The sequence below is a fragment of the Pseudomonas salomonii genome (genome assembly GCF_900107155.1).
GTDB lineage: Bacteria > Pseudomonadota > Gammaproteobacteria > Pseudomonadales > Pseudomonadaceae > Aquipseudomonas > Aquipseudomonas salomonii.
Map to the genome: position 1 here is coordinate 1 of NZ_FNOX01000023.1, position 47115 is coordinate 47115.

Consider the following 47115-nt stretch of genomic DNA (forward strand, 5'->3'; position numbering starts at 1 on the left):
ACCCCCACTTGCCCGGAGAGCATGATGCGCCGGCCAGGCGGCACTTCGAGGGCCTGGCTGAAGCCGTATTGCAGGGAGTTGAACACGGAGGTGGGATTGATGACTTTGCGTTGCATGACCTGTCCTTGTTGTCGGTAGGCAAACAAAGCTAACCCAGGGATGCTGCTCAATCTGGTAATTCAACATCCAGCAACATTTCGGCGGACCGATCGTTCCCACGCTCCGCGTGGGAATGCATCCCATGACGCTCCGCGTCACACTGCGCAAGGCTCAGCTATGCGCAGACATCGGGACGCGGAGCGTCCGGGGCGGCATTCCCACGCAGAGCGTGGGAACGATCAGTTCTGCCAGCGCAACGCCAATGCTGCCGGGCGGCGTATGACCTGCTCCACCGTTACCGTCCACAAGCGCTGCGCACCCTCGAAACGGGCGACCTCGGGCCCCTCAAGCATCAGCGAAGTACGCCCGGCAACCTGCAACACATCGCCCGACTCAAAATCAATAAACAGCAAACCCGCTACCGGGTTGAGCTGCAAATTGCCCAGGGTATTAAAGAACAGATTGCCGGCAAAATCCGGGATGGTCAGCACGTTGCCTTCAACCCGCACAAACCCCGTATTGCCGCCTCTGTGTGAAACGTCCACCGAGCGTGCGCCGTCCACGTCGGCGTAACTGGCGACAAAGAAGGTGTCGGCCTTGCGGATCAGTGTTTGGGCCGCAGCGTCCAGGCCGTTGAGGCGCTCGAGCGTGGTGCCGGGCTTGCGGGCGATACCGTCAACGGGACGCAGCTGGATGTATTTGGGGCAGTTGCCATAGGTGTGTACCACGTCGACCGAAAAGCCTTCGTGGTCCAGGCTGCCAAGGCGGCCGTTCATACGGTTGCGGCGCCGGGTATTCAGGTCAATGCCGAGCAAGCCTACGCTGGCGCCGGTGTGCAAGGCGGCAAGCGCCGGGTCGCTTTTGGACGGCAAGCTGTCGACCTGCAAGGTGTGTGGGTCGGGTGAATGTGCAAAGCCCGGCGCACCTTCAAGCATCGTTGCCCACGGAACACCCTGGGCATCCACCACGCCGAGTATCAGGTAGGGCAACAGCGGGTAAAAGTCCCGATGCTGCTCCGGCAAGTGATCGCGAATGACTTTGGGCCCGACCACGGCCATACGCTCGGCAGCACCGGCGCTTGCCTGCACGTGCCGTTCGCCGGCGTGCCACGGGGATTGTTCGACTGGGTTCATGGTGAGCACCTCAGGTTGGATGTGCCCATGCTGCGCCCTGCCTGCCAGGGTGAGAATGCCCACACTGGGCAATCCACTATTTCACCAACTGAAATGCCGGATGCTCACGCAGCGCCGCCACGCAATGGTCGACAAAACTGCGCACGCGCATCGGTGCGTTGCGTCCCTCGCGGTACACCACATGCACCGGTAACGGCGGCGGTTCGAAGTCACGCAACACACGGCGCAACTGGCCGTCCAGCAAGTGCTGGTGAACCGGGTAACTCAGGCAACGAATCACCCCCGCACCCTGCACCGCCGCGTTGATTTCACCTTGCGCGGTGGTGCAGCTCAAGCGCGCACGGGCCTTGAGCTGCAAGCCTTGAAAATCCCAGGCCACCGGGTCGGCACCGGCAATCAGCCGATGCTGTTTAAGCTCAACCGGATGCCGGGGTTCGCCGTGGGTGGCGAGGTAATCGGGGCTGGCACACAGGATATGCCGCACCTGCCCCACCGGCCGGGCGATCAGCGATGAATTGGGCAATTCGCCGACCAGAATCGCCACATCCAGCCCCGCTTCGTGCAGGTTCGGGTAGTCGTCGTGGTAGCGCGCCACCAGGCGCACGTCGGGGTAACTGTCCATGTAGCCGGCCAATATCGGCGCCATCACATAACGGCTGAACAGAAACGGCAAGTACACCTGCAAGTTGCCCTGGGCCTGCACGTGCAAGCCTTTGGCCGAAGCCTCGGCGGTATCGACGGCTGCCAGCAACCGCACACAGTCAGCCAGATAGGCGCTGCCCGCTGCGGTCAGGCTCACGCCGCGTGTGCTGCGTTGCAGTAACGGCACCCGCAGGCGGGCCTCCAGGCGCGCGACTGCGCGGATCAGGGTCGGCCCGGAGACTTGGGCCTGGCGCGCCGCCGAAGCCAGGCTGGGCTGATCGGCCAGGGCGGCAAACAGCTGCATGTCGCGATAGCGTTGCATCAGCCGCGCCGCTTCATCGCCGGGTTCAGGGCGGCGTCCTGCCCGAGGCGATGGGTGAGGAAATCCACAAAGGTGTGGACCTTGGCCGGCACACGGCCGCTTTTTTGGAACACCACCTGGATCGGCAGCGGAGGCGCTTCAAAATCCTCCAGCACAACCTCCAACTCCCCCGCCGCCACCGCGGCCGCCACCTGATAAGACAGCACCCGCGTCATGCCCCAGCCGAGGCGCGCCAGGTTGATCGCCGCGTTATTCGCCGTGACCACCAGACGCGGCTCGATGGGCACCGTCAATGGCCGCCCGGCGTCGACGAAGGCCCATTCACTCACCAGTTGGCTGGATGATGAGGTGACGATCCTGGCCTCACGCAATTGCTCGGGCCGCTGCGGCCGACCATGCTGGTCGAGGTAACCGGGCGATGCACACACCACCCGGCGCACTTCCCCGACCTTTATCGCCTGCTGCCCCGGCGCCTGCAGATGGCCGATGCGCACGGCCACGTCAACGCCTTCGTCGGCCATGTTGACCACGCGGTCGACCAGCAAGGCGTTGATATTCACCAAGGGAAAGCGGTCCAGGTAGTCCCCCAGCACCGGCGCCACATACAGCTCGCCGAACAGCACCGGCGCGGTCACCGTCAAGTGCCCAGCGGGAATGGCGTAGCTGCCCGCCGCCGCTTCCTCGGCCTCATCGAGCTCGGCGAGGATGCGGCGGCAATCTTCCAGGTAACGCTGGCCGGCTTCGGTCAGGTGCAGGCTGCGGGTGGTGCGTGCCAGCAACTGCGTGCCGATACGTTGTTCCATGGCGGCAATCGCCCGGGTCACGCTGGGCGGCGAAGTGTTCAGGCGCCGCGCAGCTGCGGCGAACCCCTCCTCCTCGGCCACCGCCAGGAACACTTGCATCTCATGAAATCGATCCATCGGCATGCCTCTTGAACACTACTTTGATTGCAGCCCCACGGCACTGCGCGGCATGCCGACAAACCCCGGCAATGCCTCGATGCCGGCAAGCCAGGCACGCACATGAGGGTAGTCGGCCAGCGACACATTGCCCTCCGGTGCATGGGCCACGTAGGTGTAGAACGCCACATCGGCAATGCTCGGCCGCTCGCCGACCAAAAAGCGGCTTTGGCTCAGTTGTTCCTCCACCCGCTTGAGCAGCGCATGGGAACGGCTGATGGCCGTGACGGTATCGACGTCGGCACCAAACACCAGCGCCAGCCGCGCAGCAGCGGGCCCGGCGTGCAGTGGGCCGGCAGCCGCCGACAGCCAGCGCTGCACGCGAGCCTGGCCGACGGGGTCACTCGGCAGCCATTGGCCGTGGCCATATTGGTTGGCGAGGTACAGCAGAATCGCGTTGGAGTCGGCCAACACCGTGCCGTTATCGTCTATCACCGGCACCTGGCCGAAGCGGTTGAGGTTGGCGATAAAGTCCGGCGCTTTCTGCGCGCCCTGCTTGAGGTCGACCAGGATAAATTCACTGGGCAAACCCAGCAGCGACAACATCAGCTCGACCCGGTGGGAGTGACCGGACAAGGGAAAACCATACAGTTTGATCGCAGGCTGGGACATGAGAGGCTCCAAAGTGGTGGGGTTGACGCCACGCATATTCCACCGCTGCCCGGATCGATGGAATCACCAGACTTTACAATCGAGCATTTCACCCAATGAAACAATCACTCGCCAAACAATTCCACGATCAGGTTGAACAAGGTGGTCTTCACTGCACTGTCCAACTCGGTCCAGGCCAACCCGGTGCTGGCCTCAAACCCGCCCAATTGCAAAGGCCGCGACACGCAATTGACCGGCAACGCCCGCGCCGCCTGCTGCGGCAATACGCCGATGCCCAACCCGGCCGAGACCAGCGCGAGCATAGTGGTGAACTCGCCCAGCTCGCTGGCGATGTCCAAGGGCATGCCGACCGCCTGGATAAACTCATCGTAGAACCCCGGCGCGTAACGCCTGGCGAGGATATACACCGGCAACGCGAGCAGGTCGGCAGGCTGGATGGATTCCAGGGCCGCCAAAGGGTGATCCATCGGCAGCGCCACGCAGAAACGCTCACGCAATACCGCCCGGGTCTGCACGCCGGGGTGGGCGGCCGGCAGGCGCATCAGGCCGAAATCCAACTGGCCATTTTTTAACGCCGCGGCTTGGTCGGGGCCGGGCATGTCCTTGAGTTCCAGTTCGATACGCGGGTAACGCTGGTGCACGGCACGGATCAGTTGCGGCAGCAATTGCGGGAGCACCGATGACACAAACCCCAGGCGCACCAGGCCGATTTCACCGCGGCTGGACGCCCGCGCCGCCTCTGCCGCCCGAGCGGCCTGGTGCAAGGTGGCCTGGGCTTCAGGCAGAAACGCACGGCCCGCGTCGGTCAGTGTGACCGAGTGGCGGTTACGGTCCAGCAGGCGCACGCCCAGGCCGCTTTCCAGCCCCTTGATTTGCATGCTCAACGCCGGCTGCACGATCGACAACTGCGCCGCCGCCCGGCCGAAATGCAGCTCCTGGGCGAGCACCACGAAGGCGCGCAAGTGCTTTAACTCCATTAAATTCTCTCAGCTATCAGCAATGGTTATCACAAACGGTGATCACCCGATCACAAATGAAAATTGGACGCTGCCCAGCGCCCTGGGGTGAAGTAAGCCCAATTCATACACGATATGACGGGGCGTGGCCTATAACAATCCGAACAAGGACCCCACGTATAGGCTGCTGGTCGCGCGGGTCACGATTATCGGATAGATATTGTTGATCACCCACCTCAAGGTCCATCCCTTTGTCGCCCTGGAGTCCATCATGCTGCCGTCGTTGGTAGTGTGAAGCGTTAAGAGAGGTAGCTTATGCAAAGCGTTCTAGACAACTTCCGCCTTGATGGCCGGCTGGCGCTGGTCACCGGCTCCAGTGCCGGTATCGGCCTGGCAATTGCCCGCGGCCTGGCCCAGGCCGGGGCGCAGGTGGTGCTCAACGGGCGCAACCGCAGCACCTTGCGCGATGCGGCGGCGCTGCTGGCGGCCGAAGGGTTGACGGTGCACACCCAGCCGTTTGACGTGACCGACAGCACGGCGATCCAGGCCGCCGTGGCGGACATCGAAGCGCGCCTCGGCCCGCTGGAGATCCTGGTGAACAACGCCGGGATGCAACGGCGTGGGCCGCTGGAGGACTACAGCGAGCAACACTGGCGCGAGTTGATCAGCACGAACCTGGACAGTGCCTTTCTGGTTGGTCAGGCCGTGGCGCGGGCGATGATCCCGCGCAAGCGCGGGCGCATTATCAATATCTGTTCGGTACAAAGTGAGCTGGGCCGCCCCGGCATCGCGCCGTACGCGGCCAGCAAAGGCGCGTTGAAGATGCTCACCAAGGGCATGGCCATCGATTGGGGCCCCCATGGGTTGACGGTCAATGGCATCGGCCCCGGCTATTTCAAGACGGAGTTGAACGCCAACCTGGTGGCCAACCCCGAGTTCAGCGACTGGCTGGTGCAACGCACGCCGAGTCGTCGTTGGGGCGACGTGGCCGAACTGGCCGGTGCCGCCGTGTTCCTTGCCAGTGACGCTGCCAGCTTCGTCAACGGCCATATTCTGTACGTCGACGGTGGTATCACCGCGTCGCTGTAAACCGGAGAATTGTATGCACGCTATCGTCTGTCACGCCTCCAAAGACCTGCGGGTCGACCCCCAGGACGAACCGCAACCCCTCGCCCCCGATCAACTGCGCGTGCGCATCGCCCGTGGCGGTATCTGCGGCTCGGACCTGCATTACTACCAGCACGGCGGCTTCGGCGCCGTGCGCCTGCGCGAGCCGATGGTGCTCGGCCATGAGGTGTCGGCGGTGATCGACGCCGTGGGTGCGGATGCCGGGTTGTTCAAGGTCGGCCAGCGCATCAGCGTATCGCCGTCGCGCCCGTGCGGCGGTTGCCGTTACTGCCATCAAGGCCTGCCGAATCATTGCCTGAACATGCGTTTCTACGGCAGTGCGATGCCGTTTCCGCATATTCAGGGCGCGTTTCGCCAGAGCCTGGTGATCGAGACGCATCAGGCACATCGGCTGGCCGACCACGTGAGCCTGGCCGAAGGTGCGCTGGCCGAGCCGCTGTCGGTGGGTTTGCACGCGATTCAACGCGCCGGCGCGGTGTTCGGCAAACGCGTGTTGGTGACCGGTTGCGGCCCCATCGGCAACCTGCTGATCGGCAGCCTGCGCGCCGCCGGTGCCGGTGAAATCGTCGCCGTGGACCTGTCCGCCAGCGCCCTCGCCTGCGCCGAAAAAATGGGCGCCACGCGCACCCACAACATTGCCGACGGCGCGGATGCACTCAAGCGCTACACCGCTGAAAAAGGCTATTTCGAGGTGATGTTCGAAGTCTCCGGCAGTGCCCAGGCCTTGCGCAATGGCCTGGAATGCATCGCGCCACGGGGTGTGCTGGTGACGGTCGGACTCGGCGGCGATGTGTCGTTGCCGTTGAACCTGCTGGTCAGTCGCGAGATCGACTTGCGCGGCACCTTCCGCTTTCACAGCGAGTTTGCCCAGGCGGTGGATTTGCTCAATCGCGGGATCATCGATGTGAAGCCGGTGATCTCCCACACCGTGCCGTTTGAGCAGGCGGTGCAGGCGTTTGAACTGGCGGCGGACAAGACCCAGGCGATGAAAGTGGTGCTGGATTTTGGTGTGACTGACTGAGCTTGATTCACCGTTGTCGCGGCCTTCGGGCAGGACGGGGTTCTGGAGTCATACTCGGTCAAATGTGGGTTGAGCAGCGGGCGTCAGGTGACGGAACGGCCAGACCAGCACCTGAGGTTCAAGCGCGCTCTTCAAGCCGATCGCGCAAGAACCGGTGGCTGTTGGAAAACAACCGACGGTAGGTGAGCAGCACCGCACCTACCGTGCCCAAGGCCGAGGAGGCGGCGATCAGAAACATGATCACGATCTGGTAACGCACCGCGTCCACCGGGCTCTCACCGGCCAGCACCTGGCCGGTCATCATGCCGGGCAGGCTGACGATGCCGACCACGGTCATCTGGTTCAGCGTCGGGATCATCCCGGCGCGCACGGCCTGGCGGATCGCCTCCTGGGCGGCTTCCCAGCGTGTACCGCCAAGTGCCAGGATCATCTCGATGGTGTTGCGCCCCGAGGTCAGTTCCTGGGTCATGCGCTCAATGCCCAAGGACACGCCGGTGAGGGTATTGCCGAGGATCATGCCGAGAATCGGAATCGCATACTGCGGCTCGTACCACGGATGGATACGGATCACCGCAAACAACCCCACCGCCGTGACCAGCCACGAACTGCCCCACACCGACAGAATGCTGTCGACCCGTTGCCCACGGTAGGTGCGGCGCCCGCGCCCCGCCGCCGAGAGCCCGGCGATCAGGGTCATCGCACACATCAGCGGCAGCACCACATACCAGTAGGCGAACTCGAACACCCAGCCCAGCAGGTAACCGATGGCCAGCAACTGCACCACGGTACGCACGGCCGCCCACAGCAATTGGTGGCCCAGGCCCAGACGCAGCAACAGCGAGAGCGCGCCGTTGATGAGGATCAGCGAGGCGGCGATGCCCATGTCGAGCGCGGTGAGATTTTGATAATTCATGGCTGGGCCGCTCCGCTCAAAACGCCGGCGCTCATGTGCAGGCGGATATCGCTCATGCGCCGGGCCTGGTCGAGGTCGTGGGACACCCAAATAAAGGCGCGGGCATTGTCGGCGGCATACCAGGCGCTGATCAGTGCCTCGACATCACGGGAGGACGTGGGGTCGAGGGCGGCCGTCGGTTCATCCAGCAACAGCACTTCGGGGTTCAGTTGCAAGGTGCGGATCAATGACACCACCTGGGACTCTCCGCCGGACAGGTCGCCGGCGTTTTTGCCCAGGAAGTCCGGGCTTTTACCGGCATGCTCCAGCAGCTTGGTCACCGCTTGCAGGTCGAAGCGGCGCGTGCGCAGGGTCTTGAGGCTGAATGGCAAGCGCAGGTTGTCCTCCACCGTGCCTTCAAGCAGTGCCGGGCGTTGCGACAGGTAGCTGATGTGGCTGCGGTAGTGGGGAATCTGCGCATTCGCGATCGGCTGGTGGTTCCACAGGATCTGCCCCGACGTGGGCGCATCCAGCAACGCCAGCGCGCGCAGGAACACGCTTTTACCGGAGCCGGAGGAGCCGGTGATGGACACGCGGTCGGTGCGCTTCAGGCTGAAATCCGTGGGTTGCAGCAACGCCACTTGGCGCCGCTCGTCCCTGCGCGTGAGGGCGCGGGTTTCGATCAATACGGTGTCTGTCATCAACTCGGTACTCGGCTTGACGGCTTGCAATCCACAACTCCACTGCCTATATTTCGTGCCTGGCGCACTCCACGCCACCTTCCGCGGAAAGGGCTGCGCCCAGGATCCTGACTGAATATCACATTTCTACGACTCCCGACCTGAAAGCGGAAAAGGTTTGTGCAAGGAGATCGTATGTCGCCACGCCTCTCATCCTCGACTACCGACGGCCGCCTCAACCTTGAGCAGCAGCGCAAGCGCGCCAAGGAATTGTTGTCGCAGCTGAAAACCCTCGACCCGCTCGCCACCTTGTCCCAGGCCCAATGGCAGGTCGCCAAACAGCTGGGCTTGAGCAGTTGGCCCAAGCTCAAGGCGCATGTCGACGCCATCGACTTCGCCGCCCGCCACCCCGACTTTGCAGCCAGCGATGAAGCCCGCACCACCCACTGGCGCTGTGGCAGCGACATTGCCCACAGCCTGCAACTGGCCGGGTTCAAGGGGCAGTTGCGCATGCTCACCGATCCGTTGTGCATGGGGCCGGTACGCGATTTGCCCAGTGAAGATTTCCGCGCGATGCGCAGTGCCTTTATCAGCCAGGCGTTTGCCCTGAACGCGGCTGAAGTGACCCACCGCGTCGATGATGAATACAACCACCTGCACGCCCTGGCCAGCGCCGATCACAGCGTGTTGTGGTGCGAAGCGGACGCCTATGATCAGCTGTTTCTGGTCCGTGCGCTGGCCGGTCTTGAGCGCGCGCCGAAAAAGCTCGAGCTGATCGAGGTTGACCGTATTCCGGGAGTCGAACGCTTTATCGGCATCGGCCAACTGGCGCCCGATGTCTTGGCGTGGTTATGGCCGCAGCGCCGCTTGATCGACGACGCAGCGGTGCAATTGGCCCGACAGGCGTGGTCGGCTTACTGCGACAGCTCGCCGGTCACGCTTGCGCAATTGGCTCACGGCAACCACCCGGCCCTGCCCCTTCTCGCCCCGGCGCTACTGCGTCAGCTACAGGAATTGCCGGGCGTTGAAGATGGCCTGTCACTGACTGAACGCTTGTCGCTACGCTACATCGCCGAGACCGGGCCGCTGCCGTTCGGCCGGGTGTTCGCTGAATTGATGGCCAAGCGTGAGCCGCTGCCGTTCCTGGGCGACATGATGTTCCATGCGCTGCTGCGGCCATTGATAGACGGATCGAACCCCTTGCTGATAGAAACCGCAACCGAGCGCGACTGGCCGCGCCGCGAGTTGGCGCTGACGCCATTGGGGCATCGAGTGCTGGGCGGCGAGGCTTATTGGTTGGACCACGCCGGGCATGAGCGCTGGGTCGGCGGCGTGTGCCTCAAGCCTGGCCAGCCGCATTGGGCACTGGCCCACGACAACCTGCCGGTGTGGCGCACCTGAGGCCGGCTCAGCGCTTGGGCGATAACCCGACGGCGCACGCCATCACTGCCGGGTCGCCCAGGTAAACGCTACGCGCAGCCGTCGTGGGTGCAGCGACCCGGCTGTCGACGGCGCGCAACATCGGTCGCTCAACCGTCGGCAGGCTATGCTGGGGGTCGACAATCTCCATGCAGCGGCGCAGCGAGTTGAAGTCCGGCGATTGCGACAGTGACAGGTGCAAGGTCTGGCTCACTGACACCGACACCACCGAGCTCTGTGCGCATTGCCCGTCGTAGATCAGCGTATGGCGAATCAATGGGTTGTCATGGCAGTACTTCAACAGGTTGACCTGCCGCGAACGCACCAGCGCCGTATTGATGATCAACAGGTCAAACGCCACGCAACCGGAGCGCGTCAACGCCTGCAATTCGTCGAACGAACTCAAGGGGGCGATGCGGTGGTAGCCCAGCTGGTTGAGCATTTTCTCCAGCTTGATCCGCTGCAGCAGGTCTGCATCGGCAATCAAAAGGCGTAACGCTTTATTGGACATAGGGTAAACCTGACAGTTGGGCATCAGCGTCGATCATTCAACGTCGAACACGGTAACTGTCGGGGCGCGAACATGCCTTTAAGGCGATTCTGAAACGGCCACTGTGCACTTTTAAGAATCGCCTCAAAGCCCTCGCACTCACCCGCCCCTACCATGGCTGCGTTCCCACACGTTGCCATGGAATTTTTGTGTTCATGTTTTTACTCAGAATGATGCTGCTGGCCGGCGGGCTGCTGGTGCTCGCGCCACCGCCGGCCAGCGCGGCGCTGAAGATCGAAGGCACACGCCTGATTTATTACGGCCAGGACAAGGCCGCCGGCATCAGCGTGGTCAACCCGGCCTCACAGCAAGTGGTGGTGCAAACCTGGATCACCGCTGAAGACGAATCGCCTGGCAGCCCTGTGCCGTTTGTTGCCACCGAACCCTTGGTGCAACTGGGCGCCGGCGAGCATCACAGGCTGCGCATCCTGTATGCCGGTGAAGGCTTGCCCGCCGATCGCGAATCGCTGTTCTGGCTCAATATCATGGAGATTCCGCTCAAATCCGCCGACCCCAACAGCGTGCAGTTTGCGATACGCCAACGGCTCAAGCTGTTCTATCGGCCACCCGCGCTCAAGGGTGGCTCGGCCGAGGCGCTGCAGCAGTTGGTGTGGAGCCGCGATGATCACAGCGTCATCGCCCACAACCCAAGCGCATTCCACCTGTCGTTGATCGATGTGCAAACGGACACCCAGCCGCTCAGCGACTACCTGCTGCTCAAACCCCATGAGAGCAAGCGCCTGAGTACAGCGACCGCCTTGCCTGCCGGGTCCACCTTTCACTTCACCAACATCAACGATATCGGTTTACAGGCCCGTCATAGCGCGGTGCTCAAGTGATCAATCGCGGGAAACCTGCATTTATGTCTCTCACCAAACGTTTACTGCCCCTGCTGCTGTGCGGCTGCGCGGCCCTCCCCGCCACAAGCTATGCGCTGTCGTGCGTCGAAGATGGCAGCGGCGCCTATGTCGATATCAACCCGCTTGGCACCTCACTGGCGGTTGCGGCTGATGCACCGGACGGCACGATCATCTGGGAGTCGGGCCCACGCTCCACGAATGTGTTGTGCAAGGACGACCGCAATCACGGCCGCGAAGAAGTGTATTTCTACGTCAACCCGGCCAACGTCAGCATCGGCCAAGGCATCCGCGTAGGCATCCGTTACAACAACGCGCCCATCACCCAAAGCACCGGCAAGGTCGGCACCGGTTTTTACTCCGACCGCGGTTGCAACTGGTCCAATTGCACAGGCTGGGACAAGGCACGCTTTACCCTGAACTTCAGTGTATTCATCGAAAAATACGGCAAGACACCGCCCAGCGGTCAAGCCAGCACCCTGGCGCAATATCGCGTGTTCCAGCTCGACGGCGTACGCGGGCTCAACACCAACCCCAACAGCAACCTCAACTACATCGTCACCGGCATGAACGACATCCGCTTCGTGCCCTGCGCCCCGGAACTGACCATTACCCCCAGTGTGGTCAACTTCCCCACGCCATCACGCAAGGCGCAGGTCGGCGCCGTGGCCAGCACCGCGAACTTCAACCTCAGCCTGCGCAAAGTCTGTGACACGCCCTACACCGTCAATGCACGCTTCGCCACCACCCCGGGGGGCGGCAGTGTCATCAACGGCTTGCTGGTGCCGGCCAACAACAGCTCGGTGGGCATCTCATTGTCTCGCGCCGACAGCGATCAGCGCCTGCCCTTCAATGACTGGTTTACGTTGCAGACACTGATGGGCTCCGGCCAGGCACGCAATGATTTTCGTGCCGACCTGAGCTGGCGCACCCTGCCGATTCCGGGGGCCTTCGAAGCCGCGGTGGTGGTGGACATGTTTTACAAGTAGCCGACGACTTTAAGGATCGTCTTATGCCGTTGGCATCGATATGCCACTACTCTGCGCCGATGCGATTGAAAAGTTATCTGCTCCAGATCAACCCCGTCCTCTCCCGACCCGAAGCAGCCAGAAGGCTGCTTCGTATTTTTGCGAGCGTGCTGCTGGTGGGCATCTTGAGCGGGGTCTATACCTTTCTGCTGTCGACCTTCAACAACGACATTTCCCAGCGCCGCGGCTACATGAGCAGCGCCATCGCCGAAGCCCACACCTTTTTCACCAACCGCGAGGCCCTGCTGCAAAGCCTGAGCCTGTCGGCGGTGCGCAAGCAGTCCAGGCTCTACCCTTCCTCCGCGGAAGAACAACACCTGGAGCTGGGCAGCACACCCGGCAACCAGTGGAGCATCTGGCTGACCGCACGCATGCGCGACTACCTCAAGGCCAAGCAGCTCAACCTGCTGTATGTGAACGCCGGCCCCAGCCCACAGGTGACGCGGCTGTATGACGCCACCCCACAGGTGCTGCCGATTTCCAAATGCATGCTCAACCGCCTCAAGGCCTTGCAGCACAACGACACGGCCAGGCTCAACGAGTTGTGGCTGAGCGACAACACCGAAGGCCATTCGCACCTGTACCTCTTCAGCCGCCTCGACGAACACGCCCCCGACTCCGGCTGGCTGGGCCTGGAGATGGAGAGCCGTGAAGTGTCCATCACCCTCAGCGACCAGAGTGCCGGTGAGTTCATGATGCTCAACTCCCAGGGCATGCTGGTGTTCACCAACAGCACCGACACGCAGCTCAAACAGCAACATTTGCGGCCCGGCGAAGAAAGCTTTTTCGGTTTTGTCGGCAACGGCTTGCTGCCCGACCACCTGGTGATCCGCAAACACTTGAAGTCCTCGGAATGGCAGTTGATGTATTCCATCGACCTGCGCGCGGTGGTCACCGGCCTGTGGAAACAGCTGCTCGGCTCGCTGTTGTTCTGCCTGATGAGCCTGACCCTGATCTGGCTGGTGATGCGCCGCGTCGACCAGCGTTTCATTATTCCGTCGATTCATCGCATCCAGGCGTTGATCGAAAGCGAAGCCTTTGGCCGCGACGTGATCCAGATCGCGCCCGTGGCCCTTTGCGTGCTGCGCCGCACCGACGGCCAGGTGGTGCTGGAAAATACCCTGGCCCAGCAATGGCTGGGCAACGGCCCGGAACGCGAGGCATTGCGGGCCGGCTGGATCGAGCAAGCCTTCGCCCAAGGCCCGTGCGAACGCAGTGATTACTTTGAAACCATTGATGGCCGCCACCTGTACCTGAGCAGTGCGCCCACCCGTTATAAAGGCGAAGACGTGCTGTTTTGCGCATTCAGCGATATCAGTGCGCGCAAGCAGGTCGAAGCCGCGCTGGAAGAAGCACGCCAGTCGGCGGACGCCGCCAACGCCGCCAAGACCCTGTTCCTGGCGACCATGAGCCATGAAATCCGCACGCCGCTGTATGGCGTGCTCGGCACCCTCGAACTGCTGGCGCGCACACAGCTGGATGCGCAGCAAAGGGACTACCTGCACGCCATCGAAGGCTCATCGTCGACCTTGTTGCAGTTGATCTGCGACGTGCTCGATGTGTCGAAGATCGAAGCCGGGCAGCTGGCGTTGGAAATGAGCGAGTTTTCAGCGCTGGAGCTGGTGCATGAAATCATTCAGGGCTATGCCGCTGCCGCCCAGGGCAAAGGCTTGCAGCTGTATGCCTGCTTCGACCCGAAGCTGCCCGAACGGCTGATCGGCGACGTGACGCGCATTCGCCAGATTCTGAATAACCTGCTCAACAATGCGGTGAAGTTCACCGACTACGGGCGCGTGGTGCTGCGCGTCAAGGTGCTGGGCCGCGACGGTGAACGCTCCAGCCTGTTGTGGCAGGTCTCGGACACCGGCAAAGGCATCGCCCAGGAAGATCAGGCGATGATTTTCGAGCCGTTTTACCAGAGTGAAGGCAACACCAATGTGGTCGCCGGCACCGGCCTGGGCCTGCCGATCTGTCAGCGCCTGACCGAATTGATGAACGGCAACATCCGCATGGTCAGTGAACTGGGCCTGGGCAGCAGTTTCAGCCTGATCCTGCCGCTGGAAGAAGCGCCGACCACGCCGATGACCGCGCTGTTGCCCGAGACCATTTACGTGGCGTCGCCGATTCCGGAACTGGCCAACTCGGTCAGCGGCTGGCTGCGCCGCTGGGGCGCCAGGGCCCAGGCCGGCCTGCCGACGTTGCCGGACACCCACCTGCTGCTGCAAGTGCACCCTGGCAGTGTCGACCCGCTGCTCGCGCCCGAATGGCCGGGGCCGGTGATTCACGTGAGCAGCAATGCCTGCACCAGCGTGGAGGCCGAAGGCGGTGCCTGGCACGTCAACCTCAACCATCTGGGTGCGATTCATCAGGCCGTGAGCCAGGCGCAAGGGCTGTGGGTGGCCCGTGCCGATGAGCACACGCGCCAGCGTGACCTGAACAAACTCAACCTGCACCTGCTGGTGGCCGAAGACAACATCATCAACCAGCTGATTTTGCGTGACCAACTCGAAGAACTCGGCTGCACCGTGGAGCTGGCGGCCGATGGTCAGGAAGCGTTGCAGCTGTACACCGCCGGTAACTTCGACGTGGTGTTGACGGACGTGAACATGCCCCACATCAACGGCTATGAATTGGCCCGCGAACTGCGCCGCCAAGGCTGCCCGTTGCCGATTATCGGGGCCACCGCCAACGCCATGCGCGGCGAGGCCGACCTGTGCCTGGCCGCCGGCATGAACCATTGCCTGGTCAAACCCTTTGCGTTGCGGGCTCTATTCAACTCCCTGGCGCCTTATGCACGGATCACCCATGAAGCCCCTTAGTATTTTGATTGTTGAGGACCATCCCCTGCAGCACATCTACCTGCAGCACTTGCTCAGTGAGTTGGGGGATTTCAGGCTGGAAAGCGCCGAGGACGGCAAGCAAGCGCTGGAGCGTTTGCGCCAGCGCGATTTCGACCTGGTACTGACCGACCTGCTGATGCCCGGCATGGACGGCGTGCAATTTATCCAGTGCCTGGCCAACCTGCGCTGCAAGCCGGCCCTGGCGATCATGAGCGCCGCCTCGCGGCGCATGCTGATGGCCGCCAGCCTGGTGGCGAAAAACCTCGATGTTCAAGTGATCGGGCTGATCTCCAAGCCGGTTAACGCCGAGGCGTTACGCAACCTGGTCGATCAGCTCAGGAACACCGTGCGCAAGCCCTCCCCCGAACTGCCCGAACACCTGGACATCGACCGCCAGACGCTGGTGCAGGCCATGAGCAGTGGCCAGTTGCAAGCCTGGTTCCAGCCGAAAAAATCCCTCGCCAACGGGCGTATCGTCGCCGCCGAAGCCCTGGTGCGCTGGATGCACCCCGAGCAAGGCGTGATGCTGCCGGCCGCGTTCCTGCCGGCGATCAAGGCCTTCGAGCTGGAAGAACGGCTGTTGTGGCTGGTGCTCAAACAGGCGATTCACGCCCAGGAGCAGTGGCGCCAGCGCGGCTATGAAATCCCGGTGGCGATCAACCTGCCCACCCACCTGCTCAACAGCCATGACCTGGCGGACCGCTTGCTGGAGTTCGTGCTGCACCACGACGGCATCCCGGGGATGATCTGCTTCGAGTTGATGGAATGCTCGGTGCCCCAAGACATCAGCAACTTCTACGCCGGCGCCTGCCGCTTGCGCATCAAAGGCTTCGGCTTGTCCCAGGATGATTTCGGCAAGGGCTACAGCTCGTACCTCAACCTGGTCTCCACACCGTTTACCGAACTGAAGATCGACCAGGCGCTGGTGCAGGGCAGCCACGACAACGAAGGCATCGCCCAGGCGTTGGCGAGCATCATCGCACTGGGCCGCAAGCTCGGCCTCACGGTGGTCGCCGAAGGCGTGGAAACGCCTCAACAATTGGCGTTACTGCGCAAAATCGACTGCAATCAGGTGCAAGGCTTCCTGATCTCCCACGCGGTCTCTTCGGACCAATTTCAGCAGCTACTGAACAATGATGGCCCCGCGACATCTCACTAGCTGGAGGCCCCGGATTATTTGCTCTTTTACAAGGAGCAAGCTCTGTCCAGTGCCGATTTGTCCTGCGCCTGCGGAAACCCCTGATGAAGCACAACAACGCGATACTCGAAGCCTTTACCCGCAGTTCCGTACGCCTGAACAAGGGCCTGATGGTGCTGATTGGAATCGCGTTGCTGCTGCTCCTCACCAACTACTGGTCACTGCAACGCGGGATCGAAACCCGTTATGGCGCCACGCGCTTTCATTTTGCGCGGCTGATGGAAAACCTCAGCGAGCAGCAGACCTATCTCAAGAGCCTGACACACCCAGGCATCCAGGCCGAATTGCTGCGGGCCACCCACGTGCAGGTCAGCCTCAAGAGCCGCATGGTCGAGAACCGCCGCACGTTATACGAAGGTCAGAAGTACTCGTTTTCGGTGCCGTTTGACGTCAAGTTCGATGAGCAACAGGTCGGCGTTGCTGCCCGACCACCGATTTTTGCCCTGGGCGCGCACCTGACCAGCTACTACAGCGCCTTCTGGTCCTCGTCGCCGTATGAGGCGCCGCAAACGTATCTGTTCAATCGTCAGACGAACTACACCATCACCATTCCCTCCGTGGGCTATCAGCGTCGCGAAAACACTGAAGAGACCGGCAACCAGGTGGCGCTGGTCAACGCTGTGCAGCAAACCCTCGCGCAGACGCCGCAGCCGCTGGAGCAGGAGTGGGTGCACTGGAAAGCAGGGCCGGAGCCCGAACATTTGCTGGCCTACATCGGCCTGTCACTCGACGGCCAGGGCCAGTCGGTGATCGGCACCTTGCTCGACCTGTCGCAGGTGGACGATGTGCAGCGCGCGCTGGATCACTCCGCGTTTGATCGCTTCACCCTCTTTGCGCCCGACGGCACCCGTTTGGTCGGGCCAGCCACCGAGGCGTCGCTCAGCGATGGCGTGCACTTCACGGCCAATGGCTTTGAATTCAAGATTACCCAGGCCGGCGACCAGCCCTGGAGCGCGGTCTATGGCCTGAACTACTCGCACTTCTTCCACTCGGCTTTGTGGCCGCTAAGCACCCTGGCGCTGCTGCTGGTCAGCCTGATAACCCTGGGCTGGGCCGGCAGCCGCTGGTATCGGCGCCAAGTGATCACCCCGGCGCGCCTGGCCCACGAGCGCATCGCCGAAAGCGTGGCGTTCAGCCGCGTGATCATCGACACCGCGCCCACCGGCTTGTGCGTGGTGCGCCGCAGCGACGGCAAGGTACTGATCGAAAACCAGCGCGCCCAGCAATGGCCGGGCACCGCACGTCTGGTGGCGGCCATGGCCGGTCAACACGACGGCGTCGAGAACGGCGAAAGCCACTTGGAGATCGAAGGCCGACACCTGCAAATCGGCTTTGTGTCGACTCGCTATCAGGCCGAGAACGTGCGCCTGTATGCTTTCAACGACATCACCCGGCACATCGAAGACGCCCAGGCGCTGGAAGAGGCACGTCACGCCGCCGATACCGCCAACGAGGCCAAGACGTTGTTCCTGGCGACCATGAGCCACGAGATCCGCACGCCGCTGTATGGCGTGCTCGGCACCCTGGAACTGCTTGGCCTGACCGACCTGGACGCGCCTCAGAAAACCTACCTGCACACCATCCAGCGTTCGTCGGCCACGTTGTTCCAGCTGATCAGCGATGTGCTGGATGTGTCGAAGATCGAGTCCGGGCAAATGGCGATAGAAGCCGTGGACTTCTGCCCGTTGGACATGCTCGAAGACACCCTGCACACCTACGCCGCTTTCGCCCAGCGCAAGGGTTTGCAGCTCTACAGCTGCATCGATCCGCGCTTACCGGACTGCCTGATGGGCGACCCGATGCGCATCCGCCAGATCCTCAATAACCTGGTGAGCAACGCGATCAAGTTCACCGACATCGGGCGTGTGGTGATTCGTGCCCGGGTCATGGCGCTGGACGCCGAGCATGTCGACCTGGAATGGCAAGTCACCGACTCCGGCGTCGGCATTCCCGAAGCGCAGCAGGCCAAGCTGTTCGACCTGTTCTACCAGGCACCGGACACTGCCGGCGAAGGCGGCGCCGGGCTGGGGTTGCCGATTTGCCGCTGGCTGGCGCAGATGATGGACGGCGAAATCCGCGTGGTCAGCGAGCCGGGGCTGGGCAGCAGCTTTACCCTGAAAATGCGCCTGCCGCTGTGCTGCGGCGCACTGACCAACTTGCCGCTGATCGAGCCCAGCCCGACGCCGGTGTATGTGCAGGCGCCGGTGCGCGAACTGGCGCAGTCGATGAGTGACTGGCTCAACCGCCTGGGCATCGCGGCGGCGCTGGCAGCTTCCGCTCAGGAACCAGACAGCCGCCACGCGGTGCTGGTGGACCTGTTGCCCAGCGAGCCCGCCAAGCCATGGCCCGGCCAACGCGTGCTGTGCCTGCCGGGCGCCCACAGCCCGCCGCTGCACACGGCGCAAGGCTGGGTGGTCGATCTGCACGATGTGCGCAGCATCGCCAGCACCGTGTCCCTGGCGCAGCACGGCAAGCATGAGCAACCCGCAGCCGCGCGACCACGAAGCGCCGGGCAGCTGGGGTTGCGCATCCTGGTGGCCGAGGACAACCCGGTCAACCAGGCGATCATCAAGGAACAGCTCGAAGCGCTCGGCTGTTCGGTGAGCCTGGCCGCCAACGGCGAGCAGGCGCTGCAACTGTGGCAACCGCAGGCCTTTGACCTGGTGCTGACCGACGTGAATATGCCGCTGATGAATGGCTATGAACTGGCCAGGACCCTGCGCGAGCACGACCCGCACCTGCCGATTATCGGCGTGACCGCCAATGCCATGCGCGAGGAAGGCGTGCGCTGCCTGGCGGTGGGCATGAATGCCTGGATCGTCAAGCCGTTAAGCCTGCAAACCCTGCGGGGCCAGTTGATCAAGCTGTGCAAGGTCAAGCCGGCACCGGAACCTGCCACTGCGGCCTGCGACGACAGCGTGCAGCTGTCGGACAAGATGCGCCCGCTGTTCATCAGCAGCGTGCAGCAGGACTTGCAGCGTATCCATGCCGCGCTGGTGCAACGTGATGCCCACGGCCTGGGCCAATTGCTGCATTCGGTCGCCGGCGCCCTGGGCGCAGTCCAGGCGCTCAGCCTGGCCCAGGCATGCATCGAACTGGAAAGCGCACTTAATCGCGGCAGCCTCGACACAACGCTTGAGCTCAAGGTGAAGGCTGTGATGCGGCGTCTGTCGGCCGTTCTGGAGACTCTCCAGCCCGGGCACTCTTCACTCACTTGAACTGGCACTACGGACGGCCCTCTATGAAAAAATTCAACGTGGTAATCGCGGACGATCACCCGATCGTATTGCTGGGTGTTCGCGAGTTGGTGGAGCGCGACACACGCTTCCAGGTGGTCGGCGAGGCTGTGTGTTCGGCCGGCCTGATCGCGCTGTTGCAGCACCAGGGTGCCGACATCGTGATCACCGACTACAACATGCCGGGCGACTCGCCCTACGGCGACGGGCTCAAATTGGTGGAGTACCTGAAGCGGCATTTTCCGCAGGTGCAGATCCTGATCCTGACGATGATTTCCAATCACCTGATCCTCACCCGCCTGCAAGAGCTGGGTGTGGTCGGCATCATCCAGAAAAGCCAGTTGCACACCGAGATTCAACTGGCGCTCAAGGCGATCGCCCAGCAGAGCGCCTATCGCAGCCTGGAACCGCCAAAAACCTCGGTAGTCGAGACCCTTACGGCTATTGACGAGCGCTTTACCAGTTTGTCGCCCAAAGAGTTCGAGATCCTGCGTTTATTTATTTCCGGCATGAGCGTCAGTGATATAGCTCGCCGTCAGAACCGCAGTTCAAAGACCATCAGCGCGCAAAAAATATCGGCCATGCGCAAACTTGAAGTGAGCAGCGATCAGGACCTGCTCGCTTATTGCCTGGCGCGCAATATTTTCAACTAACCCACAACTAGCAAGCCATTTAAACAATGGCTTCGCCCTTTATTTTCCGGGTATTCACGCGCCCTCCAGCCGTTCTAAACCGCCTGCTTCCTGACTTATAAGAATCGTCTTATTCGCTCGCCCGCCCTCGCCGCTTATTCTCCTCTCGCAGTTCAACAACAGCACTTTCCAACTAACACTAACGGACATCATCATGAAGAAGTTTTCCCTGGCTGTTATCGCCTCGGCCATTATCGCCGCTTCCGGCAGTGCGTTTGCCGCCGACCCGGCACCCACGCCGACCCTGGGCGGCAGCGGTAAAATCACCTTCACCGGCGTGATCAACAACGACGCCTGCTCCGTCGACGGCGCCAACTCCGACCGCACCATTTCGGTGGACATGGGCAACGTGTCGATCAAGGACATGGGCACCGCCGAAAACCCAACCGCAGGCCGTGTCACCGCCAAAGACTTCAACCTGAACGTCAACTGCAACCAGGGCACCAAAGTCGCGATGATCTTCGACGCCAACAACGGCGGTTCGGGCCTGGTCACCGGCAAAAAAGTCCTGGCCCTGAACCCGGGTTCGGCCACTGCACAGAACGTCGGTATCGCCCTGCTCGACAGCAAAGGCAGCCTGATCGACCTCAGCTCTTCCAGCACCGCGCGCATCGAAAGCACCATGCACGGCGCCGGCACGACTGGCGGCGACGCCACCCTGAGCTTCGCGGCCGCCTACGTCACCACCGCAGCCGCCGGTTCGTCCACCGCCGGTCGCGGTGATGCCACCCTGCCGTTCATCCTGCAATACGAATAACTCGGCGCCCCCGGCACCGAACGCGCGAGGCCCTGCGGCCTCGCCATTGTCTTTTGATTACACCGGATAACCTTCATGCCGCCTCGTTCTATCGCCGCGAGCCTCGCGCTGCTGGGCATGCTTATGGCTACCCAGGCCGCCGCCAGCATTTCGTTGAATGCCACCCGCATCGTGTTTGATGGCGACCACAAGGAAGCCAATATCACCGTGCGCAACGGCAACCAGGATGTGTTGATTCAATCCTGGGTCGACATGAACGACGCCAGCGCCAGCCGCGCGCCGTTTGCCGTCACGCCACCGCTGGCGCGGGTATTCGCCAAGGAACAGCAATTGCTGCGCATTCTGTACGAAGGCAAAGGCATGCCCACGGACCGCGAATCGGTGGTGTGGCTTAACGTGCAGGAAATCCCCAAGGCCAGCGCCGCCGAGAACACCTTGCAGTTGGCTATCCGCCAGCGCATCAAGATTTTTTACCGCCCTGCCGGCCTCACTGGCAGCGCGCTGCAAGCTCCTGCGCAACTGGAGTGGACACTGGCCAAACATGCCGGCCAGACCCTGTTGCAGGTGAAAAACCCGACGCTGTACCACGTGTCCATGGCCGACATAAAAGTGCAATCGGTGCTGGCCAGCGACTCCACCATGATTGCGCCCGGCGAACAAAAACAGTTCCCGCTGAGCGCGGCAATTGCCAACGGCCCGGTGCAGCTGTCGTTTTCCAGCATCAATGACTATGGCGCGCAAAACCACTACAGCGCGCCTCTGTCCAGCGGCGCTGCGCTACCTGCGCACGCGACTGAATCGCGCCTGAAACCCTAAGCACTTTCGCCTACCTACAGGCTCACTTCGCGTGCGTGTTTGCGTGCCCGGCTGTCCGTCAATCAGGGATGTCATAGGTCCTCGCATGTCTTTTCTTTCCAGCAACAGGCCCGCACGTGGCGTACTGAAGTTGAAGACGCTGTCGCTCGCGATGGCTGCCAGCCTGCCGACCTGGGCGGTGGCCGATGACGCTGCGCAAAGCTTCAACACCACGTTCCTGCAGGGCTCGCAGTCGCCGGTCGATTTGCAGCAACTGCTCTCGGCCAACAGCGTGCTGCCGGGCAATTACCGGGTCGACCTGTACAGCAACGAAGTGCTGGTGGGCCGCCGTGATATCGACTTCAAGCGCAACCCGAAAAACGGCCGGGTCGAAGCCTGCCTGACCCTCGACCTGCTCAAGCAGCTGGGCGTCGACATGAGCCGTTTGCAAGCCGAAGGCAAACTCGACCCGCAGCAACCGCAGGCGTGCTATGCCCTCGCGGACATGATCGAAGACGCCAGCGTGCGTTACGACAGCAGCCGCCTGCGCCTGTTGGCGAGCATTCCGCAAGTGGCCATGCAGCGCGGCCTGCGCGGGTATGTCGACCCGCAGTTGTGGGACGACGGCGTGCCGGCCGCGTTCATCAACTACCAGCTCAACAGCAGCCGCACCGCCGGCGACTATAAAACCCGCATCGCCAATAACCTCGGGCTGCGCAACGGCATCAACCTGGGCGCCTGGCGCCTGCGCAACGAATCGAACATGAGCAGCGGCACCGACCGCTCGAACACCTTCACCAGCAACCGCACCTACGTCCAGCACGACATGACCGCGATCAAGGGCCAGTTCAGCGCCGGTGAGATTTTCTCCGACACCGACCTGTTCGACAGCGTGCGCTATCGCGGCCTCAAACTGGCCTCCGACGACGGCATGCGCGCCGACAGCGAGCGCGGCTACGCGCCGGTGATCCGTGGCGTGGCGCAGACCAACGCGACCGTAGAGATCCGCCAGAACGACTATATCCTCTACACCGCCAACGTCGCGCCCGGCCCGTTCGAGATCAACGACATCTACCCCAGCGGCTCCAACGGCGACTTGCAAATCACCGTGATCGAAGCCGACGGCAGCCGGCGGGTGACGATGCAGGCATTCTCCAGTTTGCCGATCATGGTGCGTGAAGGTCAGGTCAAGTACAGCCTCTCGGCGGGCACGTTCAAAAGCAATGCCGACGGCCTGGGCAGCCCGCGTTTTCTCAGCGGCACGCTGGCGTATGGCTTGACCAGCAACCTCAGCGGCATCGTCGGCCTGCAAGCCAGCGAGGACTACAGTGCGCTGTCGATCGGCGCCGGCAGGAACACCGCGTTCGGCGCCTTTTCCCTGGACACCACGCATTCGTCCAGCAAGGCCCGCGGGCAAACCCACCAGGGCAGCAGCGTGCGGGCGTTGTACGCAAAGACCTTTGCCGGCACTGACACCAACTTCACCCTGGCCGCCTACCGTTATTCCACCGAGGGCTACCGCACCCTCACCGACCACGTGGAAGACAACAGTGAAGACGTGCGCGTGCGCACCGGCCACTCGAAAACCCGTACCGACCTGACCATCAACCAGAGCCTGGGGCGTAACAGCCAGTTCGGCAGCCTGTACGTCAATGCCAGTGACCAGCGCTATTGGAACCGTGGCGGCTCGCGCAGTTTGTCCGCCGGCTACACCGGCAACTGGGGCGACCTGAGCTACAACCTTGGCGTGACGCGCACCCAGCAAATCGTCACCTATGGCGAGCCCAGCAGCGACACCCAGGTGAACCTGTCCGTCTCGTTCCCACTGGGCAGCCAGGCCCGTGCGCCACGAGCCTTTGTCACCACCAGCCATCAGCATGGCGACACCACCACACAAGCCGGTATCAACGGTTACGTCGCCGATACCAGCGACACCTTCTATTCGGTGCAGGCGGGCCATAGCGATGCGAGTGGCGACTCCGGCTCGGTGAATATCAACAGCCGCACCTCCATGGCGGATGTGAGCCTGGGTTACAGCCAGGGCCAGGGCTACAACTCGCAGAACCTTAACCTCGCGGGTTCAGTGGTTGCCCACGCAGGCGGCATCAACCTGGGGCAGACCGTCAGCGAAACCTTCGCCCTGGCCGAAGTGCCGGGTATCTCGGGGGCTAAAATCGGCAGCTACAGCGGCGTCGAGACCGGCTACAACGGCTATGCGGTGATCCCCACGGCGCAACCTTACCGGGTGAACTGGATCAGCCTGGACACCCGCGACCTGGGCGGCGATGTGGAGATCACCAACGCCACCCAGCAGCTGGTGCCGCGCCGTGGCGCTATCGTGGTGGCGCGTTACAGCGGCACCACCGGGCGACGGGTATTGTTTGAGTTGTTTGATGCGCAGCACAAACCGTTGTCGTTCGGGGCTTCGCTGGAGGACTCGGCGGGCAAGCAACTGGCGATTGCGGACCCGAACGGGAATGCGCTGGCGCTGGTGGAACAGGATCAGGGCACGCTGATCATCAAGTGGGGCGAGCAGCGTTGCAGTGCAAGCTATGCGTTGGCGCCGCAGAACAAGGCGCTGAACTATGAGCGGCAGGCGTTGGTATGTGGCCCTTGAGGGGGTGGCGGCTAGTCTGCTTTTCTGTGGGAGCTGGCTTGCCTGCGATGCAGACACCTCGGTGCATCAGGTACACCGAGTTGATGCCATCGCAGCGGTGCGACGATTCGACAAGCCAGCTCCCACATTCGGGATTGATGTATAGCCTGATTAGGCTAAGGTGCTGCCCACACGCTTCCACCGCCGAGACATCCCATGCGCCACCTGATTTTCGCCAGCGTCTGCCTGCTGACCACCGCCCTGACCGGCTGCCAGCAGACCCCGCCGGCCAACGACCAACTCGACGCCGTGCTCTGGACCCAGACCTCCATCGAACACGAGTTGATCTACCGCCAGCTGTTCGCCAACGCCACCCGCCAACTCGACGTGGCCCTGGCCGATCCGACCTGGGATGCCCTGCCCTTTCCACCCCGCAATCTGAACGGCTTGCCTCCAGCGGTGGTGATGGATATCGACGAAACCCTGCTGGACAACGTGCCGCTGAACGCGCGCGATATCATCAATAATCAAATCTATTCCTACGATCGCTGGAACACCTGGGTCGACCAGGCCAAGGCCCAGGCATTGCCGGGCGCAGTGGCTTTCCTGCACGCCGCCGAGCAAAAAGGCATCAAGGTTTACTACCTCACCAACCGCGAACACCGCCAGGTCGCGGCCACCGTCGCCAACCTGCGCCTGCGCGGTTTTCCGGTGACCAGCGACACCCAGGTCCTGGCCGCCAGCACGCCTACCGGCCACTGCGAAAGCGCCGGCTACGGCAAGATGTGTCGCCGCCAGTGGGTCGCCGGCCATGCCCGCGTATTGCTGATGGCCGGTGACTCGCTGGGTGATTTCGTGCAGGCCGAACACAACACCCTCGCCGCCCAACGCAAAGCGGTGGAACCCTATGTGAGCTGGCTGGGCCAGCGCTGGTTTTTGCTGCCGAACCCGAGTTACGGCAACTGGTACAGCTCGCCGTATGGGGATGATGAAAAGCTGCCGTTTGCGCAGAAACGCAAGCTTAAGCAGCAGGCGTTGCAGCTGGAACAATGAAGGGTTGTCTGAGGTTCAGGCTTTGATGTTCTGCCGAATGTTCCAGCCAAACTTCACCGGCCCGCCCTCCTTGGCGCCGTCGGCTTTCTGCGGCTGGTAGCTGACGTCGACGCTGGCGAAATTGAGGGCGAAGCTGTCATGCACGACGTCGGTGGTGCTTTCACCATTCGTGCTGTAGGACACCACCATGACTTCCTTCAGGGTAATCACCAGGTACTCCACCGGGCTGGCACCGCCGGCCTTGCGCACCACCAACCTGGCCTCGGGGTAATGCTTGCCGCTGGCGCAGGCCATCATCAGGTTGGGGCTGGATTTATCCAGCGGTTTGGTCAGGTTCAGGTTGGCAATATTGACCTTGCCCGCACCGCCGCCGGTACCGCTGTGCATCGAACCCGACTGCGACATGCCCCACGCCCATTGGATGATGTCGATCTCGTCGCGATGGGCCTGGTCCCTTGATTCACCCTTGATATCACCCAGCTTCAAAAACATATCGACTGCCATGTTTGCTCCTTGCCTTGGTATGCGTCGGTAGTGACGCGGGGAGCACTTTTCCCCAGCCGCAGCGGTGCGCGCAAGACGCAGAAAGCAGTTAGAGAAGCACCCGACGTTAAATGGCGAACCTTCCGACATTCAGCGGTACCTCCTCATCTTTACGCTCTCGACTCCCGCAATAACAGGAGTTAAGGATGACGGCTTCCCTGCTCAGAGATGGATTCCCTTCGGCCCACCGCACCACGCGTCAACGGATTGAAAGCAGTATTGATCTGCGCAAGTTGTTCTTCGCCATTGATAGCGACCCGGTGCTGATTGGCGCTGGGGTGGTCTATATCGATGACATGTTCAACGTGGTGGTACTGCGTGAGTTTCAGGCGATTTGCAGTGTGCGGCCGATCAAGGTGGTGCTGCGTGAGGCACCCAAGTATGTGGGGCCGGTGGAGTTCAAGCGGATGTTGGAGCATGAACCGCGGGAGTCGGAATGGGTGGCTGAAGCGCTTGGCACGGCGGTGACCTGTACGGGGGCGATACTGAGTTGGGTCGTCGTTACCAGTGGCGTGATGTTGATGCCCTTTACGGCGGGGACGAGCGCGGTAATTACGTTTATCGGCAAGGCTGCTCTGGCTGCCAGCATGACCCAATGCGCCATCGGGCTAGGGCGAACCAGTGTAGAAGCGTTTGCGCCCCAATACCTAGATCGTCTAGATAACGAAACCTGGTATCAGGCCGTTGTTACGACGCTGGATGCCATTGCATTACTGGGCGTCGCCACTTCTGCGTTGACCACAATCAAAACAATAAACACAGCAACGAGAGTCACTGGCAAACCGCTCAAACAAATACTCAAAGGTCTGAACCGACAAGAACGAGCGAGACTCAATGATGAATTGCTCAGGCTTCGTGATCCTCGATTAACGCTAAAAATTCTCAAGGTGAAACAAGCCACCGGCGTATTACCAAAACGAATCAGTGCCACAGAAATGCAACTTGCTACCGCCAATCACATAAAAGACACCTTGGCTGCAGCCCTGGGTTTCGCGAGTAGTTCGATGCCAGGAAATATCAAGACGTGGGCTATTGGTATCTACGAGGAAGTCAGCCAGTGAGCAAGCGTGTAACGGAAAAGGGCCTTAGCGAATCAGCAAAGGATGAGAAATGTGAAGATTGGAAAACGCTGACGCCCGAGGAACGTACTTACGCCTACTTTTATTTTGAAAATCCACGAGCGTTCAGGAGACGCTACGCGCTAGTGATTGGCGCCGATCTACTCGCTGGCTGTTTCACGATTGCGATGACTGCCGTCTTACTGTTGCTGACCTCTCTCTCAAGACTTCCAGAAAACCTTGCACTTAAGATCTGTTTTCTCGGCAGCGTCGCAACAGGCCTTGTCCTTTTTTTTTCCAAGGCGCAGGTCAACTATGGTCGTATCCGCTCGGTATGGATCAGTGTCGGCATTTACTTAATTTGCTTACTGATATCTTTGCCCGCAATTACGTACCGCCCGCCGCTTTTTCTCTACACCATGTCCCTGCTTAGCCCGCTGACCGGCCTGCTGATCCTCAACAGCAACCGCTGCCGCGAACTGCGCCACAAGATGGTGGAAATCCGCCGCAAGCGCGAAGACATCATCGCCACCCTGAAAAAACAAGGCCGCTGGAAATGGTGGTGAGCCACCCACCATCTGCATTCGCTCAACACCCATCAAGCCACGTTCTGCAACCGCCACAACAACTGCTCGCCACTCATCGCCTGCGCATACACGTAGCCCTGGCCCACCCTGCAGCCCATCGCCAGCAATTGCCGCTGTTGCTCCCGGGTTTCGATGCCTTCCACCACCACGGTCATGCCCAGGCTGTCGCCCAGCGCCAGGGTGCTGTGGATCACTGCGCGGCAACGTGGGTCGGCGGTCATGCCGCGCACAAACTCGGCATCCAGCTTGATCTCGTTGAACGGCAGCTGACACAGGCGTTGCAAGGATGAATACCCGGCGCCGAAGTCATCCAGGGACAGGTTGCAACCGAGCAAGCGCAACCGCATCAGGCACGCCAGGCTGCTCGCCGAGGCTTCCAGCAGGCCGCTTTCGGTCAGCTCGAACGTCACGCTGGCGTGCGGCACCTTGAACGTCGCCATGACGTCTTCGATCTTGCGGCTCAACCCGCCCTGAGCCAGTTGCTGAGCGTGCAGGTTGAACGCCAGGTTCAAGGCCATGTCGCTTGCCCTGACGTGTTGTTGCAGGGTCAAGGCCTGGTGCATCTGCGCAAACAACAAGTCGTCGAGCATCCCGCTACGCTCCAGCACCGGCATGAAGGCCATTGCGGGTAACAGACCGTAAAGCGGGTGCTGCCAGCGGCTCAACACTTCCACACCGACCATCTCCTGGGTCCACAGGCTGAATTTGGGTTGGTAGTACGCGTGTAACTGGCCGGCAGCGAGTGCTTCGCACACCTGCGTTTGAGTAAACAATGGCAGCTCAGGCGAAATCGCAGGCGCTACGTCCCCAACAGGCTGATGACGATGCACGACCTCTTCGAGCTGATTGAGGGTCGCCAGCTTGTCGACATGGCCCAGCAAACGCACGCCGAGCAAGCGGGTGAACTGTTGCAGGGCCTGGTTGATTCCGGGCGGCGGGTGGCCGCTGACAATCACGCCATGCAGCCACCCTCGTTGCGCAGCATGTTGCAAAAACTCCAGACCATCCATGTCGGACATGGACAAGTCGCACAGCACGACATCCACCCCACCCACGCTTTCGAGAATGGCCAGGGCTTCAATGGCATGTGTCGCTTCGAGCACCGCATGCCCCAGCCGTCTGAACAGACTGACCACGATAGCGCGCTGAGAGGCATGATCCCCAAGGATCATAATGCGTAAAGGCTGGCTCATCATTGCCGTGGGCTCGTTGACGGTGGAGTCAACGATTGTCTAAAAACGCCTTGCAAAAACGGGAATGACTAATCCTCTATGGATGTAGGATATTTCTCAAAATATCAGCGTTGCTACGAGCTGTGGCCAGCAATCTCAAGCAGCCATGGCCGTTGATGGGGGTAAGGGCAGCGGCCCATCGTCACCGAGGCTGGATGTGTTCAGATGTTCTGTTCACAAGCCTGCTGGCCACCATACGCTCAGTCCTCCTGGATAACGGGTCAGGCCGTTCTGGCCGCAATCGCCTCCACTTCCACCAGCGCTCCCGGCAACGGCAATGCCACCACCTGCAACGCCGTGCGCGTGGGTTTGTTCGGCTGCTCGGGCGTGGCGAAGAACTGCGTGTAACCACGTTGCAACCCGGCGAAGTCGAGCTTGCCATCGGTCTCTTCGGCCCCCACCAGAAACACGCGCAATTGCACGATATCGCCCAGGTCCAGGTCTTGCTGCTGGAGGATCTTGCGCAGTTTGTTGAACACCGACACCGTCTGCACTTCGGTGTTGCCGTAAACCCCTGGCACGTTCGGGTCGACCAGATCGGGCAAGGTGCCGCTGACGAAAATCAGGCTGGCCGAGGCCGGTACGGTGACGGTTTGCGAGATGGGAAAATCGCCGACGCTGGTGCGTTGAATGCTGTCGCTCATGGTAGTGCTCCTCAGGAGGCGGCGAGTGCCGCACGCTGTTGTTGTTGGGTAACGCGCTCAGCCAGTTGCGCAATCACATGGCGCGCCGAGTTGGCTGCCGATTCCTGCCAGATGCCCACACCGCTTTGCACCAGACCGTCGCCGGCGAAGTACACGCGGCCGTGGGCCTGCTCGAGCAAGGCACTGGCATCGGCCGGGAAGTGTTCGCGTTGCAACCATGGGCCTTCGCTGTAGGGGATCTGCTCCCAGGACACCGCCAGCGGGTGGCGCAGGTGTTTTGAATAACCCGGATGCAGCAGCTCCACGGCTTCTTTGGACGTGGCGTACTGCTGGTCGAACGGCTTGGCGCCAAACACGTCGGCGCCCTCCCCGGTCACGTAGCCGGCCACCAACAAGCCGTCGCGGGTGTTGAGGTCGTTGCTCGGGTACCACAGCAGACGCGCCGGGTGTTCGATCCACGACAGGCCGCCATAGGTGCGGTAGTCGGTTTCCCAGAAGCGCGGCGATTGCCACGCCACTTTGGTCGCCTGATCGCTGCGGGTGCTGAGCAAAGCGGCTTTGACCGGGTCGCTGAAGTCGGTATCGAGTTTGGCCAGCAGCGGCAACGGCAAGGTCGAGACCAGGTAATCGGCGCGCACCACCTGTTCGCGGCCGCTGAGCTGGTCGTGGTAGGTCACCGCCACGCCGTCTTCAAGCTGGCGGATCTGCCGCACCTGGGCGCCCAGTTGCACGTGCTCGCGCACGCGTTGGTAGAAGGCGTCGGTGATGCGGTCCATGCCACCGACGGGTTGGAACATGGTGGCGGAAAATTCCGGGAATTCGGTGTGCAATAACGCGCCCCACAACTCCGGATGCAGCAGCCGGCCCAGCCCCAGCGGGCTGCGGCTGGCGGGGAGCGCGCCGGGGTGGGCAGGCGACTCCAGGTGGCCGGAGCGCAGGCTGCCTTCAAAAGCCAATTCCTGGGACAGGTCGCCATACACCTGCAAGAACGCCAGCAAACGCGTGCGCTCTTCACTGCTCAACACATCATCGAGGGCATCGCGCTGTACGGCTTTGGCCAGCAAGCCGGACAGATGCCCGCGCGTGTCATTGATCGCCTGGCCGACGGTAAACGCCGACTGTTGCAGATCGGGTCGCACCTGGGCGCCGTGGCTGCTGTTGACCAGCACTTCCAGTGGCACACCCAGTTCGCTGCAATAGTCGAGAATCGTGCGGTGCTGGCTCGGAATCCTGGCGGGGCCGGCGTTGAAATACAGGCCGTTATCAAACGCTACGGTTTGCGTGCGGCCGTCCTTGTAGTCCACGCGGTCGCCATTGCGCAGGGTCCAGGTGCGCCCGCCCACGCGGTTGCGGGCCTCCAGTACTTGCACGCTGAAGCCGGCGCGGCTCAGCTCCAGTGCCGTCACCAACCCGGCGATCCCGGCGCCCAGCACCAGCACGCGGGTACCCTGCCCCAGACCAGGCTTGAGTTTCAGCGGTTGCGGGCGTCGATGTGACGACGGCCCCAACCCCAATACGGCCAGTGCATCCTTGACGGCCTTTTCACCGCCTACAGCGGCGATGCTCGACAGCGCTTCACGGCGTGTCAGTCCCATGTCGATTCTCCTAGTCCGGCAGGCCCGGCGGGTTGATCAGCGAGGTGTCGACGCGCTCGATGTCCAGGCCCCAGCGTTGCAGCACCTGTTCGTATTGGCCGCCGGCAATCGCGCCTTGCAGGGCGGTGTGGATCGGCTGGATCAGGCCGTTGTCCTTGCGGGTGGTCACGGCAATATCCGCCTTCAACGGCCAGCCGCCGTTCACCGTGCCCACCCGCTTGATGCCACCGGTGACCGCCGCCGAGTAGGCATACACCGAGTTGGGCCCGAACAGCGCATCGCTGCGACCGGACTGCACTGCCAGTTGCGCGGCGGCCTGGTCGTCGATGTATTGCAGGAGCGCAGGCTTGATACCGGCCTTTTCATTGGCCTCGTTCCAGGCCAGCAGGACCTTCTCCTGGTTGGTGCCGGAGCCGACGATGATCTTCAGCCCGGCGATGTCGGCGGCCTGTTTGATCTCGGTGATGTTGTTGGTGCTCTTGACGTAAAAGCCGAGCACATCCTGGCGATAGGTGGCGAAGTCAAAACGCTTCTTGCGCGCCTCGGTCACGGTGACGTTGCTGATCACCGCGTCGTACTTGCCGGAGCTGACGCCCAGGGGCCAGTCCTCCCAACTGGTTTGCACCACATTGAGTTGCAGGCCAAGGCTGTCGGCCACCAACTGCGCGGTATCGGCTTCGCTGCCGATGGTGGTCTTGTCGTCGTTGGCGAGCAGCGCCAGCGGCGGCCCGGCCACGCCGGACACGGCGACGGTGAATTTGCCAGGCTGGGCGAACTTGAAGCCCGGCGGGATCTGCGCGATCGCCGCTTCATTGCGCGGCACATGGATGCGCACCCGATCGGGGCTGAAATCCACCTGTTGCACGGCAAAAACCTGTTGCGCGGTACTCACGGCAAGCGTCAGCAAGGCCACGCGAGCAGTATTGATGAACATGGGCAGTCACTCCTTGAACTAAAGCACCTTGCCCAGAAAGGCCACGGTGCGGGGATGTCGGGGTTGGCGAAACATCTGTTCGGGCGGGCCTTCTTCGATCAGTTGGCCGTCACACAGGAACACCACGTGGTCGGCCACCTCACGGGCAAACCCGATTTCGTGGGTGACGATCACCAGGGTCACGCCCAGCTGGGTCAGGCCTTTGATCACGTCAAGCACTTCGCCCACCAGTTCCGGGTCGAGGGCTGAGGTGGGTTCATCGAACAGCAGCACTTTGGGGTCCAGCGCCAGCGCACGGGCGATGGCCACGCGCTGTTGCTGGCCGCCGGAGAGCTGGCGTGGGTAGGCCTCGAGTTTGTCGGCCAGGCCGACCTTGGCCAGCAGCTCGCAGGCCCTGGCCTGCGCCTCGGCCTTGCTCCAGCGCTTGTGGGCCAGCGGTGCTTCAGCGACGTTTTCCCAGGCGGTGAGGTGCGGGAACAGGTTGAAGTTCTGGAACACAAAACCCACGTCGATGCGGCGCTTGAGAATCTCGCGTTCTTTTAATTCGTAAAGCAGGTCACCCTTGCGCCGATAGCCGACGTATTCACCGTCGATGGTGATGTGCCCGCTGTCGATTTTTTCCAGGTGGTTGATGGTGCGCAGCAAGGTGGATTTGCCCGAGCCGGACGGCCCGAGAATCACCGTGACCTTGCCGGGATCGATGGTCAGGTCGATGTCTTTCAACACCTGCTGGTTGCCAAAGCGTTTGCCCACGCCCTGGATCTGAATGCGCCCGGCGCGTGCTTCAGCCATGGGTTTTCTCCTTGAGCCAGCCGCGCAGGCGTTGCAGCGGTGTGGGCGGCAGCACCCGCGCCGTACCGCGCGCAAAGTGGCGCTCGACGTAGTACTGGGCGCTGGTCAGCACCGTGGTGATGATCAGGTACCACACGGTCGCCACCACCAGCAGCGGGATCACCGCCTGGGTGCGGTTGTAGATGACCTGCACGGTGTAGAACAGCTCCGGCAAGGCCAGCACGTAGACGATGGACGTGCCCTTGACCAAACCGATGATTTCGTTGAACCCCGATGGCAGGATCGAGCGCAGCGCCTGGGGCAGGATGATGCGAAAAATCCGTCGCGAAGCCGGCAAACCAAGGGCCGCCGCCGCTTCATGCTGGCCGGCGTCCACGCCAATCAAACCGCCGCGAATGATCTCCGCCGCGTAGGCGGCCTGCATCAGGCTCAGGCCCAACACCGCCACGGTGAATTGGCTGAGCACATCCACGGTCGACCACTCGGCGAACACCACGCTGGTGAACGGTACGCCGAGCACGATGTGGTCATACAGGTAGGCAAAGTTGTAGAGGATGATCAGCACCAGCAGCGCCGGCATCGAGCGGAAAAACCAGATATAGCCCCAGGCCAACGCCGCCAGCAATGGCGAGCCCGACAGCCGTGCCAGCGCCAATGCCGTACCGAAGAGGATGCTGAACACGGTGCTGAGCAGCGTCAGCAGCAGCGTCTGGCCGAGGCCGCGCAGCACCGAGGCAGAAAAGAACCACTGGCCGAACACGCCCCACTCCCAACGCGGGTTGGTGGCCAGCGAGTGCACGATGGCGAGCAGCACCAGCGCGGCAAAGGTCGACCCGGCCCAGCGCCACGGGTGGCGGGCGGGCACCACTTGCAGGGCCTTGATCGGCGTTGCGACGCGGCGCTGGCGAACCGGGCTGACCTCGTCGATCAGGTCATAGGATTTGGCGACAATGGGCATGTTCTATTCCTCGCGGGTGGCGGCCTTAGAAGGCGTAAGTCAGCCGGGTGTAGTAGTACCCGCCGGTAAAACCGTAGGGCGAATAAGTGCCGTAGCTGGCGAGCATGGTGCTGCTCGGCACGCCTTGTTTCTTGGGGTAAAGGTCGAACAGGTTCTTGGCGCCGACGGCGATGTTGAGGGCTTTGGTGAGGTTGTAGCCAAGGTCGAGGTCGGTGATCCATTTGGCGCTGTAGACGCGGTCGAGGCTGCGGTCGGCAGAGACGTTGACCTCTTTGTAAGAACCGTAACGGGTCAGGGCCAGGTTGAGGTTGAAGCGGTCGATGCTCCAGTCGCCGCCGAGGATGAGTTTCGTCTTGGGCTGCACATCGGTGATCAGGCCACGGGCCTGACGGTCCATCAGGTCATAGGGCGTGCCGAGGATGTCGGTGGAGGCCTTGTAGTTGAGGATCTTGGTCTGGTTCCAGTTGAACGCCGCGGTCCACTTCAAGGCGCCGAACTGGCCAAGGTCCTGGTTGTAGTTGCTGACCAGGTCCAGGCCTTTGGTGCGGGTGTCGGCGCCGTTGATAAAGTACTGGCCGCCGGAGGTGGAGTTGATGCCATTGCTTTGCAGTACCTGGGTGACTTCGGGGCCGAGCAAGGTGCCGGTCAGAGTAATGCGGTCGCGCAGGTTGATCACGTAGGCGTCGGCGGTGAAGTTCAGGCGGTCGGTGGGCGTAAGGGTGAAACCCAGGCTGAAGTTGGTCGAGCGCTCGGGCTTCAACTCCTGGGCGCCGAGGGCTTTGGCCGCCGCCGAACCCACCGGCAATACGCCGTAGTTGATCGACTGATACACGCCGTCGACCACGCCATAGGTGGTGGAGCGCGCGCTGAACAGGCTGTTGGCCAGGGACGGCGCACGGAAGCCATTGCTGACGGTGGCGCGCACGGCAAATTGCGGGGTGAAATCGTAGCGCGTGGTCAGCTTGCCGCTGCGGGTGGCGCCGACGCCTTCGTTGTAATGCTCGTAGCGAAAGGCGGTGCCGATGTACCAGTCCGGCAGCGGGTTGAAGCCCACATCGATGTAGCTGGCGAGGCTGTTGCGCGAGGCGCTGCTTTCTTCATCCGGCGAAATGCCGTTGGTGACTTGCGCCCCGGATGACGCGCAGTTGCCCGGCGCCACGCAGTAGCCGCCATTGGCATAAGACGCGTAGTCACCGGCCTGCACCTCATAGGTGTCGCGCCGATGCTCGAAACCGTAGGACAGGTCCAACGGTTTTTGCAGGCCCACATCAAAGCCACGCTTGAAGTCGAGGTTGGTGGTCAGCTCGGTGGAAATCCAGGTGCCGGAGGTAAAGCGGTTGGGCGTGTACTCGCCCAGCGACGGGTTCTGGTTGTGGGTGGTGCCCTGCTCCGCCTCGTTGCGCCCGTAGGTGGTGGACAAGTCCCAGTCCCACGCGCCGACGGTGCCTTTGCCGCCGAACGCGGCCTGAAAATCGTCCTCGTCGATGGACCAGGTGGGTGTGTACCCGGCCGGGTAGCCATTCGGCCCGGTGGTGATGGTGTTGGTGATGGTCGGCAGGCGGTAGTTCTGGCCCTGCTCGGCCTTGCGTCGCGAATAGGTGGTGAAGGAATACAGGCTCAGGCTGTCATCAATCGGCAGCTCGGCGTTGTAGCCCAGGGTCAGCAGGTTGGTCTTGGGCGTGCCGTAACCGCCGTAGGTCGCCCTGCCGGCCTGGTTGTAGGCTTGCTCATAGGTGTAGCCGTTGGCGCTGGCTTTGTTGTCGTCATTCTGGCTGCGGGCATCCAGGGCCAATTGCACGACGCCGCCGTTGCCGATTTCAAACCCCTTGTTGAGGCTTTGCTGCACGGTTTGCTTCTTGCCGTCGTAGCCCTGGCCGACGTTGGTGACGGCGGTGCCGCTGGTATCGGCCTTGAGGATCACATTGATGACCCCGGCGATGGCATCCGAGCCGTACTGGGCGGCAGCGCCATCGCGCAGCACTTCCACATGGTCGATGGCGCTGATGGGGATCAGATCCAGGTCAGCCGGCGCCGCGCCGGTGTTGATGCCATTGATGTTCAACGTGCCGCTGGTGTGGCGGCGTTTGCCGTTGACCAGCACCAGCACTTCGGCAGCACTCAAGCCCCGCAGGTTGGGCGCACGGGCAATGCCGCTGGCGTCCCAGCCGGTTTTTTCCGGCAGGGTCAGCGACGGGATCACCGCACTCAAGGCTTCCATCAAGCCAGGCTTGCCGGTGCTTTGCAGTTGCCTGGCGCTGACCACATCAATCGGCACCGGGCTGCTGGTGACGGTGCGCTGCTCGGCGCCACGGTTGCCGGTGACCACCACGGTGGACAAGGTGCTGTCGTCCTGAGCGGAGGCAGTGCCGGCCAACAGGGCCAGCGTGAGTGCGGCGGTGGGGGGTAAAACTGGTTTCATGACCACTCCAGGCTTTCCGAATCGCGAAGTCGGGCAGTCGCGCGGGCGGGCGCGGTGCTCGTTTTTCAGGGTGTCGCTGCGATGGGGAACTAGGTGTGGAGTGAGCGAGGGTTTTGAATCGGCAACATACGTTGAACTCCCTTCCAACGATTCTGCCGCGGGGTGTTTACCCGGTTATGGCGCGCAGAATCTGAATCACGCTGGGTACCATCCGAGGTCAGGGGTAGGCTGTTGCAATCAAACATAACGGAATGGATTTCAAAAATATAATGCTATTTGGGCATAAGCTAATATTCTCTACTTTCATTATTTACGAATAACTTTATTCATATAAATAATGTTTTCCTGCTGATCGTTCCCACGCTCCGCGTGGGAATGCCTCATGGGACGCTCCGCGTCCCGCCCTGCAACCGGCAACCTTGTGACGCGGAGCGTCACGGGCTGCATTCCCACGCGGAGCGTGGGAACGAGCATTGGCGCGTGGGAAGGAGCAGGGTCAGGCGTGGGTGCGGGTGCTTTTTTCCACCAGGCACATTGGCGTGCCGGAAACCGGCTCCTGCAGGATCTGCGCTTGCACGTCGAACACCTGGCGCATCAACTCGGCACTGATCACCTGGGCGGGCGCGCCATCGGCCACCAACTTGCCGGCGTGCATCACCGCCAGATGGTCGGCGTAGCGGCAGGCCTGGTTGATGTCGTGCAGTACGGTGATCACGGTTTTGCCCTCGGCGGCCAGTTCGCCCATCAGGTCGAGCAATTCGACCTGATGGCTGATGTCGAGGTAAGTGGTGGGCTCGTCGAGCAGCACCACCGGCGCGTTTTGCGCCAGCACCATGGCTAGCCAGGCGCGCTGGCGCTGGCCGCCGGACAAATCCGCCAACGCGCGGTCGGCGAGGTTGTCCAGCTCCAGGCGCTGCATGGCTTGGGTCACCTGGGCTTGATCGTTGCCACTCAGGCGCCCCCACAACGAGTTATGCGGGCTGCGGCCATAGGCGACCAACTGGCGCACGCTGACGCCTTCGGGCACCGGCAATACCTGCGGTAAAAAGGCGATCTGCCGCGCCAGTTGGCGCGCGGACAGGCTGGCGTAGGCGTGGCCATCCAGGGTCAACTCGCCCTGGGTCGGCTTGAGGATGCGTGCAAACGCCTTGAGCAAGGTGGACTTGCCGCAGCCATTGGGGCCGATCAGAGCGGTGACGCGACCCGTCGGCGGTGTAAACGAAAGGCCCTGCACAATACGCGTGGCGCCGTAGCCGATGTCGAGTTGGTGTGCCTGCAGAATACTCATGTCATCAACCCTTGAACCGTGCCAGCAACCAAAGAAAATACGGTGCGCCGATCACCGCCGTAAGCACGCCCGCCGGGATCTCGCTGGGTGCGATCAACGTGCGCCCAAGCGTGTCGGCCAGCACCAGCAGCAACGCACCGATCAGCATCGCAGCCGGCAGCAAGTACTGGTGATGCCCGCCCACCAGACGCCGCGCCATGTGCGGTGCGACCAGGCCGATAAAACCAATCGGCCCGATCACGCCGACACCCAGGCTGGTCAGCACCACCGCGCAGGCCATCGCCCACCCGCGGGTGCGGCCAAGCGCAGTGCCCAGGCTGTGGGCGGCCTCATCGCCGAGCGCGATCAGGTTCAAAGGTTTAGCCAGGCACAGCCCCAACGGGATCAACAGCAGAAACGGCAGCACCAGCGCCACATGGTGCCAATTACGGCTCCACAAGCTGCCCGTCAGCGCGAGCAATGCCGTGTTGATATCCAACGGGTGGGACAGGATCAAAAACTCGGTGACGCTGGACAAGGTCACCGCAATCGCCACCCCCGACAGCGCAAAACGCACCCCGGAAAAACTCACGCCGGTGTTGTACAGCGCCAGCAGCAAGGCCCCACCGGCACCGCCCAGACAGGCCACCAGCGGCAGCCAGGCAATCGGCAGGTGTGGCCAGCTGATGATCGCCACGGTCAGCGCCAGCCCGGCGCCCTGGGTGACGCCGAGAATTTCCGGCGAGGCCAGCGGGTTGCGGATCACGCCCTGCACAATCGCGCCGGCCAGGCCGAAGGCGCAGCCGGCCAGAATGGCGATCAGGCTGCGCGGCAGGCGGTGGTTCCACACTTCAAAATCGAGGGCGTCGTGGGCCAGCAGACGCTCCAGCACGGTGGCGGGTTTAAGCCACACCGTACCGGCGCTGAGGCTCGCCAGCAGCGCCACCAGCAGCAAGCCCAGCAGCAGCCATAAACGTAATCGTGGCCGAGTCATAGGGTGCGCCTGGCAAGAAACAGGAAGAATGGTGCGCCGATCAATGCAGTGACCACGCCCGCCGGGGTTTCCACTGGAAAGGCCACCGCGCGACTGAGCAAGTCGGCGCCCAGCACGATCAACGCGCCCAATGCGGCACTGAGCGGGATCAGCCAGCGGTAGTCGTTACCGAGAAACTGGCGAATGATATTCGGCGCGATCAGCCCGACAAAGCCAATGGGGCCGACCGCACAGACGCTGGCGCCCACCAGCAGCAAGCTGGCGACAAACACCTGCAAGCGCAGGCTGGCGATACCGACGCCCAACGAGCGCGCGGCGTCTTCGCCGAGGTTGATCAGGTTCAGGCGCGGCGCACACCACAGCGCCCACACGCCGCCGATCAGCGTGCATGGCCAGAGCAGTTGCACCTGGGCCGCTCCCACATTGGCCAGCGACCCGGCCAGCCAGTTCAGCACGCTTTGGGCCTGGGCCTCGACCAGAATCACCGTGAGCCGGGTCAAGGCCGCGCACAGCGCTGCAACCGCCACACCGGCCAATACCAGCCGACCTTGGGCGGTGGTCGGCGACCACGCGCCGCCCAGGCTGAACACCGTGACCCAGGCCAGCGCACCGCCCAGGCAGGTCAACACCAGGGCGCCACCGGCAAAGGGTGGTGCAACCAAACCGGTGGAAAACAACGCCAATCCCAATGCCGCGCCGGCGGTCACGCCGAACAATGACGGCGACGCCAGACGGTTGCGAGTGATGCCTTGCATCAATGCACCGGCCAGACCCAGGCAGGCACCGACCAACGCCGCGCACAACGCACGCGGCACGCGCAGCTGCGCCACGATATAGGCCATATTGCCGCCCACGCTGCCCTGATGAACCAGGCCGTTCCAGGCATCCGTCGCAGTGATGGTGAACGGCGACCAGCTGTACAGCGAGTACCAGAACAACATGGCACCCAGCAGCACTATGCCTGCCGCCGCGAAACTGCGCGGCACGGTTATTGGCTCAATACGGCTTTGCCGCCCTTGAGAATCGCCAGGGTGTCTTCAGCGATTTGCTCCGACGCCAATACACCTCGGTTACGCGCCCAACTGTCGCCATCGACCTCGGCCACTTGATGATTACGCACCGCGCCGAGCACTTGCCACAACGGCTGCTTGCTCCAGGTGTCGACGATGCTTGGGCGGCGATAGTGACCGACCAGCAACCAGCCAGGGTCAAGCGCGAGCAACTGTTCCAGGCTGACAAACTCAGTCGGCGCGGCCTTGGCGCGTACCAAAGGCACTTTCAGGCCGATGGCTTGCAGCACGCTGCCGGCGTAGGAGTCGGGCCCGTGCACGGAAAAGCTGTCTTCACGGGCAACCCCGAACAACACGCTGGCACCTGCCGGAATCTGCTTGGCAATCGCCTGCAAGTGCTCCCGGTTCTGGGCGATGCGTGCTTGCATCTGCGGGGTTTTGCCCAGGGCCTTGCCGATCAGTTCGGCGGACTTAAGGCTACCTTCGTAATCTTCGCCACGTGATGGCAGCAACAGGGTCGGCGCGATGCTCGCCAAGTCGCTGTACAAGGCCTGGTGACGATTGAGGTCGGCGACGATCAAGTCCGGCTTGAGCCGGGCGATTTCTTCGATGCTCGGTTGCGAACGCAGGCCCACCGACTTCCATTGGCCGATGGCCTGGCGCACACGCGGCAAGACGCGGTTGGCATCGCCATCGTCCGCAGCGCCGACCGGCGTGACATCGACGGCGGCGAGGCTGTCGAGAAAGGAAAACTCCAGCACCACCACGCGCTTGGGCGCATCCGGCAGGTGCACCGCGTGCTGGCCGTCATTGAGGTCGATGGGCGCAGCGTGCAACACGCTGGAAGACAACGCCAGGAGGCAGGCGGCAAGGGTCGGGATGGAGCGCAGCATTCGCATGACAAGGACCTCGGCGTTAAAACACCCCGGCTGGACGGGCCGGGGAAAACGGCGGGTACTATTCCATATTGAGGCGATGCAATCAAAAAACATTCTTATTAACGCAGCGATTTTAGGGTGTGGTCTGGCTTGTGTGGGAGCTTGCTTGCCTGCGATAGCATCGACCGGGTCTTACTGACAGACCGAGGTGTCTGTATCGCAGGCAAGCCAGCTCCAACTTTGGCCTTCCCCACATAATCCCTGCGTTTAGAAGTCCACCGTGGCCGACAGCAAATAGGTGCGCGGCGTGGACAGGGTCAGGCCCGGCTCACTGTCATCCGAAGCACCCGCCGAACTCCAGTAGCGTTTATCGGCGACGTTCTCGACGTTCGCGCGCAAGGTGATGTGCTTGTCGTCGACCTTGAAGGCATAGCGCGCACCGACGTCGAGGCGGGTCCAGGCGTCGATTTCCTTGACGTTGGACTGGTCCAGGTACTGCGAGCTGGAATAGATACCCCGGCTGGTCAGGGTCAAGCCTTCCACCGTCGGCACATCCCACTCGGCGCCCAGGTTGACGTTGTACTTGGGCGTGGCCGGGGCGCGGTTGCCGTCGAAAGTGCCGTTGGTGGTGTGGGTCAGTTCGCTGTCGATAACCATCACGCCACCCAGCAGGCGCACGCCCTTGAGCGGCTCGCCGAACACGCTCAGTTCCACGCCGTCGTTCTGGCGTTTGCCGTTGGGGCCGAACACCCGCGTAGTGGCGTTGGTTTCGTAGGCCGGTTGCTTGATGCGGAACACCGCAGCCGTCACGGCAAACGCGCCGGCGTCGTATTTGGCGCCTACTTCAACCTGGCGACTGACAAACGGCGGGAAGATTTCGTCTTCGTTGATTGAGGTCGACGGCGCGATTTTGCCTTGGCTCAAGCCTTCCATGTAGTTGGCGTACAGCGACAGTTTGTCGGTGGCTTTAAACAGGATGCCGCCGGAGGGCGAGACTTTTTCCTCATCGTAGGCCGTAGCGCCTTTGACGTTGTCGGTCCAGTCATCGACCTTGACCCGCTGCCAGCGCGCGCCGAGGGTCAGCAGTAAACGCTCGTCGAAAAAGCCCAGGGTATCGGACAGCGCCACGCCACTGAAGCGGTTCTCGGTGTAGACCTTGGAATCCAGGCGTGTCGGCCGTGAAGGGGTTGGGGTTTCTACCGGGTTGTACAGGTTGCTCGGCGCCGCCGCGTAACGGGCGCCGCCGTTTTCAAAGTCCATGTAGAAGTAGCTGGCCGCCAGGTTGATCTCATGGCTGACCGGCCCGGTATGCAACCAACTGCGCACGCCGGCGGTGGCGGTGCGCACGTTTTCATCGCGGGTGAAATCCCGTGGCAATACGCTGAAATCCCCGGCGTTGTTGGTGACGGACACCGCGTGACGCAAGAAGTCGTGGTTACTTTTACGCGCACCGACGCCGCCATACAGCATTACGTTGTCACTGAGGTCGAACTCGCCGTTAACCGTGCCGAAGGTGTCATCGGTACGGGCTTTGCTCCAGGGCTGTGCGTAGTTATGCCGTACGTCATTGGCGCTCGGCACCCTGGCATTGGCGCCGACTTGTACACGTTCTTGCGGCGCGTCGGTGTCGCGTTCGGTGTGGCCGACATCCGTGGAAAGGCGCAGGCGCTCGCCGCGAAAATCCAGGCCCAGCACCGCCATTTCACGGTCGACGCTCTGGTGATCCCATTCGGTATCGCCGGACTGCTTCACGCCATTGAAACGAATGCCGAACTTATTGTCCTCACCAAAGCGCCGCCCCACGTCCACCGCGCCACCGGCCTGGCTGCCGGAGGCCCAGGTGCCGGTCAGCGAGGTGATGTCCTTGTCGGTGGCGCGCTTGGGCACCACGTTGATCCCGCCGCCCACACTGCCGCGCGGCGAGATGCCGTTGATCAACTGGCTCGGGCCTTTGAGGATGTCGACGCGCTCAGCCATCTCCATGTCGATGGTGTAGGTGGGCAGTACGCCATAGAGGCCGTTGTAGGCCACATCACTGTTGAACAGGCTGAACCCGCGAATGGTGAACTGCTCGTAGCGCCCGCCCGCCGGGTTGGTGGCGCGCACCGACGGGTCGCTGGCGACCAGGTCGCCGAGGGTGCGCGCCTGCTGATTCTTCACCGCATCGGCGGTGTAGGTGGTCATGCTGAACGGGGTTTCCATAAAGTCCCGCGAGCCGAGCAGGCCTTGCGAGCCACGCCGCGCCACCTGGCCACCGGCGTAGGTATCGCCATCGGCCAACCCAGTGGTGCCGACGATGGACGTGGGTGCCAATTGCAGGCTGCCGCTTTCCGGCACCGGCATCAGCCTGTAGGCCTGCGCGCCCATCGGTTGCAATTGCAGGCCCGAGCCCGTCAGTAACTGGGCAAAGCCCTCCTCCACGCCGTATTCACCCGACAAACCGGCGCTGCTGCGACCGCTGACCAGCGCCGGGTCCACCGACAGGTTGACCCCGGCGAGCCCGGCGAAGCGCGTCAATGCGGCGCTCAGGCTACCGGCCGGCACCTGGTAACTGCGGCGGGCGGTGCTGTCTTCGGCATAGCTGAGCGGGACAAACAACGGGCTGGCGCTGAGGCTCAGCATCAGGCTCAGGTTCAGCAACGGGCGCAAGCGCATGGGTCGGACTGCGGACATGGAGGGAAGCTCTCGATTTTGTTCACTTACCTGCAATGACAGGCGAGGCGCAAAAAAGGGACAGGCGTTGGCAATTTTTTTCAGCAGATAAAGCCTTCGTCTTGCATAGAGGGCAGCCATTGCTCACGATGTCGCCTGATTTCAATCTCTGCATAAAGGCTCACCGCATGAAGCTATTGCGTAAATGGCGCGAAAAAAAAGCGCGCAAGGCAATACGCGCGCTCTCCCCGCTGGAGCGCTCTACGCAAAAACTGCGCAACCGTTATCCAAATTACAGCTTTGGCATAGGCACCTACGGCGATTTGAAGGTGCACGACTGGCATGAAGGCACGACCCTGCGTGTCGGCGCCTATACCTCGATTGCTGGCAATGTGGACGTGTATTTGGGCGGCCATCATCGCACCGACTGGCTCAGTTGCTACCCCTTCCCCGCCAAGATGAAAAGCCTCGCGCACATTACCGACTTTGGTGGCAGCAAAGGCGACGTGATCATTGGCAATGATTGCTGGATCAGCTCCCACGCGAAGATTCTGTCGGGCGTGACGATCGGCAATGGCGCAGTCGTGGCAGCAGGCGCGATAGTGACCAAGGATGTGGCGCCTTACGCCATCGTCGGCGGCAACCCGGCCAAACATATCCGCTGGCGTTTTGATGAGCCGACTCGGCTGATCCTTGAGCAATCCGCTTGGTGGGATTGGCCGGAGGCGGAGGTGCGTGAGGTCGCGCATTTGCTGTGCAGTACGGATATCGGGCCGTTTGTGGAGTACCTCAGCCAGCGAGGGCGTTCGGCTGGCAGAAGCCTTTAGCGCTTGATCCAATCAAGATCCACGGCACCTTGAATGCCATCGACCTGACCTTTGCTGCTGTGCTGCCAGCAGTGCCAGCTCTTGCCGTGGCTACTCCAGGTTTCGGGCACCGTCGGCTGCTTGGCATCCCAATTGGCGATCCACAACGGGCACGGGCTGAAATCGTACTTGCGCCACGCCACGCGGTCAGCCCAGATGCTGGGTGACGTGTAGATGTAGGGATGCGCGCCATCGAGCACCTGCGTGCTGAGCAGCGTTACCAGTTCGTGCAAGGCATCGGCCATCTGATCCGGGCTCGCCGTTTCATTGCGCGAGGTTTCTACATCAATGGCCAGGATGTGCTTCCCGACCTCGAAGTTGGCCTCGCAGAGCCGCTGCCGAATATTGGCCAGTTGTTCGCCCGGGGTACTGCTCAGGGCACGAAAGTAGTGGTAAACCCCCGCAGTCAAACCGTGGGCCAGCATCCCGGCAAAGTTAGCCGCAAAACGAGGGTCAGTGTAGGTCCCCCCTTCGGTCATCTTCACGATGGCATGGGTGACACCGGCTGACGCGACGCGACGCCAGTCGATCTCGCCTTGCCAGCGCGACACATCAATGCCACGCGCATGGGTGGTAGGGGTTTGCTGTTCACAACTCATGAGTTTCTCCAAGACGCTGGGTGCGTGATGCAACCTTTCATCTCGGATACTTTCATTCTTAGGCGCGGAAAAACCGTATATGAATACTGCCTGCGCTGGGATATCTCGGGTGCACCAGTTCCCAGTCCTGCTTATCTGAGCGCCCAGCGCAGTGAGCCACTCAGCGGGACGAGAAACATCACCGTACTCAGCGGGCTCCACTTAGAAAGTGCAATCACTGAAAGTAGCCGACCAAGACGCTCGAGCAGATTTGCTATGCACTTGTAAACAGCGAACAAAAAGACCAGAATAAAGACCTATTTAGGAGTCTTATCTATGCAAAATATTCTGGCTGACGTGGCGGTGAGCGTTTCCGAACTCAAGAAAAACCCCTCCTCCGTCTTGAGCGGCGCCAACGGCCAGGCCGTAGCCGTACTGAACCACAACCGCGTCATGGGCTACATGGTTCCGGCAAATGTCTACGAAGCGATGGTAGAGCGCCTGGACGAGCTGGAGCTGGTGCAACTGGTCAAGGCTCGGCTCGACGCCAACGAAACACCCGTTCGAGTATCCCTCGACGATCTGATTGGCGAGGCGCAGGCAGATATCGCCAATGGCCATTGAGTACGAAATCGAGTGGGATCCGAAAGCGCTGAAGGAATTGCGTAAGCTCGACGGCACAATCCGCCTCCAGTTCCTGAAAAAGCTCCAGGAGCGGCAGGAAGGCCCGCGAGTACCAGGTGATGCGCTTCACGGCATGAAGGATTGCTACAAGATCAAATTGCGCGGAGCCGGGTATCGGCTGGTGTATCGCGTAGAGGATGAGAGGATTGTCATTCTGGTGCTGGCCGTAGGCAAGCGAGAGCGCAGTTCGGTGTATGAGCAAGCAGGGAAGCGGTAGGCAGATACAAGAAGCCCGGCTCTGGGCCAGGCTATGCTTTTGAAAGCAACCCTCAGCTCTCGGCAGAAGCCATCAAGGCGCTACTCGGCAGTTTTGCGTCGTGCGCTTACCACGAGTTTTTGCGCTTCTTCACCGGTCGTAGTGATCCCTGACACTGCTGCCTCATTAGCAGTGGCAAACCCTTTGAGTCTTTCTGTTTTGGAGTCATAGAACTGTCGAGAGGCCTCTTCAAGCATAGACTCCCGAATCAGTTACCTAAAAGCAGCGCGCATGAAAAAGCCCAACCTTTTCAGATTGGGCTAAATCACTGAATAATATGGTCGGGACGGAGTGATTCGAACACTCGACCCCTAGCACCCCATCTCCTTTTTCATGCTTCTTGGAAGCTTCCAAAATTTTACTCTGGATTTTTCTAAGCTAGTATTTACTTGAGCTCCAGCGGTGTTCTGCTCTACGAGAGTCCAGTACCGTCCATCAAGAGCCGACGTTTTTGTGGGGGTAAAAGTAGGGGGAGTCCGTTTCATGGCCAAAATCACCATCAAAGAACTCGAGTCGCTGACTCCCAACGATGCCGGCCGAATCCTCCGGGAGGATGGCAATCTGGCCGGTCGAATCTCAGTCCGCAAGGACGGTGTGTCGGTCAGCTTTTTCTATCGTTATCGGTGGGGCGAGCAGAACAAAGAGTACGCCTGCGGAACCTGGCCGCGCAAATCCCTGACAGACATCCGCAAGGCGCGTAATCAGGCCAGGGCGCTCATTGATGAGCAGATCAATCCCAACGAGCAAAAGAAAGCCGCCAAGGCACAAGCATACGCCGCTGCTAACGTAGAGGCTGAACTAGTAAAAACGACGACGGTGAAAACGCTGACCGTCCAGGATCTAGCCAAGGCGTGGCTGTTGGATGGCGTGGCGCGCAAAGATGGCAATGCTGAATTGCAGCGCCGCTTTAACAAAGACCTTTTGCCAGCACTCGGCAAGACCGCAGTGAGCAGCGTCTCCGAACACGATGTTCGGGCGCTGATCCGCACCATGGTCAATCGCGGTGCACACCGGCAAGCCATCAGTTTTTTCGCCGACCTCACTCAGATGTTCAGCTGGGCCAGAAAGCGTCAGCCTTGGCGGGCCTTATTGATCGAGGGCGATTGTAGTGGTCAACTGATCCCGGACACTACGTTAAGTTTTTTTTCGGCCTGAGCCGGTGGCAGCCCACCATTAAATTGGTGCGGTCGAATCCAGTTGTACCAGTGCATCAAAAAATGGCTGATATCCCGCTGAGCTTGTTGAACCTTCGTGTAGCCCATGATCGGTATCCACTCGGTTTTCAGGCTCCTGAACACCCGCTCCATCGGCGCGTTATCCCAACAATTTCCTCGCCGGCTCATACTCTGACTCATGCGATATCGCCAAAGGCGCTGGCGAAAACTCCGACTTCCATATTGCGAGCCCTGGTCGGAGTGGAACAGCAGACCTTGAGGCTTCCCTCGCTGTTCGTAAGCCATGTCCAAGGCCTTGATGACCAAGTCCGCATCCGGCCTTCCCGACAACGCCCAGCCCACAACACTGCGGGCAAAAAGATCTAGCACAACCGCCAGATACTGCCATTTCCCTTGAGCCCAGATGTAAGTGATATCGCCACACCAGACGTGGTCAGGAGCGGGCACATCAAACTCCCGGTTCAAAATATTAGGAATGTCGGGCCGCTCGACCGTCGCCTTTTTGTAAGCATGCGATCCCGGCTGTTT

General features: G+C 61.7%; 41 protein-coding genes and 2 pseudogenes. 19 read left to right on the top strand and 24 right to left on the bottom strand.

The features are described from left to right. The 6 genes and pseudogenes from BLV67_RS33450 to BLV67_RS31140 form a co-directional block, all read right to left on the bottom strand. Positions 1-116: pseudogene (locus BLV67_RS33450) on the bottom strand (RidA family protein); the annotation flags it as partial. Between the two features lie 222 nt (positions 117-338). Further along, positions 339-1232: a pyridoxamine 5'-phosphate oxidase family protein gene (locus tag BLV67_RS31120; protein ID WP_069788349.1), complete on the bottom strand. Its 894-nt coding sequence runs from the start codon at positions 1230-1232 to the stop codon at positions 339-341. Positions 1233-1308: 76 nt separating this feature from the next. Further along, a complete protein-coding gene (locus BLV67_RS31125; protein ID WP_069788340.1) occupies positions 1309-2196 on the bottom strand; it encodes a LysR family transcriptional regulator in 888 nt (295 codons plus the stop codon). Beyond that, positions 2196-3116: a LysR family transcriptional regulator gene (locus BLV67_RS31130; RefSeq protein WP_065911909.1), complete on the bottom strand. Its 921-nt coding sequence runs from the start codon at positions 3114-3116 to the stop codon at positions 2196-2198. The genes BLV67_RS31125 and BLV67_RS31130 overlap by 1 nt, the downstream gene beginning before the upstream one ends. Positions 3117-3134: 18 nt before the next feature. Next, positions 3135-3767 carry a glutathione S-transferase family protein gene (locus BLV67_RS31135; RefSeq protein ID WP_065911908.1) on the bottom strand — a complete coding sequence of 211 codons (633 nt, stop codon included), beginning with the start codon at positions 3765-3767 and terminating at the stop codon, positions 3135-3137. A 104-nt stretch (positions 3768-3871) separates the two neighbouring features. Further along, positions 3872-4744 carry a LysR family transcriptional regulator gene (locus BLV67_RS31140; protein ID WP_069788341.1) on the bottom strand — a complete coding sequence of 291 codons (873 nt, stop codon included), beginning with the start codon at positions 4742-4744 and terminating at the stop codon, positions 3872-3874. A gap of 294 nt (positions 4745-5038) precedes the next feature. Between BLV67_RS31140 and BLV67_RS31145 the strand changes: the two genes are divergently transcribed. After that, positions 5039-5812 carry a glucose 1-dehydrogenase gene (locus tag BLV67_RS31145; protein ID WP_065911905.1) on the top strand — a complete coding sequence of 258 codons (774 nt, stop codon included), beginning with the start codon at positions 5039-5041 and terminating at the stop codon, positions 5810-5812. Positions 5813-5825: 13 nt separating this feature from the next. Next, positions 5826-6872 carry an L-idonate 5-dehydrogenase gene (locus BLV67_RS31150; RefSeq protein WP_065911904.1) on the top strand — a complete coding sequence of 349 codons (1047 nt, stop codon included), beginning with the start codon at positions 5826-5828 and terminating at the stop codon, positions 6870-6872. Between the two features lie 118 nt (positions 6873-6990). Here BLV67_RS31150 and BLV67_RS31155 read toward each other — a convergent pair whose 3' ends face one another. Both BLV67_RS31155 and BLV67_RS31160 read right to left on the bottom strand, forming a co-directional pair. Continuing rightward, positions 6991-7785 (bottom strand): ABC transporter permease, encoded by a 795-nt coding sequence (locus BLV67_RS31155; RefSeq protein ID WP_069788342.1) that lies wholly within the window; start codon positions 7783-7785, stop codon positions 6991-6993. After that, on the bottom strand, positions 7782-8465 hold the full coding sequence (locus BLV67_RS31160) for an ABC transporter ATP-binding protein (protein WP_069788350.1): 684 nt from the start codon (positions 8463-8465) through the stop codon (positions 7782-7784). Before BLV67_RS31160 ends, BLV67_RS31155 begins: the two co-directional genes overlap by 4 nt. A gap of 174 nt (positions 8466-8639) precedes the next feature. Here BLV67_RS31160 and BLV67_RS31165 point away from each other — a divergent pair, with 174 nt between their 5' ends. Then, positions 8640-9845, top strand: a complete 1206-nt coding sequence (locus BLV67_RS31165) for a DUF1835 domain-containing protein (protein ID WP_069788343.1) — start codon at positions 8640-8642, stop codon at positions 9843-9845. Positions 9846-9852: 7 nt separating this feature from the next. Here the strand turns inward: BLV67_RS31165 and BLV67_RS31170 are convergent, their stop codons facing one another. Further along, a complete protein-coding gene (locus BLV67_RS31170; protein WP_065911901.1) occupies positions 9853-10374 on the bottom strand; it encodes an ANTAR domain-containing protein in 522 nt (173 codons plus the stop codon). 194 nt (positions 10375-10568) lie between these two features. Between BLV67_RS31170 and BLV67_RS31175 the strand changes: the two genes are divergently transcribed. From BLV67_RS31175 to BLV67_RS31225, 10 genes are all read left to right on the top strand, one after another. Next, complete coding sequence (locus BLV67_RS31175) at positions 10569-11252, top strand: fimbrial biogenesis chaperone (RefSeq protein WP_244160806.1); 684 nt, start codon at positions 10569-10571, stop codon at positions 11250-11252. A 23-nt stretch (positions 11253-11275) separates the two neighbouring features. Beyond that, the gene (locus BLV67_RS31180; RefSeq protein ID WP_026013883.1) at positions 11276-12259 is read left to right on the top strand and encodes a fimbrial protein; all 984 of its coding nucleotides are present in this window, start codon (positions 11276-11278) and stop codon (positions 12257-12259) included. A 59-nt stretch (positions 12260-12318) separates the two neighbouring features. Then, positions 12319-15117: an ATP-binding protein gene (locus BLV67_RS31185; RefSeq protein ID WP_069788372.1), complete on the top strand. Its 2799-nt coding sequence runs from the start codon at positions 12319-12321 to the stop codon at positions 15115-15117. Further along, positions 15104-16297 carry a response regulator cyclic di-GMP phosphodiesterase PvrR gene (pvrR, locus tag BLV67_RS31190; protein ID WP_065911898.1) on the top strand — a complete coding sequence of 398 codons (1194 nt, stop codon included), beginning with the start codon at positions 15104-15106 and terminating at the stop codon, positions 16295-16297. Before BLV67_RS31185 ends, pvrR begins: the two co-directional genes overlap by 14 nt. 83 nt (positions 16298-16380) lie before the next feature. Further along, positions 16381-19554 carry a hybrid sensor histidine kinase/response regulator gene (locus tag BLV67_RS31195; protein ID WP_069788352.1) on the top strand — a complete coding sequence of 1058 codons (3174 nt, stop codon included), beginning with the start codon at positions 16381-16383 and terminating at the stop codon, positions 19552-19554. A 23-nt stretch (positions 19555-19577) separates the two neighbouring features. Continuing rightward, positions 19578-20225 (top strand): response regulator, encoded by a 648-nt coding sequence (locus BLV67_RS31200; RefSeq protein WP_056861299.1) that lies wholly within the window; start codon positions 19578-19580, stop codon positions 20223-20225. Positions 20226-20418: 193 nt separating this feature from the next. Further along, positions 20419-21021, top strand: a complete 603-nt coding sequence (locus BLV67_RS31205) for a fimbrial protein (RefSeq protein ID WP_065911892.1) — start codon at positions 20419-20421, stop codon at positions 21019-21021. 75 nt (positions 21022-21096) lie between these two features. Next, the gene (locus tag BLV67_RS31210; RefSeq protein ID WP_069788353.1) at positions 21097-21837 is read left to right on the top strand and encodes a fimbrial biogenesis chaperone; all 741 of its coding nucleotides are present in this window, start codon (positions 21097-21099) and stop codon (positions 21835-21837) included. Between the two features lie 85 nt (positions 21838-21922). Continuing rightward, on the top strand, positions 21923-24433 hold the full coding sequence (locus tag BLV67_RS31215) for a fimbria/pilus outer membrane usher protein (RefSeq protein WP_069788354.1): 2511 nt from the start codon (positions 21923-21925) through the stop codon (positions 24431-24433). Between the two features lie 195 nt (positions 24434-24628). Then, positions 24629-25465, top strand: a complete 837-nt coding sequence (locus BLV67_RS31225; RefSeq protein ID WP_069788355.1) for a 5'-nucleotidase, lipoprotein e(P4) family — start codon at positions 24629-24631, stop codon at positions 25463-25465. A gap of 15 nt (positions 25466-25480) precedes the next feature. On the opposite strand, the gene BLV67_RS31230 is transcribed toward BLV67_RS31225, so the two are convergent. Beyond that, complete coding sequence (locus BLV67_RS31230) at positions 25481-25969, bottom strand: Hcp family type VI secretion system effector (RefSeq protein ID WP_069788356.1); 489 nt, start codon at positions 25967-25969, stop codon at positions 25481-25483. Between the two features lie 185 nt (positions 25970-26154). On the opposite strand from BLV67_RS31230, the gene ssp4 reads away from it, so the two are divergent. Both ssp4 and BLV67_RS31240 read left to right on the top strand, forming a co-directional pair. Beyond that, entirely contained in the window at positions 26155-27069 is a 915-nt protein-coding gene (ssp4, locus tag BLV67_RS31235; protein ID WP_069788357.1) for an Ssp4 family T6SS effector, read from the top strand. Beyond that, positions 27066-27632: a hypothetical protein gene (locus BLV67_RS31240; protein WP_065911883.1), complete on the top strand. Its 567-nt coding sequence runs from the start codon at positions 27066-27068 to the stop codon at positions 27630-27632. The genes ssp4 and BLV67_RS31240 overlap by 4 nt, the downstream gene beginning before the upstream one ends. Before the next feature lie 32 nt (positions 27633-27664). Here BLV67_RS31240 and BLV67_RS31245 read toward each other — a convergent pair whose 3' ends face one another. From BLV67_RS31245 to BLV67_RS31300, 12 genes are all read right to left on the bottom strand, one after another. Continuing rightward, entirely contained in the window at positions 27665-28846 is a 1182-nt protein-coding gene (locus BLV67_RS31245) for an EAL domain-containing response regulator (protein WP_244160807.1), read from the bottom strand. A gap of 260 nt (positions 28847-29106) precedes the next feature. Beyond that, entirely contained in the window at positions 29107-29529 is a 423-nt protein-coding gene (locus tag BLV67_RS31250) for a RidA family protein (RefSeq protein WP_065911881.1), read from the bottom strand. Positions 29530-29540: 11 nt separating this feature from the next. Further along, positions 29541-31124, bottom strand: coding sequence for a flavin monoamine oxidase family protein (locus BLV67_RS31255; protein WP_069788359.1), 1584 nt, complete (start codon positions 31122-31124; stop codon positions 29541-29543). Between the two features lie 10 nt (positions 31125-31134). Further along, the gene (locus BLV67_RS31260; protein WP_069788360.1) at positions 31135-32058 is read right to left on the bottom strand and encodes an ABC transporter substrate-binding protein; all 924 of its coding nucleotides are present in this window, start codon (positions 32056-32058) and stop codon (positions 31135-31137) included. Positions 32059-32076: 18 nt separating this feature from the next. Next, positions 32077-32850 carry an amino acid ABC transporter ATP-binding protein gene (locus BLV67_RS31265; RefSeq protein ID WP_069788361.1) on the bottom strand — a complete coding sequence of 258 codons (774 nt, stop codon included), beginning with the start codon at positions 32848-32850 and terminating at the stop codon, positions 32077-32079. Then, positions 32843-33808, bottom strand: coding sequence for an amino acid ABC transporter permease (locus BLV67_RS31270; RefSeq protein ID WP_069788362.1), 966 nt, complete (start codon positions 33806-33808; stop codon positions 32843-32845). The genes BLV67_RS31265 and BLV67_RS31270 overlap by 8 nt, the downstream gene beginning before the upstream one ends. 25 nt (positions 33809-33833) lie before the next feature. Next, positions 33834-36227: a TonB-dependent receptor plug domain-containing protein gene (locus BLV67_RS31275; protein ID WP_069788363.1), complete on the bottom strand. Its 2394-nt coding sequence runs from the start codon at positions 36225-36227 to the stop codon at positions 33834-33836. A 496-nt stretch (positions 36228-36723) separates the two neighbouring features. Continuing rightward, positions 36724-37515 carry a Fe(3+) dicitrate ABC transporter ATP-binding protein FecE gene (gene fecE / locus BLV67_RS31280; RefSeq protein WP_069788364.1) on the bottom strand — a complete coding sequence of 264 codons (792 nt, stop codon included), beginning with the start codon at positions 37513-37515 and terminating at the stop codon, positions 36724-36726. Positions 37516-37519: 4 nt separating this feature from the next. Further along, positions 37520-38488: an iron chelate uptake ABC transporter family permease subunit gene (locus BLV67_RS31285; RefSeq protein WP_069788365.1), complete on the bottom strand. Its 969-nt coding sequence runs from the start codon at positions 38486-38488 to the stop codon at positions 37520-37522. Further along, the gene (gene fecC / locus BLV67_RS31290) at positions 38485-39474 is read right to left on the bottom strand and encodes an iron-dicitrate ABC transporter permease FecC (protein ID WP_074854576.1); all 990 of its coding nucleotides are present in this window, start codon (positions 39472-39474) and stop codon (positions 38485-38487) included. The genes BLV67_RS31285 and fecC overlap by 4 nt, the downstream gene beginning before the upstream one ends. A 2-nt stretch (positions 39475-39476) precedes the next feature. Further along, on the bottom strand, positions 39477-40391 hold the full coding sequence (locus tag BLV67_RS31295; protein WP_425272325.1) for a Fe(3+) dicitrate ABC transporter substrate-binding protein FecB: 915 nt from the start codon (positions 40389-40391) through the stop codon (positions 39477-39479). Between the two features lie 252 nt (positions 40392-40643). Further along, positions 40644-43049: a TonB-dependent receptor gene (locus tag BLV67_RS31300; RefSeq protein ID WP_069788367.1), complete on the bottom strand. Its 2406-nt coding sequence runs from the start codon at positions 43047-43049 to the stop codon at positions 40644-40646. A 167-nt stretch (positions 43050-43216) separates the two neighbouring features. Between BLV67_RS31300 and BLV67_RS31305 the strand changes: the two genes are divergently transcribed. After that, positions 43217-43855, top strand: coding sequence for a CatB-related O-acetyltransferase (locus tag BLV67_RS31305; RefSeq protein ID WP_069788368.1), 639 nt, complete (start codon positions 43217-43219; stop codon positions 43853-43855). Here the strand turns inward: BLV67_RS31305 and BLV67_RS31310 are convergent. Then, positions 43852-44493 carry a glycoside hydrolase family 25 protein gene (locus BLV67_RS31310; protein WP_069788369.1) on the bottom strand — a complete coding sequence of 214 codons (642 nt, stop codon included), beginning with the start codon at positions 44491-44493 and terminating at the stop codon, positions 43852-43854. The two genes, BLV67_RS31305 and BLV67_RS31310, sit on opposite strands and share 4 nt — an antisense overlap. A gap of 315 nt (positions 44494-44808) precedes the next feature. On the opposite strand from BLV67_RS31310, the gene BLV67_RS31315 reads away from it, so the two are divergent. The 3 genes and pseudogenes from BLV67_RS31315 to BLV67_RS31325 form a co-directional block, all read left to right on the top strand. Next, positions 44809-45096 (top strand): type II toxin-antitoxin system Phd/YefM family antitoxin, encoded by a 288-nt coding sequence (locus BLV67_RS31315; protein ID WP_069788370.1) that lies wholly within the window; start codon positions 44809-44811, stop codon positions 45094-45096. Beyond that, entirely contained in the window at positions 45086-45373 is a 288-nt protein-coding gene (locus BLV67_RS31320) for a type II toxin-antitoxin system RelE family toxin (RefSeq protein ID WP_425272324.1), read from the top strand. The genes BLV67_RS31315 and BLV67_RS31320 overlap by 11 nt, the downstream gene beginning before the upstream one ends. A 522-nt stretch (positions 45374-45895) precedes the next feature. Then, positions 45896-46516, top strand: a pseudogene (locus BLV67_RS31325) (integrase arm-type DNA-binding domain-containing protein); the annotation flags it as partial. A gap of 8 nt (positions 46517-46524) precedes the next feature. Here BLV67_RS31325 and BLV67_RS31330 read toward each other — a convergent pair. Continuing rightward, positions 46525-47115 (bottom strand): IS3 family transposase (locus BLV67_RS31330; protein ID WP_074854577.1); only part of this gene is annotated, 591 nt, incomplete at its 5' end.

Coding starts and splice junctions, on each gene's coding strand:
- BLV67_RS31270 (WP_069788362.1), bottom strand. CDS start 33,808: ATGCCCATTGTCGCCAAATCCTATGACCTGATCGACGAGGTCAGCCCG.
- BLV67_RS31155 (WP_069788342.1), bottom strand. CDS start 7,785: ATGAATTATCAAAATCTCACCGCGCTCGACATGGGCATCGCCGCCTCG.
- BLV67_RS31125 (WP_069788340.1), bottom strand. CDS start 2,196: ATGCAACGCTATCGCGACATGCAGCTGTTTGCCGCCCTGGCCGATCAG.
- BLV67_RS31165 (WP_069788343.1), top strand. CDS start 8,640: ATGTCGCCACGCCTCTCATCCTCGACTACCGACGGCCGCCTCAACCTT.
- BLV67_RS31170 (WP_065911901.1), bottom strand. CDS start 10,374: ATGTCCAATAAAGCGTTACGCCTTTTGATTGCCGATGCAGACCTGCTG.
- BLV67_RS31145 (WP_065911905.1), top strand. CDS start 5,039: ATGCAAAGCGTTCTAGACAACTTCCGCCTTGATGGCCGGCTGGCGCTG.
- BLV67_RS31225 (WP_069788355.1), top strand. CDS start 24,629: ATGCGCCACCTGATTTTCGCCAGCGTCTGCCTGCTGACCACCGCCCTG.
- BLV67_RS31175 (WP_244160806.1), top strand. CDS start 10,569: ATGTTTTTACTCAGAATGATGCTGCTGGCCGGCGGGCTGCTGGTGCTC.
- BLV67_RS31255 (WP_069788359.1), bottom strand. CDS start 31,124: ATGGGACTGACACGCCGTGAAGCGCTGTCGAGCATCGCCGCTGTAGGC.
- BLV67_RS31265 (WP_069788361.1), bottom strand. CDS start 32,850: ATGGCTGAAGCACGCGCCGGGCGCATTCAGATCCAGGGCGTGGGCAAA.
- fecE (WP_069788364.1), bottom strand. CDS start 37,515: ATGAGTATTCTGCAGGCACACCAACTCGACATCGGCTACGGCGCCACG.
- BLV67_RS31300 (WP_069788367.1), bottom strand. CDS start 43,049: ATGTCCGCAGTCCGACCCATGCGCTTGCGCCCGTTGCTGAACCTGAGC.
- BLV67_RS31230 (WP_069788356.1), bottom strand. CDS start 25,969: ATGGCAGTCGATATGTTTTTGAAGCTGGGTGATATCAAGGGTGAATCA.
- BLV67_RS31140 (WP_069788341.1), bottom strand. CDS start 4,744: ATGGAGTTAAAGCACTTGCGCGCCTTCGTGGTGCTCGCCCAGGAGCTG.
- BLV67_RS31285 (WP_069788365.1), bottom strand. CDS start 38,488: ATGACTCGGCCACGATTACGTTTATGGCTGCTGCTGGGCTTGCTGCTG.
- BLV67_RS31210 (WP_069788353.1), top strand. CDS start 21,097: ATGCCGCCTCGTTCTATCGCCGCGAGCCTCGCGCTGCTGGGCATGCTT.
- BLV67_RS31200 (WP_056861299.1), top strand. CDS start 19,578: ATGAAAAAATTCAACGTGGTAATCGCGGACGATCACCCGATCGTATTG.
- BLV67_RS31180 (WP_026013883.1), top strand. CDS start 11,276: ATGTCTCTCACCAAACGTTTACTGCCCCTGCTGCTGTGCGGCTGCGCG.
- BLV67_RS31205 (WP_065911892.1), top strand. CDS start 20,419: ATGAAGAAGTTTTCCCTGGCTGTTATCGCCTCGGCCATTATCGCCGCT.
- BLV67_RS31130 (WP_065911909.1), bottom strand. CDS start 3,116: ATGGATCGATTTCATGAGATGCAAGTGTTCCTGGCGGTGGCCGAGGAG.
- BLV67_RS31260 (WP_069788360.1), bottom strand. CDS start 32,058: ATGTTCATCAATACTGCTCGCGTGGCCTTGCTGACGCTTGCCGTGAGT.
- BLV67_RS31275 (WP_069788363.1), bottom strand. CDS start 36,227: ATGAAACCAGTTTTACCCCCCACCGCCGCACTCACGCTGGCCCTGTTG.
- BLV67_RS31185 (WP_069788372.1), top strand. CDS start 12,319: ATGCGATTGAAAAGTTATCTGCTCCAGATCAACCCCGTCCTCTCCCGA.
- BLV67_RS31295 (WP_425272325.1), bottom strand. CDS start 40,391: ATGCTGCGCTCCATCCCGACCCTTGCCGCCTGCCTCCTGGCGTTGTCT.
- BLV67_RS31305 (WP_069788368.1), top strand. CDS start 43,217: ATGAAGCTATTGCGTAAATGGCGCGAAAAAAAAGCGCGCAAGGCAATA.
- pvrR (WP_065911898.1), top strand. CDS start 15,104: ATGAAGCCCCTTAGTATTTTGATTGTTGAGGACCATCCCCTGCAGCAC.
- BLV67_RS31195 (WP_069788352.1), top strand. CDS start 16,381: ATGAAGCACAACAACGCGATACTCGAAGCCTTTACCCGCAGTTCCGTA.
- BLV67_RS31320 (WP_425272324.1), top strand. CDS start 45,086: ATGGCCATTGAGTACGAAATCGAGTGGGATCCGAAAGCGCTGAAGGAA.
- BLV67_RS31135 (WP_065911908.1), bottom strand. CDS start 3,767: ATGTCCCAGCCTGCGATCAAACTGTATGGTTTTCCCTTGTCCGGTCAC.
- BLV67_RS31215 (WP_069788354.1), top strand. CDS start 21,923: ATGTCTTTTCTTTCCAGCAACAGGCCCGCACGTGGCGTACTGAAGTTG.
- BLV67_RS31245 (WP_244160807.1), bottom strand. CDS start 28,846: ATGAGCCAGCCTTTACGCATTATGATCCTTGGGGATCATGCCTCTCAG.
- BLV67_RS31150 (WP_065911904.1), top strand. CDS start 5,826: ATGCACGCTATCGTCTGTCACGCCTCCAAAGACCTGCGGGTCGACCCC.
- BLV67_RS31160 (WP_069788350.1), bottom strand. CDS start 8,465: ATGACAGACACCGTATTGATCGAAACCCGCGCCCTCACGCGCAGGGAC.
- BLV67_RS31315 (WP_069788370.1), top strand. CDS start 44,809: ATGCAAAATATTCTGGCTGACGTGGCGGTGAGCGTTTCCGAACTCAAG.
- BLV67_RS31120 (WP_069788349.1), bottom strand. CDS start 1,232: ATGAACCCAGTCGAACAATCCCCGTGGCACGCCGGCGAACGGCACGTG.
- BLV67_RS31310 (WP_069788369.1), bottom strand. CDS start 44,493: ATGAGTTGTGAACAGCAAACCCCTACCACCCATGCGCGTGGCATTGAT.
- BLV67_RS31250 (WP_065911881.1), bottom strand. CDS start 29,529: ATGAGCGACAGCATTCAACGCACCAGCGTCGGCGATTTTCCCATCTCG.
- ssp4 (WP_069788357.1), top strand. CDS start 26,155: ATGACGGCTTCCCTGCTCAGAGATGGATTCCCTTCGGCCCACCGCACC.